Genomic DNA, 57,671 nt, shown 5'->3' on the forward strand with positions numbered 1-57,671 from the left:
TGCGAGGTGGGCGGCATACCTGCTCGGGTGGGTCGGTGGGGATCCGCTTGGTCAGTCCTTCGACATGCCCGTCTTGATGAGGTCCATGACCGAGCTGTCGGCCAGCGTCGTCACGTCGCCGACCTCGCGGCCCTCGGCCACGTCGCGCAGCAGGCGGCGCATGATCTTGCCGGAGCGGGTCTTGGGCAGCTCGCTGACGATCATGATCGAGCGCGGCTTCGCGATCGGGCCGATCTCCTTGGCGACGTGGTTGCGCAGCTCCTGCACGAGGTCCTTGCCCTCACCCGGCTCGTCGGCCTCCTCGACCGCCTCCTGGCGCAGGATGACGAAGGCGCACACGGCCTGGCCGGTCGTCTCGTCGTTGGCGCCGACGACGGCCGCCTCGGCGACCTTCGGGTGCGACACGAGCGCCGACTCGATCTCGGCCGTCGACAGGCGGTGGCCCGAGACGTTCATGACGTCGTCGACGCGGCCGAGCAGCCAGATGTTGCCGTCGGAGTCGTACTTCGCGCCGTCGCCGGCGAAGTAGTACTTCTCGCCGAACCGCGACCAGTAGGTCTCCCTGTAGCGCTCCGGGTCACCCCAGATGCCACGCAGCATCGACGGCCACGGCTTTGTCAGCACGAGGTAGCCGACCTGCTCGGGGGTCGTGAACGGCTTGCCCTCGTCGTCGAGGATCTCGGCGCTGATGCCGGGGATCGGCTTCTGGGCCGAGCCGGGCTCGAGCGTCGTGACGCCGGGCAGCGGGCTGATCATGATCGCGCCCGTCTCGGTCTGCCACCACGTGTCGACGATCGGGGCGCGACCGCCGCCGATGTGCTTGTGGTACCAGAGCCAGGCCTCGGGGTTGATCGGCTCGCCCACCGAGCCGAGCAGGCGCAGCGAGCTCATGTCGAACTTCGCCGGGATGTCGGCGCCCCACTTCATGAAGGTGCGCACCGCGGTCGGGGCTGTGTAGAGGATCGTCACCTTGTAGTCCTGCACGATCTCCCACCAGCGGCCCTGGTGCGGGGTGTCGGGCGTGCCCTCGTACATCACCTGGGTGGCGCCGTTCGTGAGCGGCCCGTAGACGATGTACGAGTGACCGGTGACCCAGCCGATGTCGGCGGTGCACCAGTAGACGTCGGTGTCGCGGTGGACGTCGTGGACAACGGCGTTGGTGTAGGCCGCCTGCGCGAGGTAGCCACCGGTCGTGTGGAAGATGCCCTTGGGCTTACCGGTCGTGCCCGACGTGTAGAGGATGAAGAGCGGGTGCTCGGCCTCGAACGGCTGCGCCTCGTGCGTCGGGGCGGCCTTCTCCAGAGCCTCGTGCCACCAGACGTCGCGGTCATTCCAGACGGTGTCCTGGCCGGTGCGCTTGACGACGAGCACGTGCTCGACCGACGTGTCGCCGTGGTCGAGGGCCGCGTCCACGGCGGGCTTGAGCGCTGACGGCGCGCCGCGGCGGTAGCCGCCGTCGGAGGTGATGACGACCTTGGCCTGGGCGTCGTTGATGCGCGAGTGCAGGGCCTCGGCGGAGAAGCCGCCGAAGACGACCGAGTGCGGCGCGCCGAGGCGGGCGCAGGCGAGCATCGCGACGGCGGCCTCGGGGATCATCGGCAGGTAGATCGCCACCGTGTCGCCCTTGCCGACGCCGAGGTCGGCTAGCGCATTGGCCGCGCGCTGCACCTCGGCGTGGAGGTCGGCGTAGGTGATGTCGCGGGTGTCGCCCTCGGGCTCGCCGACGAAGTGGATCGCGACCTTGTCGCCGCGGCCGGCCTCGACGTGCCGGTCGACGGCGTTGACGCACGCGTTGAGCTCGCCGTCGGCGAACCACTTCGCGAAGGGCGGGTTGCTCCAGTCGAGCGACTGCGTGAAGGGCTTGCTCCACGTCAGATAGGTCCGCGCCTGCTCGGCCCAGAAGCCTTCGTGGTCGGCGGCCGCCTTGTCGTACAGGTCTGCCGTGCCGTTCGCCTGCGCGGCGAAGTCGGGCTGGGGCGGGAAGGTCAGCCCCTCGTGGACGAGGTTGTCGAGCGTCTCTTCGCTCACGGTGTCACCCTTTCGCATCGACGATGAAGCGGTCGCACCGACCCAGCGCTGATGGCCGGGGGTACCTGCGACAACTCAAACGCAGGCTAGTTCGCCCTTCAAGAGCGCAGTGAGGCAGGTCTCATCCCTACCGACCAGTAGCCCGCCGAACGGTCAGCGTCTGCGGCCGAACGGTCACGTGCAACGTTCACCCGTCACGCTCAACCCGATCGAGAGAACACTCCGTCACGCTACGGAGTGTTCTCTCGATCGGCGCGGCCTTCGGGTGGCATGTGGGGTGTCGGGCCATCCGCTGGGACTCGTGGCGTCGAAGATGAAGTGTGGCCGAACGGACCTACCGACTCGTCATCGCTGCTGCACGCGCGGGCTTCGCAGCGCTTGGGCTTCGCATCGACCTCCGCGGTGCCGAGCACCTGCCGCGCACGGGCGGTGCGGTGCTCGCGAGCAACCACGTGAGCTCTGCCGACTTCCTGTTCGTCGGGCTCATCGGCCGCGAACGTGGTCGCTACGTCCGCTTCCTCGCCAAGCACGGAGTCTTCCTGCCACCCGTCGTCGGTGACGCGATGCGGGCGATGCGACACATCGAGGTCGACCGAGGGCACGGCGAGATCGCGCTCCGTCACGCGGTCGCGGCGGTGCGTGCCGGCGAGGTCGTCGGCATCTTTCCCGAGCGGACCATCTCGCACTCGTGGGAGCTGCGCCCGTTCCGTCCGGGTGCGGCCGCGGTCGCGACGTGGTGCCAGGTGCCGCTCGTCCCGGTCGCCGTCTGGGGCAACCATCGCATCGGGCGCAGCGGTCGGGGAGGCCGGTTGGGTCTGCGCCGCGGCACTCCGGTGACCATCGTCGTCGGCGAGCCGCTCCTCCCGCCACTCGATGCCGACCCGTATGCCGTCTCGGAGCAGCTGCGGGCCCGCGTGGCCGGGTTGCTCGGCCAGGCGATGGACGCCTACCCGGACCGCCATCGCGATGACGGCGACCGTTGGTGGCTGCCGCGGTCGCGAGGCGGCACGGCGCCGAGCGTCGAGGAGGGTCTGCGGATCGACGAGGAGGGTGTGCGACGCGCCGACCTCGCCGCCGAACGGCGAGCCCAGCGCTCGCGTAGGCGAGCCCGCGCCGCGGCGCGCCAACTCCGCCGGCGCTGAGTCGGCGCGCGGATCGGAACCCCAGGATCTTGCGAGCCTCGCCCGGGCTGAGTCGGCGCGCCGATCGGAGTCCCGGCAGCCCGCGAGCCTCGCCGGGGCTGAGTTGGCGCGATCAGTAGCTCATGCCCATCACCGCCCGGACCGTGGCGAGGGTGCGCTCGGCGACCTCGTTGGCGCGCGCGTTCCCTTCGTGCAACACCGAGGTGACGTATGCCGGGTCGCGGGCCAGGTCGGCACGCCTCGCTCGGTGACCCGCCAGTGACTCGTTGACCGCCTCGGTGACGACCTGCTTCAGCACCTTGGCGCCGCCGTCACCGACGCGTTCGGCCACCGACTCCGGGGACTCGTCGAGGAACAGGCCTGCGATGGTCAGCAGGTTGGCGACAGCCGGACGGGCCTGGGTGTCGAAGGTGATCCGCCGTTCGGAGTCGGTGCGTGCCGACCGGATGCGGGCAGCCGTCTGGTCGGCGGTGTCACGCAGGTTGATGACGTTGCCCTTGCTCTTGCTCATCTTGGTGCCGTCGGTGCCGAGCAGCAGCGGCACGTCACTGAGCAGGGCCTCGGGCTCTGGGAACACACTGTGCCCGGCGGCATACCTGGTGTTGAAGCGACGTGCGATGGCTCGTGTCTGCTCGAGGTGTGGCAGCTGGTCGCGGCCGACGGGAACGATGCGGCTGTGGCAGAACAGGATGTCGGCCGCCTGGTGCACCGGGTAGGTGAGCAGCAGGCCCGAGAGCGGCCTCCCGTCGGAGAGGGCGAGCTCGTCCTTGACCGTCGGGTTGCGGCGCAGCTCGGCGTCGGTGACAAGGGACAGGAACGGCAGCATCAGCTGGTTGAGGGCCGGCACGGCGCTGTGGGTGAAGATCGTCGTCCGCGCCGGGTCGAGCCCTGCCGCGAGGTAGTCGAGGACGAGCCCCTGCACGTTCGCGCCGATCTCTCCAACCGAGTCGCGATCGGTGATCACCTGGTAGTCGGCGATGACCACGAAGGTGTCGACGCCTTTGTCCTGCAGTCGAACCCGGTTTCGGAGGCTCGCCAGATAGTGCCCGATGTGCAGCGCCCCGGTGGGCCGGTCGCCGGTGAGCATGCGGAAGCGCGTCGGGTCGGTGGCGGCGTGCTCGTCGATGAGCGCGTCGAGCACGGCACTGCGGTCGCGCGCCACGGCATACGTCGCGCTCTCGTCGTCGCCGCTGACGGGGGAGGTGTCGGCTCGCTGGGCCGTTGAAATGGTGGTCATGGTGGGTCTCCTTCGTGGGGGTGCCCACGGGTGGACCGTTGCCGCATGTCGACAGCGTCGAGACATGCGAAGAGCCGCCCGCGGGCGGCTCTGTGTGGTTTGACGCGTCGCGTCGGAGGGCCGCCTCAGCTGGGCAGCCACCACTGACGGGTCATCGGACGCATGTCAGTGAGGGTACTCACGCCCGCAGAGGCTGTCGAACGGTCCGAAGGGCGATGAGCCGCTCCTAGGCTGGACCGGTGCCAGACGCGACGCCCGCCCAGACCGCCCTGCTCGACCAGCTCGCCGCGTTGACCGAGCTGCCCGACGTGCGCGGCCGGGCAGAGGCCGCCCGGGAGGCGTGCACGAAGCTGCGGTTCCACGAGGCCCTCCGACGACGCATCCCCGAGGCGGCCGCCGAGTCGCGCGTGCGGGGGGCGCAGGCCAGCGCCGCACTCGACGGAGCCGAGCTGCCCGTCGATGTCGTGCGTGAGCTCATGAGCGGCGCGCGGGACTGGCCCGCCGACCTCGACCCCGGCCTCCGCACGGTCAAGGGAGCCGTCGCCGCGACGGCCGAGAGCGAGCGCGTCGTCGCGCTCGTGCGCACCGCGCCGCTGCAAGCGTTGGCCCGTCTCCACGTCGCCGCCGCCTCACCCGTCGTCACCGACGACCGGCTCGGCCGACCCCGAATCGGCGGCGAGGACTGCACCGAGCTCGTCGACCTCGGGCCGGCTCCGGCCCCGCCGGTCGTCGCTGCGCGGCTGGCGTCACTCTCGGACCTCGTGGTCGCGGCGGCGGGAAGCAACCGGGTCCCGGCCGCGGTCGTCGCGGCGCTCGTGCACGCCGAGATCGCCTCGATGCGTCCCTTCGTCCACGGCAACGGGCTGGTGGCACGCGCCATGGAACGTGCGGTCGTCCAGGCCCTCGGGCTCGACCCGACCGGCGTCGCGGTCCCCGAGGCCGGCCACGTCGGTGGGGGCGGCCCGGCCTACCTGGGGTCACTGGCGGCGTACGCCCGGGGTGACGCGGCGGGAGTCGGGCTCTGGCTCGCGCAGGCGGGGGAGGCGTACGTCCGCGGTGCTGCGGAGGGGGCGCGGATCAGCGACGCGGTGCGGGCGGGTCGGCTGACCTGAGCGACTGTCTATCTTGCGCCGGCCCCCGCCCCGTCGGCGGGCGGGTGCAGGCGTTTCGTGCGGGATGTCCACGATGCTGGACAGTTTCTGTCCCCGATCCGGACGTTGCATGAGGTGAGGGGTGTCGCCACGCCGAGGCCGTGGAGTACAACGGTTTCAGGAACCACATCGCCGAGAGGCGTAGATCCGGATCCACGCAAGACAGATGTCACGAGAAGACACCGAGTACCCACGCGAGAGCAGTTCCCTTGGAACAGTCCACCTCCGGGCGCACAACCGGAGCGACACTTCGACGATTGCACGCTTGGTAGCCCGGACTTCTCTGGAGGCCCCTCGACCGCGGTCAACCGCGGTCGAAGGGCCTCCGCCTGTGTGGGACCATTTCACGGTTGAGCCCTTGGGATGGAAGCGCTTTCCGGACAATTCGGACGCGTCTTGTCGTGTCGTGACAAATCCCGAGAAACGGCCGCGTGTCGCGACATCTCGGTTTGCATTCCGGGGGTCGAACCTCCACGATTGACGAGGCGCTCCCCTCACGGGTCGAGCGCCACGCGATCTGGCTCCTCCCCCCCGGTGCCAGTCTCGTGAGGGTGGCCTCCGTCTTCCCCCGGACGGAGGCCACCACATTTTCCGGCCCGTTGACGGCAGGGTGACGCCTTCCCCTCCTCGCGTCTGTCCACACCCCCTTGGGCGCGTGGCCCGTTGTCCACCGGCCTGCGTATGCCGCTGGGCCGGCTCGAGCGCCCGCGTGAGGGTTGGCACATGGGAACCGTCATCGCCTTCGTCCCCGCCTCCGGCGGTCTGGGCTCGTCGACGCTCGCCGCGGCAGTGGCCGTGCGGGCCGCGGCCGCCACTCGCTCGTCCGTGCTCGTCGACCTGGACCCGTGGGGCGGTCCGAAGGACGTGCTCCTCGGGCTCGAGCAGGAGCCGGGTTGGCGCTGGCCGGAGCTGACCGAGGTGGCCGGGGTCGTGGACGGTCAGGGGTTGGCCGACGAGCTACCGATGGCGTGCGGGGTGCCCGTGCTCACGAGCCCCGGCGCCGCCGTCGCAGCAGCCGGGAGCGCCTGGCACGCAGACGGATTCGATGCGTGGGTCGACACGGTGCCCGACGTCGTCGCAGGCTTCGCCGACGCGCACGAGATCACCGTCCTCGACCTGCCGCGCGACGACCGGGTGCTGACGTCGGTGGCCGTGCTCGTCGACGCCCTCGTCGTTCTGGTCGGCTCCCAGGTCCCCCAGCTCGCCTCGGCTGCGGCCGTGGTCCCTGAGGTGCGACGACTGCTCGGCAGCCTGCGCGAGCCGGTCGTGCGCTCCTGGGACGAGGCCCCGCTGCTGCCGATCGAGCCCTGGGTGGTGCTGCGCGGCAACCGGGTCGAGCACGAGCTCGAGAGCCTCGTGATGGACCAGCTCGACGTGCCCCTGGTCGCCACGATCGGTGACGACCGCAGGGTCGTGGCCGAGGTGTCCGAGGGCCTGCCACCGGGCGCCCGCGGCCGCGGTGCCGTCGTCCGGGCGGCCGACGAGCTGCTGCTCCGGCTGGTGACGCAGGCGGTTGCGGCATGAGGGGCCGGTGGCTCCGATGAGCCTCAGCCCCGCCGTCTGGCAGCGAGTGCGCGAGGGCGTCTCTCCTGACGGCAGCGCCGTCGCGGCGGTGGCCGCCCAGGAGCAGGGCGCCCTCGGGACCGTGCGGGTTGCGGCGACTCGTTCCGCGCTCGCGGCTCGCGTCCTCGGGGCCGGGCCACTCGACCCCTGGCTCTGCGAACCCGGCGTGACAGACGTTGCCGTCAACGGCGACGGCTCCGTCTGGGTCGATCGCGGCCAGGGCATGGAGTGGGTCGGCGAGCGCCTCGAGCCTGAGGAGGCACGGGGTCTCGCGGTGCGCCTTGCAGGCCTTGCCGGCCGACGGCTCGACGACGCCAGCCCGTGGGTCGACGGCCAGCTGCCGTCCGGCGCACGACTCCACGCGATGCTGCCTCCCCTCGTCGCAGGCGGTCCGCACATCACGATCCGCGTGCCGCCGAGCGAGACCGTGTCGCTCGAGGGGCTGTGCGCCCGCGGCATGATGCCGATCGAGTGGGAGCCGGTGCTGCGCGCGGCCGTGGAGTCACGCCTGGCGTTCGTCGTCTCCGGCGGCACCGGCGCCGGCAAGACCACTCTGCTCGCCGCTCTGCTCGGCTGCATCGACCCCGTCGAGCGGCTCCTCGTCGTCGAGGATGTCCGCGAGCTGTCCGTCGACCACCCGCACCTGGTGCGGCTCGAGGCGCGGCCGGCCAACGTCGAGGGGGCCGGCGAGGTCACCTTGACCACGCTCGTCCGCCAGGCCCTGCGCATGCGCCCCGACCGGATCGTCGTCGGTGAGGTCCGGGGCGCCGAGGTGCGAGAGCTGCTGGCCGCGCTCAACACCGGCCACGAGGGCGGCTGCGGAACGGTGCATGCCAACGCGCCCGTCGACGTCGTCGCGCGGTTCGAGGCGCTGGGCGCGCTGGCGGGTCTTGCACCCGAGGCCGTTCGCGCCCAGCTCGCCGCTGCCATCGACCTCGTCGTGCACGTGACGCGCGACCGCGGGCACCGCCGCATCTCGTCGATCGCAGCCCTGTTCCGTCGCGACGCGTCGCCGACCGTCGTCCCGGCCCTGGAGTGGGATGGGCCGGGTCACGCGCCGCGCACCGGTCCGGGCTGGCCGGCGCTCGCCGCCCGACTCTCCCTGCCCGTCGAACCGCCGTCGTCAGAGCCCGACGTCGAAGTGGCCGAGACGGCCTCGCCGCCGCTCGGGCACTCCTTGCCGGAGGCATCGTGAGGGTCGGTGGGGCAGCGGCCGTCGCGGCCACGCTGCTCGTCATCGCGGTCCTCGTGTGGCCGCCGGTGCGCCGGAGTGGGGGAGCCGCGGCTCGGGACTCGGTGTGGTCCGTTCCGCCAGCACCCGTTGGACGAGCCGATGCCGACTCGCTGAGCCTGTGGCACCAGGACCCTGTGGAGCTGTTCCGTCGATGGGCGCTTCGGCGCCGATCGAACGAGCTGACCGACGACGTCCTCGACCTACTGCGCGGCGTGGGGCCGGCGCTCGACGCCGGGCTCACACCGACACGGTCCATCGAGCTCGCCGCCTCCGCGGCGTTGGGCGCAGAACGGGTGGCTCTGGCTCGCGAGGCCGCCGAACGAGCCCGGCGAGGGCCGGGTCGACGTCGCGGCTCCCAGCGACGGCAAGGGCTCGGGCGAGCACTTGGGCGAGGTTCTGGGCGCGGTGGTGGGAGGGCTGGTGGGCGCGTGGGCGGGAGGCGGCCGTGGACCTCGACCGCTTCCCGTGGCCCGGTCAGTCACGACATCGACCTGCTCGTCGGCAGCCTCCTCGCCGCGGCGGAGGTGGCCCGGGCCCTGTCGCCGATCTGGTCGCAGTGGGCCGTTCGGAGTGGATCCGCCGACCTCGCGCTGGTCGCGGCTGCCTGGCAGCTCTCCGAGACCACGGGTGCGCCGCTCTCCTTCGCCGTCGACCGTGCCGTGCGCGGGTTGCTCGATGCCCGGGCGCGGCGCCGCAAGGTCGCCGTCGCGGTGGCTGGCCCTCGCGCCACCGTCACGGTCCTGACGGTCCTTCCCCTCACCGGGCCGCTGTTCGCCCTTGCGGTGGGCATCGACCCTCGCGACCTCTACCTGGGTTCGTCCCTGGCGACCGTATGCGTCGCCGCGGGCCTCGGTCTCGTGTGGACCGGACGGTTCTGGTGCACCCGCATGGTCCGTCGAGCGGTGCGGCCATGAGCCCGTGGTCCTTCGTCGCGGCCGTCCTGCTCGCGGTGGCCGTCTTCGTGCTGCTGGGTTCCGACGACCGCCCGCGCGAATCCGGGGGCCGGGGCACCTCGGGCGGTTCTGTCGAGCGCGAGGGCCGCGCTGACTCCGAGGGCCCGCCTGAGGGTGGTTCCGGGTCACGTCGCACCACCTCCCCGGAGGTCGGCGACCGCGACGTGTCATCGGCTCTTGCCCTGCTCGTACTTGCGTATCGGTCGGGCCTGCCCACGTGGGACGTCCTCGAGGCAGTGGCCGCCGGACTCGACGGGGCGGCTGCACGAGACCTCCGCCAGGTCGCCGCGGCCCTGCGGTGGGGAGCGCACGAGACCGAGGCCTGGGCGTCCGTCGGACCCGCCTGGGCGCCGGCTGCTCGCGCCGTCGCCATCGCACACAGCGCCGGCGTCCCGCCCGGCGCGATGTTGCTCGCCGCCTCCGACGACCTGCGCGACGCCGAGCTGGAACGCCTCGAGCTGTCGGCCGCCAAGGTCGGCGTTCGGCTCGTCGCTCCTCTGGGCCTCGTCCTGCTGCCGGCCTTCTGCCTCACCACCGTGGCGCCGCTCGTCATCGCCCTCGCCGGGGACGTGCTCCGTGGATGAGCAGAGCCAGTCTTGCGGACTGATGCCACACCGACGGGAGACAACGCGAGGCGCGGCAACGACGCGCGCCGCAGGCCCAGAACGTCTCGAGCACCCGGCTCGGGAGGTGGGAAGGAGATCGATGAAACGGCAAGAACAACGACAGGAGAACCCATGTCCCGCAGACTGATTCGTCGTCTCACGTCGATGAGGCGGGAGGTCGGGATGACGACGGCGGAGTACGCCGTCGGCATCATGGCCGCCTGCACGTTCGCGCTGGTGCTGCTCGGTGTCGTGAAGTCCGACGCGGTCCGCAGCGCACTGACCGGCATCGTTCAGAGCGCGCTGGGGCTCGCCGGGTGACCCGACGCCCTCGCCTCGCTCGGGGGGAGCGCGGGATGGTGACGGCCGAGCTGGCCGTCGCCATCCCGTCCGCGGTCATCGTCCTGGCTCTCTGCCTCGTGGCCGTCAACGCGGCAGTCGACCAGATCCGATGCATCGATGCCGCCCGCATCGCGAGCCGCGCGGCGGCTCGCGGCGACGACGCAGATCGCGTCCGGTCCCTTGCCGCCCTGGCCGCACCCTCGGGTGCACGCGTGGCGGTCACCGGATCGGGCGGCTCTGTGCGTGTCACGGTCACGGCGCGGACCGGCGGTTGGGGTGCTCTGCCCGGCTGGGACCTCGAGGCATCGGCAGAGACTCCTGTCGAGGCCGAGCCGTGAGGGCTGCCGGCGCTCGCGCACGTCGCTGGACGAGGGCGGGCGCTCGCCACACGGGCGGTCGCGACGCCGGTGCTCGCGACACGGGCGCCCGCGACGCCGGTGCTCGCGACACGGGCGCCCGCGACGCCGGTGCTCGCGACACGGGCGCTGCCACTCTGCTGGCGCTGTCGATCGTTGCCGTCGTCCTGACGCTCGCGACGGGCGCACTCATGGTCGGCTCGGTGGTCGTCGCGAGCCACCGTGCACGGCTGGCCGCCGACCTCGGTGCCTTGGCCGGGGCGACGGTGGCCCAGGACCGTCCGGGCACGTCGTCCGCCTGTGTGGCTGCGAGTCGGGTTGCCCGGGCGAACGGCGCTGTGACACAGACGTGCTCGGTCGACGGGGGCGACGTGGAGCTCACCGTCGCGGTCAGTTCCGCTCTGTGGCCGGCGCCGGCGACGGCGCGCTCTCGGGCGGGACCTGAACGATGACGCTGGTCAGTGGCTCGGCCAGGGGCCCGCGCGCTCCCGGTGTCCCGGGTGACACGGGAACGATGAAGCGCCGGTCAGCGGTTCTGCCAGGCGTCCGGCGCACTGAGCAGCTGCCGCACTCGATCGGGCAGATCGCCGGTGCGCAGGTCCTCGAGCGAGGTCTCGTCGAGCACCTCTCGCAGACTGGCGCGAACGGCGACCCACAGGCTCGGCAGGTGCGAGGCGACCCCCTGGTAGGCGGTCTCGTGCGGGCGGAGGCCGCGCACCTCGGCGAGCGGGCCGTCGACGGCGCGGAAGATGTCGCCCACGCTGATGGCGCCGCGTTCGCGCGCGAGCACGTAGCCGCCGCGGGCCCCGCGCCGGCTGAGCACGAGGTCAGCGCGTCGGAGGTCCGCAAAGATGGCCTCGAGGAACTTCCGCGGCAGCTCCTGCCGGGTCGAGAGACTGTCGATGCTGATCGGTGCAGAGCCCTCCGCATCGGCCTCGGCGAGGATCAGCATGGCGCGGACCGCGTAGTCGACCCTCGCCGAGATGTCCATCCGAGCAGTCTGCCGCACCGCGACTGACCCGCGCACCGACCCAGCGCTGCGAGCGTCGGCGCCGTGAGCGGCAACGGTCGGGCGACCGGCGCCCGAACGGGGCGTCGACTGTGGGGTCAGCGTCGGGACGTGGGCACTCGACTGACAGGAAGGTCGAGTGCCCACTGTCGGACGTCGGGAACTGAGCACTCGACTGACGTGAACGTCGAGTGCCACTTTCCGACGCGAGGAAGTGGGCACTCGACTGTGGGGTCGGCTTCGGGACGTGTGCACTCGAGCTTGTGGTGGGCACCGGCTCCGAGGTGGGGGCGTGGCTGAGGCGGCGAGGTGTCGTCCCCTCGCCGCCTCAGTCATTCGGTCGCTCGGTCACCCGAGCCACCTGCGCCCGTCGCGCGGCGACGGGCGGGCTTCCCGGCATACGGTATGCCGTCGTCCCAGAGTCTGCCGGGCGGTCTCAGCGGGTGCGCTACCTGACACATACCCGCTGGGGACCGACCTGCTGACGAGACCTGCTCAGATCGCCAGAGCCGGGTCGATGTCCACGACGCTCGACCGCGCGATCGCGCGAGCATGCACCGACTCACCCTCGCGCAGCTGCAGCTCGGCCGCGTCTCGCCGCGTGATCTGGGCCGCGAAGCGCTCACCGGAGTCGGCCCGCAGGTCGACACGCACCTCGAAGCCGAGGGGCACGACCCGCTCGACAACTGCGTCGATGACACCGGGGGAGCCGGCGACCTTCGCGTCGAGGGCGAGCGCCGTGGCCCGGTCGCGTTCGAGGACGATGTCGTGCGGGCGCACCAGCTGGTCTCCGAAGTGAGCGACGGAGCCGAGGAAGCCCATCACGAAGTCGTTGGCGGGGCGCTCGTAGAGCGTGACCGGGTCACCGACCTGCTCGATGCGGCCCTTGTTGAGCACCGCGATGCGGTCGGCGACGTCGAGCGCCTCCTCCTGGTCGTGGGTCACGAGCACCGTCGTGACGTGCACCTCGTCGTGGAGGCGCCGCAGCCACTGGCGCAGGTCGGTGCGCACCTTGGCGTCGAGCGCCCCGAAGGGCTCGTCGAGCAGCAGCACCTGGGGGTCGACGGCGAGCGCGCGCGCCAGGGCCATGCGCTGGCGCTGGCCGCCGGACAGCTGCGCCGGGTAGCGGTGACGGAAGCCCTCGAGCCCGACGATCTCGAGCAGCTCGTCGACCTTCTTGTCGGTCTCGGCCTTGGGGCGCTTGCGGATCGTCAGACCGAACGCGACGTTGTCGCGCACCGTCATGTGCTTGAAGGCGGCGTAGTGCTGGAAGACGAAGCCGATGCCGCGGCGCTGCGGCGGCTCGTTGGTCACGTCGCGGCCCTGGATCGTCACGGCGCCCGAGTCGAGCCCCTCAAGGCCGGCGATGGAGCGCAGCAGCGTCGACTTGCCCGAGCCGCTCGGCCCGAGCAGCGCGGTCAGCGACCCGCTGGGGATGTCGAGGCTGACGTCGTCGAGGGCGGCGAACGACCCGTAGTTCTTGCGGGCGTTGGTCACGGTGATCATCGGTCGCTCCTCTTGCGGTCGAGCACGGTCATGGCCAGCAGCACGACCAGTGCGATGCCCATGAGCAGGGTGGCGGCGGCATACGCGCCGTAGGTGTTGTGGTCGTCGATGTAGCGCGAGTGCACGAGCAGCGTCAGCGTCTGCGAGACCCCGGGGAACCCGGACGACACCATGATCACGGCGCCGAACTCGCCGAGGGCGCGGGCGACCGTGAGGACGATGCCGTAGGTCAGGCCCCACCGGATGGCCGGCAGCGTGATCCGCCAGAAGGTCTGCCACCGGTTGGCACCGAGCGTCGAGGCGGCCTGCTCCTGCTCCTGGCCGATCTCGTGGAGCACCGGTTCTACTTCGCGGACGACGAACGGCAGCGTCACGAAGAGCGTTGCGATGACCATGCCGGGCAGCCCGAAGATCACCTTGAAGCCGGCGTTGTCGAGGCCACCGAACCAGCCTCCGGCGCCCCACAGCATGATCAGCGCGACGCCGACGACGATCGGCGAGACGGCGAACGGCAGGTCGACGACCGCCTGCAGGAGTCCCCGGCCACGGAACCGTCCCCGCACGAGCGCCAGCGCCGTGGCCACCCCGAAGACCACGTTGAGCGGCACGACGATCGCCACGATGAGCAGTGACAGGTTGATCGCCGACTGGGCCGCAGGCGTCGAGACCGACGCGATGAACTCGCCGAGGCCCGGTGAGAACGTGCGCCACAGGATGACCCCGATCGGCACGGCCAGCAGCGCGAAGAGGTAGCCGAGCGCGACGACGCGCAGCGAGATCCGGGTGCCTCGGGAGATCCTCATGCGTCACGCTCCTCGCGTCGCTGGGTGCGGCTCGAGAGCACCCGCAGCACGAGCAGCGTCACGAACGCGATGGCGAGCAGCGCCACCGACACGGCGGCGGCGTTGAGCGGCCGGTCGATCTCGATCTGCTGCTGGATGTACTGCGAGGCCACCTGCGTCTCGCGGGGGATGTTGCCGCCGATGAGCACGACCGAGCCGTACTCGCCGATGGCGCGGGCGAAGGCGAGCCCGGTGCCGCCGAGGACGGCGGGGGCGAGGGTGGGCAGCACGATGCGGCGGAACGTCGTCCAGTTGGAGGCGCCGAGCGAGGCTGCTGCCTCCTCGACCTCGCGGTCGGCCTCGATGAGCACCGGCTGCACCGAGCGCACGACGAAGGGCAGCGTGACGAACAGCAGCGCCACGACGAGGCCCCAGCGGGTCGCGTTGAGCTCGATCCCGATGGGGCTGTTCGGGCCGTAGAGCGAGAGCAGCACGATGCTCGCCACGATCGTCGGCAGCGCGAATGGCAGGTCGATGAGGGCGTTGACGACGCGCTTGCCCGGGAACTCGTCGCGCACGAGGACCCACGCCACGAGCGTGCCGAGCACGGCGTTGACGACGGCCACCACGGCCGACACGAGGACCGTGACCCACAGTGCGGCGAGCGCGGTCGGCGCGGTGACGGCGTCCCAGAAGTCGGAGAAACCCTCGTCGAACGAGGCGGCCGTGAGGGCCGCGAGTGGCAGCAGCACGATGACGCTGAGCCACAGGGTCACGACCCTGACGCCGAGGGGCCGGGCGAGGCCGATCCTGCGGCCCGGTCGGCTCGGCCGGCTCGGTGCCCCCGGACCACCGCCCTTCGTGTCGTCAGAACCAGACAGGGGGCGTATGCCGTCCTGCCCATTGGTCTCGAGCGCCTGCTCGTGCGCGTCCTCGGCAGTGCGCTGCTCGTCGGGGCGCTGCTCGGCCGCTCCGTCACGCGCGCCCGGGCGCGCCGGCAGGGGCGCCGCGGCAGCGGCACCCCTGCGCTGGTGGATCCTGGCGGTCACTGGGTCGCCTGGTCGTAGATCTTGGCGATGTCACCCACGTCCTTCTTGAACAGCGTGGAGTCCACCGACTTCCAGCCGCCGAGGTCCGCGATCGTCCAGAGCTTCGTCGGCTCCGGGAACTTCGAGGCGAACTCCTTGGCCACCGTGGCGTCGACCGGGCGGAAGCCCGCCTCGGCGAGCAGCTTCTGGGCCTCCGGCGTGTAGAGGTAGTCGTTGAAGGCCGTCGCCTTCGCGAGGTTCTTGCTGCCCTTGAGCACAGCGGCCGGGTTCTCGATCTTGAACGTCGTGGGCGGCGTGACGTGCTGCACCGGATCGCCGTTCTTCTCGACGAAGAGGGCCTCGTTCTCGTAGCTGAGCAGCACGTCCCCGCTGCCTTGGAGGAAGGCCTCGGTGGCCTCTCGACCCGACTTCGGCTGGATCTTGACGTGGTTCTTGACCAGCGAGGACACGTAGGCGAGACCGGCAGCCTTGTCGGCGCCGCCCCCGCTCTTCGCGGCATACGGCGCGAGCAGGTTCCACTTGGCCGAGCCCGATGAGAACGGGTTGGGAGTCACGACCTCGACGCCGGGCTTCAGCAGGTCGTCCCAATCCTTGATGCCCTTGGGGTTACCCTTGCGGACGACGATCGTGACGACGGATCCGAAAGGAATCCCCTTGTGCTCGTTGGCATTCCAGTTGGGGTCGACGAGGCCGGCGTCGACCAGCCGGGTCACGTCGGGCTCTACCGAGAAGTTGACGAAGTCGGCCTGGGCACCGGCGGCGACCTTGCGGCTCTGGTCGCCCGAGGCGCCGTAGCTCTGCTGGAACTGCACGCCCTTGCCGGCGTCGGTCTTCTGGAAGGCCGGGATGACGACGTCGAAGCCGACCTTCGGGACGGCATACGCGAAGAGGTTGATGGTGCTGGTCGCGGCTCCGGCTGCGGTGGAGCCGGGCTGGTCCACGGTGTCACTGGCCCCGCCGCCGGCACACGCCGACAGGCCCAGGATCGCGGTGGCGGCGATGGCGGCGAGGGCGATGGGTGGACGTCGCATGGACGGGCTCCTGAGGGGTGGGACGGTGGAGGTCGCGTGGGTGGTGCGGGTCACGCGGCGTGGACGTGTCGTGCCCAGGGGAGAGCGGGATGCTTTCCTATCTGTTGCATGGGAGTTTCGAATAGGCGAGCGTTACTGGTCAAATAACTCGAGATTATGTCTCAGAGTGTGGTCGTGCTAGTGCTCCGACGTGTCGGTGTCAGCTCTCGGCCGACAGCGAGCGGACCCGCAGGACGGGCCCGACCATCGAGGTCGTCGCCACGTCGGTGGCAGGGTCGCCGCTCACGGTCACCCGGACGCCGGGCTCGCCCTCGAGCGCCCACCCTGCCGGGAGCAGCAGCTCCCACGTCGTGCCGTCGTCGGCGTCGAGGACGATGGGGTGCATCTCCACCTCGGCCCGCCGCAGCGTGCCACGAACGACGATTGTCGAGGCAGGCCCGGGGGTCGAGCCCCTCATCAGTCGCCGCAGCTCCTCCGGCACATCCAGAGGCGGAAGGCCCTCAGCCTCAACCGCTTCCGTCGCGGCGTCGAGCGCGCTGTCCTCAGCTCGAGGTTCCTCGTCGGGCAGCTTAGCGTCGCCGCGCCGAGGCGGCCGGCCCCCGCCCGGACGCCGAGCGGGGAGGCCCCGGCGGCTGCCGGGACCTCCCCGTCGTTCGGGACCTGCAGGCCCCCGTGGGTTGCTCACCCCTACGGCACGTCCACTCGAACGAGGGTCGGGTTGGGCAGGCCGTCGCTTCCGGCGTAGGCGACCGAGCCGAGCCACTTGCCCGACGTGAGTCCGGCGAAGCCCAGCGAGATCGTGCCCGTGGCGCCCGTCGTGGCGGCAGGAGGCGCGGTCACGGTCATGTTGCCAGCGCTCGTCGAGCCGAGCAGCCACGTGTGCAGCTTGTACGGCGAGGACACGTCCACGCCCCAGCCCTGAACCACGACGGTGTACGTGGCGGGGGCCGGGTCGACGAGGTTGACCTCCTCCGCCGAGGTGCCGGAACCGCTCGACCCGACCGGCGTCGCCCCGTTGAAGACGCACATGTCGATGTCGCTACCGGGCTTCACGTCGGCGTCGAACAGCGCGAACCGGGCGTACGTCGTGCCGGCCGGCACGGTGACGTCGTGCTTCTGGGCGTTCGGCGAGCTGAGCGAGCACGTCGAGTCGGTCGGGTCGTCGAGCACCGTGCCCGCCGTCAACGTGGCCGGAACCAGGCCGCGAGGGGTGGCGCTGAACGACCCGGTGTAGCCGAAGGTCACGTCGTAGGAGGTGCCCGCCGCAGGGGAGGTGACCGAACGAGGAGCCGCGAGCGCTACCGGCCGCACGACGATCGGCGAGCGCACGAGGTGCTTGCCGTCCTTCCACGTCAGGTTGCCCGCCGTGTACGCGTTGACTGCCGCGGTGGTTCGCTCCAGTCGCACCGTGAACGTGCCCGTGGCGCCAGGCTCGAGCTTGAGCCGGGACGGTGAGACGGTCACCTTGAGGCCGGGCACGTTGGCGTCAGCCTTGTAGCTGCCCTTCTTGGTGCTGACGTTGGTGACCTTGCGGGTGACCGTCTGGACGCCGGCGAGGTCACCGACGGCGATCGATGCCCCGTTGAAGTCGCTCGCGTCGGTTTTGTAACCGGCAGCCGTGAGGGCCGAGCAGGTCGGGGGTCCGACGGCGCCCGAGCTGCCGCACAGGAAGGCGAGCCAGTCGTTCCAACCGCTGTCGTAGACGAGGCCGGGGTCGGCTGCTGCATTCGGCTTGACGTGACCGGCGCCCTGCGAGAACGCCTTCGCGGCCGGCGACGAGCTGTCCAGCACGTCGTACCCCGTCGTCATGAGCGCGCTCTTGACGGCCATCGGCGACCACGTCGGGTGCAGGTCCATCAGGAGCGCCGCAAGGCCGGCGACGTGCGGCGCCGACATCGATGTGCCTGAGAGCAGGTTGAAGCCGTAGCCACGGTTCGTCGACGGTGACACCGCGGCGAGGATGTCCTGACCCGGCGCGATGACGTCGGGCTTGAGCAGGTCGCCGCCGCCCGCGAGGAGCGGTCCACGTGAGGAGAAGGAGGCTGTGAACGGGGCGGGCGCGTTCGTGACCAGCGTCGCCTTGTTGATCGTGGCGCTGGCTCCTGCCGTGGCAGCGTACGCCTTGACCGCCGCGCGGTCGGTGTCGGCGAGATGCACCGTCGGCACGACGTGCAGGTCGGCGTTGAGGGAGTTCGGCGACGTGTTGAGCAGGATCATGCCGACGCCGCCGGACTCCTGGACGGCAAGGCTCTTGTTGGTGCGGCCGGTGACGCCGCGGTCGCAGACCACGATCTTCCCGGCCACCTTCGCTGGGTCGAGCACGTTGCCGCCGTCGGCGCTGGAGAAGCACAGGGCCACCTGGGCAGGGTCTGCCCCAGCCTTGCCCACGGCAGTCGAGTCGACGAGCGGAGCCGTGACTGCATTGGCAGCGATGCTCGCCCCGTTCAGGGTCGAGCCGTTGCCGAGGGTGACCGACCCGCGGGAGTCGCGGTTGTGCGTGCCCGCTGCGACGGTCGTGATCCACGGCGAGGGGTGCGCGACCGTCGATGCAGTCGGGCCGCTGTTTCCCGCGGAAGCCGACACGAAGATGCCGGCCCGGGCTGCAAAGAGGAACGCGATCTCAACGGGGTCGGCGAAATTGGTCGACGTGCCGCTGACCGAGTAGTTGATGACGTCGACGCCGTCGCTGACAGACTGGTCGATGGCTGCGACCAGGTCTGAGGTCGTGCCCCCGGCAGTATCGCCGCTCTCGGTCGACCACAGCGCCTTGTAGGCCGCGATGCGGGCCCGCGGCGCGATGCCGCTGATCCCGTTGGGCGCGAGGCCGGCCGCAGCGCCGGTGACCGGCACGGCGTGGTTGCCGCCGGAGGTGCTCGCGGTGTGCGTGCCGTGACCGTTGTAGTCACGGGGCGAGTTGAACTCCCACGGCTTGTCACGGTCGATCGCAGCGTTGCCGCCCTGCCCCTCGTTGAAGTAGCGGGCGATGACGAGCTTGTTGTTGCAGTTGTTCGCGGACCAGTCCTCGCCTCCGACGCACGGCCCGGCGGGGGTGGCTGCCGGCGCGCGGTAGCTGACCCTTCCGGCGGGGGCCGCGACCGGGACGGCCTTCGCGTCGACACGGTCGGTGAACGACAGGGACTCGGGCCAGATGCCCGAGTCGATGACGCCGATCGTGATGTTCTCGCCGGCGTGCTTCGTCCCGCCCAGCTGGTTCCACAGGCCGCGCTTGTCGGTGAGGCCGAGGAAGCCGGGCGTCGTCGACGTGTCGACCGTGTAGGTCTGCTGCTTCGTGACGGCGAGCACGCCGGCCGCGGAGCGCATCGCCTTGGCCTGGGCGCCGGTGAGCCGGGCCGCGAAGCCGTTGTAGGTGTACGCGTAGTCGTAGATGCGCTTCGTCGCTCCCACGGAGCGAAGGGCGTTCCCGTGCTTGCTCTTGAGGTTGTCGGCCCAACGGGTCGCGGCCGCCGACCTGCCGTCGACCTTCTTGCCCTTGGTCGGCCGCGTGGCCGCATAGCCCGCGGTCGAACCGTCATAGGCGATGACCGGCAGGTCGGCCATCTGGACGACGTAGACGCCATCCGAGTCAAGGCCGTCGGCTGCTGCCGACACGGCAGCGGCGGTGGTGGAGGCGGCGTCGGCCGCGCCCGTCCCGGCGACGCTGAGGGCGAGCGGCACTGCGGCGAGCGCAGCAAACCATCGACGATTCATGGTTCTCCTGAGGTGTGTTCCCCGAGCCGGCGCATGGGCGGACTGCTGCACCCGTGTGAGATGGACCATAGCCGCGGAGCGCCTCTTTTGGGGAGGCCTCTGCACCGCCGACTTTTCCGGCGCGCGGGCCGGGAGCCGCACGTCAGGGCCGGTCAAGGGCCGGCGAACCGACGTTCTTGCGTCTGCGCGACCGAAGTGTCCGGTTCGCCGGAGTCGCTGGAGTCGCTGGAGTCGCTTGGGTCGCCGGCGTGAGCCAGGGTCAGGTCGAGCAGGGCGATGGCACCGGCCTTGTCGAGGGGCTCGTTGCCGTTGCCGCACTTCGGGGATTGCACGCACGACGGGCAGCCCGACGCGCACTCGCACGCCGCGATGGCCTCGCGGGTGGCCGACAGCCACGCCCGGACCCGCCGGTAGCCGCGTTCGGCGAAGCCGGCCCCGCCCGGGTGCCCGTCGTAGATGAGGATCGTCGGCAGCCCCGTGTCGGGGTGCAGGGCGGTCGACACGCCGCCGATGTCCCACCGGTCGGCGGTCGCGAAGAGGGGGAGCATGCCGATCGCCGCGTGCTCCGCCGCGTGTGCCGCACCGGGTATGCCGGCCTCCTCCACCCCGGCCGACGCGAGCTCCTCCACGGGCATCGTCCACCACATCGCCTTGGTGGCGAGCGACCGTGGGGGCAGGTCGAGGGGGTGCTCGCCGAGCACCTCGCCGCCGGGCAGCCGGCGCAGGAACGAGGTGACCTGGTTGCGCACCGTCACGTGCCCGAAGGAGCAGCGGAGCGGTCCCCACTGCTCGTGCTCCACCTCGTGCACGATCTGGAAGTCGCTCACCGACTGCGCCTGCGTCGTCCAGCCGGGGTCACCGCGTACGGCGAAGGCGGCGTGGTCGTCGAGCTGCAGCTCGGTGACGACCCACGTCTGGCCCTGGTGCAGGTGCACCGCGCCCGTGTGCACCTGCGCGTGGGCGGAGGCCTCGTCGACCGTGCCGACGACTCGACCCGTGCGCGTCTCGATGATGCGCACCGGCTCACCCGCGCCACGCAGCGACAGGTGGTCGGCCGGCCGGTCCTCGCGCCCCCAGAACCAGCCCCGGGGTCGCTTGCGCAGGATGCCACGGTCGACGAGGGCGTCGAGCAGCGACCGCGTCTGGTCCCCGAAGACCGCGAAGTCGGCCTCGGTGAGCGGCAGCTCGGCCGCCGCGGCCGCAAGGTGCGGCGCCAGCACGTGCGGGTTGTCGGGGTCGACGACCGTCGCCTCGATGCCGCGCCCGAAGATCGCCTCGGGGTGGTGCACCACGAACGTGTCGAGCGGGTCGTCGGCCGCGACGAGCACGGCGAGAGAGCGCTCGCCCGACCGCCCGGCGCGCCCGGCCTGCTGCCACAGGGACGACAGCGTGCCCGGCCAGCCGGCGAGCAGCACGGCGTCGAGCCCGCTGACGTCGACGCCGAGCTCGAGCGCGTTGGTCGCCGCCAGGCCGAGCAGCTCCTTCGAGCGCAGCGCCTTCTCGAGCTCGCGGCGCTCCTCGGGCAGGTAGCCGCCGCGGTAGGCAGCGACCCGGCTCTCGTCGGTGACGGACACGCGCTCGCGGGCGATGCGGGCGACGACCTCGACCCCGGCGCGCGACCGCGCGAAGGCGACGGTCTGCACCTGCTGGCGTACGCAGCCGGCGAGCAGCTCCCCGGTCTCGGCCACGGTGCTGACCCGCTTGGGCTGGCCGCTCTCGTCGACGAGCAGCGGGGGCTCCCACAGGGCGAAGGTCATCGACGCCCGAGGGGACGTGTCACGCGTGACCGGTAGGACCGGCATACCGAGTAGTCGCGAGGCGTGGTCCTCGGGGTCGGCCACGGTGGCGGACGCGAAGACGAAGGTCGGCTCGGACCGGTAGCGGGCCGCGACGCGCCGCAGCCGCCTCAGCACAGCGGCCAGGTGGGCGCCGAAGACGCCCTTGTAGACGTGGCACTCGTCGACGACGACGTAGCGCAGGGCGCGGAGGAACGAGCTCCACCGCTCGTGGCCCGGAAGGAGGGAGTGGTGCAGCAGGTCGGGGTTGGTGAGCACGAGGTTGGCGTGGTCGCGGATCCAGCGGCGCTCGTCGGTCGGGGTGTCGCCGTCGTAGGTCGCGGGTCGCACCTGGGGCAGCGCGAGCGCGCTGATGCGGCTCAGCTGGTCGGCGGCCAACGCCTTGGTCGGGGAGAGGTAGAGCGCCGTCGCGCCGCGGCCGTTCGGCGCGGCGGCACCGGACACGAGGTCGCTGAGGATCGGCAGGTGGTAGCCGAGGCTCTTGCCAGAGGCGGTGCCCGTGCTGACGACGACGTGGCGTCCCGCGTGGGCGGCCTCGGCCACCTCGACCTGGTGCACCCACGGCGACTCGATGCCGGACGCGAGCAGGGCCCCGAGCAGCGTGGGGTCGACCCACTCGGGCCACGGTGCGTGCACCGCCTCACGGGCCGGGACCTCGTGCACGTGGACGAGGCGTTCGGGTTGGTCGCCGACGAGCGTGCGCAGGAGGTCCTCGGGGGACGGTCTCGGCACGGTCGCAGCTCGGACGGGTGCAAGGGAGGCACGGCGCGCGGCGGGCGACGAGCCGTGGCCGGACGATTCCGGCACGGATCCGCGGGGCGCTGGCTCGCCGTTCATGTGGAGCAACCGTATGTCGTCGGGGTACGGTAACCGACGTGCGGGGCATGTTACTGCGCGGTCAGTCACGTCGGGGAATCGTGACCGTCGCGGTCCGGTCAGCACGACCACCAGCACGAAGGTCAGCACGAGCAGCACGACGACAGGAGCGGCTCGCCCCACCCCGGGGCGGTCGGACGCATCACGAGTGTGGGGACAGGAAGGGGCACAGGTGGATCTCTCGATCACCCGAGCCGACCACGGCGACCAGACCGTGGTGCACCTCGGCGGCGAGATCGACGTCTACACGGCGCCGCTCGTTCGCGAGAAGCTCGACGAGCAGATCCAGGGCGGTCGCACCCGGCTGGTGGTCGACCTCACCGACGTGACGTTCCTCGACTCCACGGGCCTCGGGGTCCTGGTCGGGCGGCTCAAGCTGGCCCGCTCGCGCGGTGGCTCGATGCGGCTCGTCGGCAAGGACGACCGTGTCCTCAAGGTCTTCTCGATCACCGGTCTCGACAAGGTCTTCGAGATCCACCCCGACCTCGACTCGGCCCTCGCGGCCGACTCGGCGTCCGCTGCCTCCGGCCTCTCCCAGGGCGAGACGTCCTGAGCGACACTCCTGTCGTCGACGAGCGCCTCGTCGCGCTGCTTCGCGACGACCTGTCGGCGGCCGGCTTCACGGTCGACGGTGTCGCCGCGCGGCTCGGGCCCGTCGCGTCGGCGGCCCTGCACCGTGAGCAGCCCCTGCCCGCGCTCCTCGCCACCGAACCGGCCACCGCGTCCCAGCCGGGCGGGGCAGTGCAGGCGTCCCAACCTGACCCCTGCGGCACTCTCGTCCGCCTCTTCACGCTGGGCCGTGCCGTCCCCGCCTCTGCGCTCGCGGAGGCGCTGCCGACGCTGGACGTCGAGGGCGCCGTGGCCCTCGGTCTCGTGCGCCTCGAGAACGGCCGCGTCGGCTTCGGCGCCGACCGTGCCGTCTCGGGCCGTCAGGCGGTGGCCACCTGCGACCTGCGTCCCTACGGCGACGACGCCCACGACTGGTGGGTCGCCTCCGACCTCTCCGAGCTGGCCCTGGGCGGTCCGCTGCGGGCCGACCACGTGCTCGGCATCGGGGGCGCCTCGACCACCCTGGCGTCGTGGACCGTGCGCCGCCCCGCCGACCGGGCCCTCGACCTCGGCACGGGGTGCGGCGTGCAGGCGCTGCACCTGACCGCCCACGCCGGGTCGATCGTCGCCACCGACATCTCGCGACGAGCCCTCGCGTATGCCGCCTTCAACCTCGCGCTCGCCGCGCCCGATCCCTCTGGTGCCGTGCCCCCTGTCGAGCTGCTAGCGGGTGACCTGCTGGATCCCGTTGCCGGGCAACGGTTCTCGCTCGTCGTGAGCAACCCGCCCTTCGTCATCACACCGCGCGACCAGGGGCTGCCGCTCTACGAGTACCGCGACGGTGGTCGGTCGGGCGACAGCATCGTGCGCTCGCTCGTGCGTCAGGTCGGCGACGTGCTCGAGCCCGGGGGGATCGCGCAGTTCCTCGGCAACTGGGAGGTGCCAGCCGGCCGCTCCTGGCGCGATGTCTGGGACGACTGGCTCGCCGAGCAGGCCGCCCACGGCGCCGCCCTCGACGCGTGGGTCATCCAGCGCGAGTCGCAGGACCCCGCCGAGTACGCCGAGCTGTGGGCCCGCGACGGCGGCGCCAGCCCGGGCAGCGAGGCCCACTCCCAGATGTATGCCGCCTGGTTGCGCGACTTCGCCTCCCGCGACGTCGAGTCGATCGGTTTCGGGGTCGTGACCCTGCAGCGTCCGGCCACCCAGCGGCCGCCGTGGCGCTCGCTCGACGAGGCCCACGGACCGGTGGCGGCTCCGATGGGCCCGGCGGTCGATGCCGGTCTGCGCGCGCGGACCTGGCTGGCGGAGCACTCCGACGACGACGTGCTCGAGATCGCCTGGTCCTGTGCCCCCGACGTCACCGAGGAGCGACACGGCGTCCCCGGCGCCGACGACCCGACCGTGATCCTCGTCCGTCAGGGCGGCGGGCTGGGACGCGTCGTTCGCGCCAGCACGCTGCTGGCGGCATACCTCGGCGTGGCCGACGGTGAGCTCACCGCGCGGGCTGCGCTCGACGCGATCGCGACCGTGCTCGAGCTCGACCCGGCGCAGGTGCGAGCCGAGCTCGTGCCCCAGGTCCGCGACCTCGTCGCCGACGGCCTCCTCGTCTGACCCTTGCATCGAGAAAGCGATCCGTCCGCACCCCATCGAGAAAGCGATCCGTCCGCTTCTCAGGCGGACGGATCGCTTTCTCGATGATGCTGGTGGCGTAAAGGGGTTGTGAGTGAGCACTCACTCATTCAGAATGGTCCGGTGCGACAGCGAACAGGGCGCGCCGCCCCCATGCACCCGGACGACCGACGTGAGGCTCTCATCGGTGTCTTCCTCGACCTCGCGCACCGCCAGGGACATCCTCCGACGACGAGCGAGATCGCCCGTGAGGCCGGCGTCGCCGAGGGCACGATCTTCCGCGTGTTCGCCACGAAGGACGCCCTGCAGGACGAGGCCGTGCAGACCGCCTTCTGCCCGGCCCCGGTCCGGCAGTCGATCGCGGCCATCGGCACCGACCTGCCGGTGCGCGACCGGCTCGTGGCGTTCACGACGATCATGCAGCGGCGCTTCACTGACGTCTTCGGGCTGATGGGCGCGCTGGGACTGACCGAACCTCCGAACCGTGGGCCGCACCTCGCCTGCTACGCGGCGGGCCGGCACCTGCGGGGCGCGTCCGACCAGGGCGCCGAGGACTGCGAGCCCCACCAGCCGCTCCTCGACACCATCCACCAGCTGCTCCTCGGCGAGCACGACGCGTTCGTCGTGCCGTCCCGCGACGTCGTGCACCGCATCCGGCTGCTCTGCTTCTCGGGCAGCCACCCCGGGATCGCCGACGGCATGACCCTCACGCCCGAGGAGATCGTCGACACCGTCCTCTACGGGGTCGTCGCCCGCCCCGCCCCGCCGAGCGGCGGCAGCGGACTCGGCATCGCCCAGCTCTACACCCAGCTGGGCGGCGACCCGACCGGCCTTCTCGGAGAGGAGCACCGGCATGGAAAAGCCGTTGACCCTCACCCGGCGTGAGGCCCTAGCGTCCTCCACCGGGCCGAACATCACCGACCACACCCACCGAAAGGCATCCGCATGCTGATGCGACTGCTCCGCAGCCACCTGCGGCCCTACGGGGGCGAGATCTCGCTCATCGTGCTGCTGCAGCTCGTGAGCACCCTCGCCTCCCTCTACCTGCCCAGCCTCAACGGCGAGATCATCGACGACGGCGTGGCCAAGGGAGACACCGGTTTCATCCTGCGCCACGGCGGACTCATGCTCGGGGTCAGCGTGGTGCAGATTGCCGCCGCCGTGGGCGCGACCTACCTTGCCGCGAAGGTCGCCATGAGCATGGGCCGCGAGCTGCGGGCCCACATCTTCGGCACCGTCGTCGACTACTCCGCCCAGGAGGTCGCGAAGTTCGGCGCGCCGACCCTCATCTCGCGCAACACCAACGACGTCACCCAGGTGCAGATGGTGACGTTCATGGCGTTCGCCCTGCTCGTCACGACCCCGATCATGATGGTCGGCGGCGTCATCATGGCGCTGCGCGAGGACGTCGGCCTGTCCTGGCTCGTCGCCGTCGCCGTGCCGCTCCTCGGACTCTGCGTCGGCCTCATCATCTGGCGGATGGTGCCGTGGTTCGGCCGCATGCAGACCTCGCTCGACGGGGTCAACCGCGTGCTGCGCGAGCAGATCACCGGCATTCGCGTCGTCCGGGCCTTCGTCCGCGAGGGCCACGAGGAGGAGCGGTTCTCCGAGGCCAACGCCACCCTGACGGAGGCCGGCCTGCGCGTCGGCCGGCTGATGGCGTTCGTCTTCCCGATCGTGATGTTCATCTTCAACCTGTCGTCGGTCGCCGTGCTGTGGTTCGGTGCGCACCGCATCGCCACGGGTGACATGCAGATCGGGGCGCTGACGGCGTTCCTCAGCTACCTCATCCAGATCCTCATGGGCGTCATGATGGCGACGTTCATGGCCACGATGATCCCGCGCGCCGCGGTCTCGGCCGGGCGCATCCAGGAGGTGCTCGACACGACCTCGTCGGTCGGCGAGTCCGTGCAGCCACTCCACATCAAGGTGGCCAGGGCCGGTGTCGAGCTCGTCGACGTCGACTTCCACTACCCGGGCGCCGAGAACGCCGTGCTCCACGACGTCTCGTTCACGGCCGAGCCCGGCCGCACGACCGCGATCATCGGGTCGACCGGCGCTGGCAAGACGACGCTCGTCGGTCTCGTGCCGCGCCTCTTCGACGTCTCGTCAGGCCGGGTCAAGGTCGGCGGAGTCGACGTGCGCGACCTCGCGCTCGACGACCTGTGGTCGCGCATCGGCCTCGTGCCGCAGAAGCCCTATCTCTTCAGCGGCACCGTGGCAACCAACCTCCGCTACGGCAACCCCGAGGCCACCGACGAGGAGCTCTGGGACGCGCTGCGCATCGCGCAGGCCCAGGACTTCGTCGAGAAGATGGACGGCGGCCTCGACGCGACGATCGCCCAGGGCGGCACCAACGTCTCTGGCGGCCAGCGTCAGCGCCTCGCCATCGCGCGTGCGGTGGTCAAGCGACCCGACGTCTACCTCTTCGACGACTCGTTCTCGGCGCTCGACCTCGCGACCGACGCGCGGCTGAGGCAGGCCCTGCGGCCGGTCACGCGAGAGAGCGCCGTCGTCATCGTGGCCCAGCGCGTCTCGACGATCGTCGACGCCGACCACATCGTCGTGCTCGAGGACGGCCGCGTCGTCGGCCAGGGCACCCATGACCAGCTCCTCGACTCCTGTGAGACCTACCAGGAGATCGTCGAGTCCCAGCGCAGCGCGGAGGAGGCGGCCTGATGGGCGAGGGAGTCAAGAGCGCCGAGGAGAAGGCCGCCGAAGCACGTCGCGGCCCGACCCGCCGCGGCGGACCACCACACATGCAGATGGGCCAGCCCGGCGAGAAGTCGCTCGACTTCGGCCCGTCGGCCAAGCGCCTGCTCGGCCTGCTGCGCCCCGAGCGCACCAAGCTGGTCGTCGTCATCACGCTCGCCGTCGTCAGCGTCGTGCTCAGCTCGATCGGCCCGAAGATCCTCGGCCGCGCGACCGACATCATCTTCGCCGGCGTCATCGGCAGCACCGTCAAGGTGCCCCCGGGCACGACGAAGCAGCAACTCGTCGAGGGGCTGCGCGCGAACGGCCAGACCACGTATGCCGACCTGCTCGCCCACGTTGACTTCACCCCTGGGGTCGGCATCGACTTCGAGGCCCTCAAGGGCGTCCTGCTCCTCGTCATCGTGCTCTTCGCGGTCGCTTCGCTGCTGATGTGGGTGCAGGGCTGGATCCTCCAGGGCCTGCTCCAGCGCACGATGTTCCGGCTGCGCCAGGACGTCGAGGCCAAGCTCAACCGCCTCCCGCTGCCCTACTTCGACCGGCAGCCGCGCGGCGAGGTGCTGTCGCGCGTCACCAACGACATCGACAACGTCTCGATGGCGCTGCAGCAGACCCTGTCGCAGCTGCTCACGTCGCTGCTCACCGTCGTCGCGGTCCTCGGCATGATGTTCTGGATCTCGTGGATGCTCGCGCTCATCGCGCTCGTCACGATCCCGATCTCGGTGATGGTCACGGCAGCCATCGGCAAGCGCTCGCAGAAGCTGTTCATCCAGCAGTGGCGCAACACCGGCGAGCTCAACGGCATCATCGAGGAGACCTTCACCGGCCACGGCGTCGTCAAGGTCTTCGGTCGTCAGAAGGAGGCCGAGGCTGCCTTCGAGACGAAGAACGACGAGCTCTTCGGCGCCGCGTTCGGCGCTCAGTTCATCAGCGGCATCATCATGCCGACGATGATGTTCGTCGGGAACCTCAACTACGTGCTGGTCGCCGTTGTCGGCGGCCTGCGCGTGGCGAGCGGCACGATGAGCCTCGGTGACGTCCAGGCCTTCATCCAGTACTCCCGCCAGTTCACCCAGCCGCTCACCCAGGTCGCCTCGATGGCCAACGTGCTGCAGTCGGGTGTCGCCTCGGCCGAGCGGGTCTTCGAGGTGCTCGACGCCGAGGAGCAGCAGCCCGACGCAGGCAGCCCGGCCACGATCGACGACCCGCACGGCGCGGTGGCCTTCGAGGACGTCTCGTTCAGCTACGTCGCCGAGAAGCCGCTCATCGAGAACCTCGACCTGTCGGTGAGCCCCGGCCAGACCGTCGCGATCGTCGGTCCGACCGGAGCCGGCAAGACGACGCTGGTCAACCTGATCATGCGCTTCTACGAGCTCGACGGCGGGCGCATCACGCTCGACGGCGTCGACATCCGCGACCTGACGCGCCACGGCCTGCGCTCGCGCATCGGCATGGTGCTGCAGGACACGTGGCTCTTCGGGGGCACGATCCGCGACAACATCGCGTACGGCCGTCCGGGCGCCAGCGACGAGGAGGTCCTCGAGGCGGCACGCGCGACCTACGTCGACCGCTTCGTGCACTCGCTGCCCGACGGCTACGACACAGTGCTCGACGACGAGGCGAGCAACATCTCCGCCGGCGAGAAGCAGCTCGTCACGATCGCCCGGGCGTTCCTCTCCGACCCCGCCCTGCTCATCCTCGACGAGGCGACGAGCTCGGTCGACACACGCACCGAGCTGCTCGTCCAGCAGGCCATGGCAGCACTGCGGTCCGACCGCACGAGCTTCGTCATCGCGCACCGTCTCTCGACGATCCGCGACGCCGACCTCATCCTCGTCATGGAGGACGGCCGCATCGTCGAGCAGGGCTCGCACTCGGAGCTGCTGGCCCGGGACGGCGCGTACGCGAAGCTGTATGCCGCCCAGTTCGCGGGTGCTGCGGCCGACCTCGACGAGGAGGCCGGGGCGCTCCCCGGCCCCGGCGGCATACCAGAGCTGGCGGGTGTCGGGGCGGGGGCACCCGGTCCGGCCGGAGGCCCCGGTGTGCCCGCTCCCGACTCGGCCACGACCGCGGACCCGACCGCGGACTGAGTCCGCCCGGAGGTGCCGCAGGAGGCCCCGCCGTCTCTGAGGACGGCGGGGCCTCCGTGCCTTGTTAGCGGCTGGTTAGGGGCCGCCGGGACTCTGGTTCCACGCCCCTCGGGGCGCGCCGGTCCGAACCGGTCGGCCAGCCCGATCACCTGCCACACAAGGAGATTGACCATGAACACTCGAGCCCGGAAGGCCACCTTCCGCACTCTCGTCACCACCTTCGCCGTCGCCGTCGCGACCGCTGGCGTCATTCCTGTCGGCGCGGTGTCGTCGGCCGACGCCGCGAGCGCCATGGTCACGCACGCTCGCAACTACATCGGGACGTCCCAGGGGCAGTGCAAGGTCTTCGTCCAGAAGATCTACGCGGAGGTTTATCCCAACACGCTCGGCACCGGCTACTACCAGGCCTACGTCAACGCCGGCTACCACCGCGTGAACAAGGCCGACGTCGTTCCCGGCGACATCATCCAGGAGACCGACTCCGGCTCGCACACGACCGGCATCCACACGGCCATCGTCTCGGGCGACCCGGCCGGTGCAGACATTCGCGTCATCGACTCGAACTTCGTGGCTCCCAACAAGGTCGGCGAGCACTCGTACAACCCGACGACGCACGCGGAGTCCCACGGCGGCGTCGCGTACTACTGGCACAAGGGCTGACGGCACGCCGCCCGACGGAGCGGGGCCTGCGGACACAGACCGAAGGTCCACCGTGTTCGTCGGAGCGGCGGCACACGAACGAGGGCCATGACGCCCCTGCGCGTCATGGCCCTCGTGGCTCGAATGTGCCGGGCTTCACGCCCCCGCGATGTACTCACAAGGCCCGTTGGCCGAGGGGGCCCTCCGGCACCAGGCGTCGTCCGGTGCCGACCCGGCGTGGCCGGCGGAGGCCGCCGCGAAGCCGAGGATGGCGGTGACGGTGAATGCCGCGGCGATTCGGATGATGTGCTTCATGGTGACGGTCCCCTTCGAACGTCGAGGGCAGAGGAGGCCTGCCCCGCTGATGAGCGCAATCTAAGGGCGCGCCGCCAACAAATCCCTAACAACCCGCGGTCGATGCGCACGGTGCGGTGGGCGGGAGCCGCAGCGCCGCCCGGCCCAGTCCGAGACGGCGCAGGATCGTGCCCACCTCGTCAGCGTCCGCGGCGCCGTCGGACTCATGGCGGGCGTCCTCGTCGACCTGGTCGTCAGCGGCCTCAGCGGCCTCATGAGCGTCGTCTGTGGCGCCGGGCGGGTCGAGCTGCACCCTGATGCGGGCCAGTCGAGCGAGGTCGCTCGCGAGCTGCAGCTCATCCCCCTCCGCCCGGCGCGCGGCCACGAGTCGGTGCGCCTGCTCCTCGCCCTCGAGCCAGCGGCCCGCCGCGACGTCGAGGTCCACCGCGAGGCGCAGGCACTCGAGGTCCTCGCAGTCCACCGCGTGCGCGTCGAGCTGGGGTCGGGCGGCCTCAAGCTCCTCGTGCGCGCGCTCGATCGAGCCCCGGAGCAGCTGCGCCCGACCGAGGGCGAGCCGGCAGTGGGCCGCGCCCAGCTCATCGCGCAGGCCTTCGGCGATCCCCAGTGCTTCGGTGAGCAGTTCTTCGGCAGCGTCGACGCGACCGAGGTCGAGCAGGCCCTCGGAGCGGGTCACGAGCCAGATGCAGGTGCGCCGTGGCGCGCCGTCCTGGCGCGAGGCCTCGACCATGGTCGCGAGCAACGGGTCCCCTTCGGCAGGCCGGCCCATGTTGCGCAGCACCACGCCCCGCTGGCCCACGGCAGCGACCTGGCCGGCCGTGTCCCCGCGCCGCTCCGCGAAGGTTGCCACGGCGGCATACGCGTCGAGCGCCTCGTCGAAATGGTTGAGGACCATGGCAGCCCACCCTGCCTGGGCCATCGCGGCCTGCTCGAGGGCGGCGTCGCCGAGCGTGCGAGCGGTGTCGAGACGCCGCGCGGCAACCTCCGGGAGCTCGTCGAAACGCCGTTCCTGCGCGATGACGCCGAAGAGGGCCCCGAGCAGCTGGGCGAGCAGGCCCTGGTCGCAGGTGTCGGGATAGTCGTCGAGCGCGAGGCGCAGGACGCGTTCGCGCTCGTCATCGTAGGCGCGGATGGTGAGGAAGGTGCGCAAGGCCAGGGCGAGCTGGGCTGCGAGCTCGCGCTCCTCGAGGGCCACTGCGCCGAGCACGGCGGCGGTCAGGTTGATCCACTCGGCCTCGAACCAGTCGCTCGGGGCCCGACTCGGCGCCGAGGTGAGTGGCGCCCCTGCGACGTCGCCCGAGGCCTGCGGCGTTCGGGTCGTCGCAGTCGCGGCCCGTGCAGTCGTCGCCGGTGGCGCCCCCGCCTCGCCGAGATGGGACTCGGCGACGTGGGCGAGCTCGAGCCAGGCACGGTGGAGACGGAGGGCAAGGGCGTCCCTCGCGGCGGGGCCCTCCTCCGCGAGCAGGCGTTCGCGAGACAGCTCGACGACGAGGCTGTGCACCCGAAAGCGTGCCTGTCCTGCCGCGTCTCGTCCGCTCGGCTCGACGAGGTGCCGGTCGATGAGCTGGTCGAGTGCCTGCCGAGCCTCGGCACGCGATGCGCCCTCACCCATGAGCAGCCGCGGCACCCACTCGGGCCACTCGCCGGACGTCACGCCCAGCCGGGCGAAGAGGAGAGCCGCGGGCGTCGCGAGGTCACTCACCGACGCGCCGATGCTCGCTCGGACGTCGATGTCTCCGACCGAGAGCTCGTCGAGGCGAGAGTGCTCGTCCATCAGCCGGTCGCGCAAGTCGTCCAGCTCGAGGTCGGCGTTCGTCGCGAGCTTGGCGCCGGCGACGCACAGCGCCAGGGGGAGGTGGCCGCAAAGGCTGCTGATCTCCGCGACGACCGCGTCCTCGCCGGTGGGCCGTTCGGGGCCGGCGAGCTCGACGATGAGCCCCGCAGCGTCCTCGGGGGACAGCCGCGGCACGGTGTGGCGTCGCACGCCCACGAGCCCCGCCAGCTTGCTGCGAGACGTGACGATGGCGCCCGAGCCCGGACCGGTCGGCAGAAGGCGCCGGACCTGCGCCTCGCTCACGGCGTCGTCCAGCACGACAAGCAGGCGTTTGCGATCGATCGTGCTGCGGTAGAGCGAGATCCGCTCATCCGGACTGGCGGGGATGGCGGACTGGTCCACGCCGAGCGCCCGGAGGAAGCGTGCGGCGACGTCGTGCACGTCGGCGGAGCCCCGCGGCCCGTGCCCCAGTGCGGCATGGAGGGTGCCGTCGGGATAGGCCTCGCCCAGGGCGTGCCCCGCGGCGAGGGCGAGGGCGGTCTTGCCGACGCCGCCGACTCCGACGAGGACCACCACCGTCGGACGGCCGGCCACCGCCGGAGCCGCGTCAGAGGAGGCCGAGAAGGCGACGGACGCTCGGGAATCACGGGTTCCGGCAGCGTCGGGGGTGGGCGTGCCGCCGAGCTGCCGCGTCAGGGACGCCAGCAGGTCGTCTCGCCCGACGAGCGTCCAGGCGAGGGCAGGCAGCTCGCGAGGCACGGGCCGGGACTGCGGAGCCACGGGGGGCGTGGGCGTCGTGACCGCGCGCCCTTCGAGGATCTCGACGTTGAGGGCGGCGAGCTCCGCCCCGGGCTCGACCCCGAGCTCGTCGAGGAAGGTGCGCCTGAGCCGGCGATACTCGTCGCCCGCCTCACTCCGTCGGCCCGTCGCGGCCAGGGCCCGGAGTCGGTGGGCGTGGAGGCGCTCGTTCCACGGGTCGTGGTGCAGCTCGCCCGACGTCGCGGCGAGCACCCGGTCGTGCAGGCCGGCCGCGGTGAGTGACCCCACGAGCAGGTCGATCGCCCCGACCCGCTCGTCGTTCAGGGACTGGACCAGGGCGGCGATCTCGGTGTCGGAGCTGGCTCGTGCTGCGTCGCTGAGCGGAGTGCCCCGCCAGAGATCGAGGGCCAGGACGAGTGTGCGGGCGGCCGCGTCGGGCTCGTTCGCGTCGGCCAGGGCCCTCGCCTCAGCGACGAGGCGCCGGAACTCGAGGATGTCGAGCCGGTGCCTGCCCATCCGCAGCTGGTAGCCGAACGGTCGGGTCGCCACGAGGTCCTGGTCGTGGGACGCGAGGCGGCGCCGAAGCCCGGCGATGAGGTTCTGCAGCTGCTGCTTGGCGGTGGGGGGCGGCTCGGCCCAGAGGGCGTCGATGAGCCGTTCGCTCGGCACGAGCCGGTCTGCACCGAGGAGCAGCATCGCGAGGACCAGGCGCTCGCGACCGCTGCCGAGGGGCACCTGTGCCACGTCGTCGATGAGGACCTCCACGGGCCCCAGCACCCCAAACTGCACGGGTCCATTGATACCCGATGACGAGCGTCGCTTGGCAAGCCGAAAGTCCGTGTCTTCGGGCGCCGGCCGACCGCGTCTGCCACGTCACCGGCCGGTCCACGCGCGCCTCGGCGAGCCCAGCCGCGGTTAGTCGAATGTTAGCGAGGCATCGAATTCTGACTGGGCGACATGCACTTTCGGTCACGGAAGGCGTACGTCCGCGCCGTTGTCGAAAAGACCGGCCGAAATGGCTCGGCCCCCTAACACCGAGGAGACACCATGAAGACCCAGCCCACCCGCCGCGCCGTCCTGCGCTCGGCGCTCGCCACCGCGGTGCTCTCGACCGCTGTGCTCACGGCCGGCCCCGCGCTCACGGCGCAGGCCGCCCCGAACGACCCGATCAGTCGCGCCGACGTCATCGCCCGAGCGAAGAACTGGTTCGACCGCAACATCCAGTACAGCCAGTCCGGCACGGCGACGGGCCCAGACGGTGTCTACAGCTGGCGTCGCGACTGCTCCGGGTTCATCTCGATGGCGCTCAAGCTCGGCCCCACGGGCCTGAGCGCGCCGAACACGACGGCCCTCGCCGGCTCGACCTACAGCTCCGGCATCGCCAAGGCCAACCTCAAGGCCGGTGACTACCTCGTCGACGCCGGCAACCACGCCGTCCTCTTCGAGAAGTGGGCGAATGCAGACCACACGCAGTTCTGGCTCTACGAGGAGTCGAACCCCACGACCGACATGGAGCACCGCACCGCCAGGCTGAGCAGCTACTCCGGCTACCTGGCCCGACGCGCAGACAACATCCGCGACTGATCGACGTCGCACGCCGGCGGCGCCCGCCCCGACAGATTGGGGTGGGCGCCGTCAGGTCATCTGCGGCCGCGACCGTGCCAGCGACTACCAGCCCGTCCGTTCGAGCGTCTGGCGGATCGAGTCGCGAATCGAGACCATGTCCCAGTTGAACGGGTCGGTGCGGCCGGTGGTGCTCGTCTCCTTGTGCGCCCGGACGAAGTGGTGGTCGTGCCCGAGCGCCCCGACGATCCGGGCCGCGGCGACGACCGCGACGGACTTCTGCATGCTCGTGGCGTACTGGGTGGGCTCGGCCGACGTCGCGGCATACTCGATCTCCACCCCGACGTAGAGCGCGTTGGCATCGCCCTCGGGCACAGGACCGCTCGCACGGGCAGGTCCCGCGTGATGGGCCCGTCCCGCCGCCACGACCCAGCACTCCCCGTTCCGGTCGACGAGCACGTGGCAGCGCCTGCCAACGGCCGGGGCGCCGTCAGTGCCGATCATCGCTGCGAGCGACGGCGCCGGCGCCTCCGGCGTCGCGAGCACCCCGGTGTGGTGGAGGAGCACGCCGACGGGGGAGAACGGGCCCGCATCGGCACGCGATCGCCATCCGTGCGCCTCGTGGACCGTCAGCCCGGCGCCGGACAGGACGTCGGCCAGCCAGCCGAGCGCCGGCCCAGGCTCGAGGGTGTCGGACGTGGTCGTCCCGGGCGTCCTGGGCGACCCGGTCGGCCCGGGCGTCCTGGGCGACCCGGTCGACCCGGTGGCCTGGTGCACGTCCGGGGACGAGGGTGGCGCCGGCCGCTCCCCAGCATGCGGCGCAGTGGGCATCTGTACCTCCTTCGGTCACATCCGGGCGATCCGGTCGTGACCGAACACTGACAACCGCCAGTAACAACGCCCTAACCGTGGGCGCGCGAGGTCAGGGCTCGAGCTTGTGCGCCCCCGGCCCGAGCGCTGCCTGCCAGTCGGCCGTGTTGTTGAGGGCGCACGTCGTCAGGCTGAGGCAGCCACAGCCGATGCAGCCGTCGAGGTCGTCGCGCAGCTTCTCGATGCGTCGGATCTGCTCGTCGAGCCGCGTCCGCCACGCGCGCGAGAGCCGTGCCCAGTCGCGGGCCGTCGGGGTGCGTTGCTCGGGCAGGGTCGCGAGAGCAGCGCCGATCTCGTCGAGCGACAGCCCCACCCGCTGCGCAGCGCGGATGAACGAGACGCGCCGGATCGTGACCCGCTCGTAGCGTCGCTGGTTGCCCGTGGTGCGCACCGCCGTGATCAGCCCGAGGTCCTCCCAGTAGCGCAGCGCCGACGTGGCCGCACCCGTGCGGTGCGCCACCTCGCCGATGGTCAGCGCCGACATCTCAGGCGATCCTCGCCTCGCGCAGGCGGGACACGATCTCGGTGACGGTCTCGTCGGGGGTCTGCTGCGAGCTGTCGAGCCAGAGCCCGATGTGCGGCGTCTCGGCGCGCACCTTGAGGTCGAAGTCGCGGATCGACCACAGGTCGCCGTAGCCGACCTTGGTGCGCTCGGACTCGCGTCGCATGACCGTGCCGACGTCGGGGGCGAGCATCACGAGGCTGAGTGGTCTGGCCGTGACCTGCTCGAGGAAGGGCATCAGGCTCGTGCCGACGAAGAGGTCCTGGACGACGACCGTGAAGCCGGCGTCGGCGTACGTGTCGGCGGTGCGCGCCGTGATGCGGTGGCGCAGCGCCAGCTGTCGCTCCGCCTCGGGGTCGCCGTGCGGCGACATGTCGACGCGGCCGCGCACGACGACCCGGCGGAACTCGTCGCCGCGCAGGTGCACCGCGCGCGAGAACCGCTCGGCGAGGAGCTGGGAGACGGTCGACTTGCCTGCAGCCATGACGCCCGTGACGACGATGACTTGCGGGAGGTCGACGTCGGTGTGGAGGGACCGGTCGCTCACAGTCCACAACCCTAGGGGGCGGTGGGCGAAATGTCGCCAGACTTCAGGTGAAGTTCAAGTCGAGTGCCCAGTTCCCCACGTCGGGAAGTGAGCACTCGACCTGAGACCGGCGTCGAGTGCCCAGTTGCCTACGTCGGGAAATGAGCACTCGACCTGGGATCTCCGTCGGGGAAATGAGCACTCGAGCGGGCGCTCTCGTCGAGTGCTCGCTTCTCCACAGGCTGATGCGCCCCTTGCGTATGCCGCAGGGCCTCGTCAGGCGTACGCGTCGACCTCGTCGGGGGTGGCGCGCCGCACCACGACCCGCGTCCAGGCGCCCACGTAGAGGCGGTCGTCGTCGTCGAGCTCGGTCTTGGGTCCGACGGAGATCGCGCGGTCGGGCAGGGGCCCGGAGGCCGGCCCCACGAAAGTCCCGTTCGAGCTGCCGAGGTCCTCGACGAACCAGCGGGAGCCGTCGGTCGTCAGCTGCGCGTGACGGCGGCTGACGCCAGGGTCGGACGACAGGTCGATCTCGGGCTTGGTGTTGCGGCTCGTCGAGACGCGGCCGAGCAGGACGCTGCGGTGGCGCAGCGGCATGATCGTCGGCAGCCCGGGCGACGGGCACGGGTCGTCGGCCTCCTGGGTCTGGTACCAGTCGGGGTCGACCCACACCTCGGCCAGCCACTCGAATCCCGTGCCGTTGCTTCCGGCCTCGGTCGAGGCGGACCCGGCGGCGCCGTCGCCCGCGATGGCAGCGTCACCCGCGGCGGCGCGGGCCGCCTGCGCCTCGTCGGCCGTGACCGGGTCGCCGTGCGGCTGGGTGTCCTCGAGGTCGCCCGGTCCGGCAGCGGGGTCGCGGGGCATGGCGCCGGTGGTGAAGTCGTAGCCGCACGCCTCGCAGAAGAGGGCGCCGTCGGGGTTCTCGGTGTGGCAGTTCGGGCACTCGAGCGCCGTCGGCGCTGCGGGGGTCGAGCCGGCCTCGAGAAGGTCACCCGTCGCACCTGCGGCACCGGACGGCATACCCGGTGGGTCGAGGTCGAGCGACGAACCCGATGTGCCAGGGGAATTCGACGGGCCGGCCCCGGCAGCTGCGGGATCGCCGACGGCAGCCGGGGTGCCCCCGCCTGCAGGCTGCGCGCTCGCGTCGATGGGCGAGCCGCACGTGTCGCAGTAGTCGTCGGCCTCGGACGTGTGCCCGTTGGGGCAGACCGCGCTCACCGGCGCACCCGGCTCGTCTTCGTCGACGCCGTGTCGAGCGACATCTCGTCGATCTTCGAGGCGCCCTTCTTGAGTCGCACGGTGCCGGTGTCGGCGTCGTCGATCTCGACGACCTTGCGCAGGCGCGAGGTCATCTCGTCGTTGCCGGTGAGGCCGGCGAGCTGCACCGCCCGGCCGAGCTTCGACGTCGCGACGTCGTCCTGCCCGGCAGCCTTGGCGGCCAGGCCTTCCTGGATCACCGTCGCGAGCTCGGCCTGGCCCGTGTAAGCGGCGACCGCCGGGTCGATGCGCGTCGTCAGCGAGTCGTCGTTGCTCCACTTGGCCTTGACGAGCGCCTGCGCGACCGGGTCGCCACCGAGGGAGAACTGCACGCGGGCCGCGAGCTGCTCCTGTCCGAGCGTGCGGGCCGGCAGACGTACGGCGACGTGGTAGTCACGGCTCTCGTCGGACCAGGCGCCGGTCGGGTAGGCCCCGGTCAGCGGGTTGACGACCGTGCGCCGCGACGTGAGGTCCTCGAGCGTCGGCGACACCTGCTTGACGAAGAGCAGCTCGGCGCCCTGCGGCACCCACACCCGAAGCTCGGAGCTCGCGATGCCACGCGACATGGAGGCGCGCATCATCGCCTGGAACTCTGCGGCCATCTCCTCGGGTGCCGGGATGAGGTCGACCGTGCCGAGCAGTGCCGAGGCGATGCCGCGCACCTCGTCGACGCGCCACTGGTCACCCACGCCACGGCAGTCGCACTGGAACGATCCGACGCAGCCGCGGACGGCAGCCTGCAGCGACGCGGGCGTCTCACCCTCGTTGACGCCGTCGGTGAGCAGGATGGCGTGGCGCTTGGTCACGTGCGGGACGGTCTCGAAGATCTGCCGCGCGAGGGTGAGCCACGTGCCCATGGCGGTGCCGCCGTTGGCACGCAGCCCCTCGATGGCGCGGTTGGCCTCGCCTCGGGTGTGCGACGACATGGGCACGAGCGCGCCCTGGTGGCTGTACGGGTAGATGATCTGGGCGGTGCCGTTGCCCGACACGATCGAGAACAGCGTGCCGTCGACGATCTCCGCCAGGGCGGCCTTGGCGGCCTCGCCCGCCGCCGCGACGCCACGACGGCCCATCGAGCCGGACGTGTCGATGAGGATCACCTCGGCGGCCGACCCGGGGTCGGCGAGCCCTGCGCTGCCGGCTGAGGCTGCGCCCGCGGAGGCGCCCGTCGAGGTGACGCGGACGATCGCGTGCACGTCGGTGCCACCGTCGGGGAGGAACTCGTTCTGGAACACCTCTGCCGTGAAGTCAGCCATCGATCGCGTCCCCTTCCGTCGGCGCCGCGGTAGCGGTCGCCTCGCTCGTCGTCGATCCTCGCCCAGCAAGTCTGGCGAGGGCAACCGTGATGTTGTCGCGTCCACCCTGCTCGTTCGCGAAGGCCACGAGGGCCTCGGCCAGCGCCGTCGGGGTGGAGGTCGCGCTGGTGGCCGTGCTGGTGCTGGTGCTCGTGGTTGTGGTCGTTGCCGACTCGGCCGCCGCGTCCGAGCCGGTAGAGGCTTCGAGGCGGCCGGCCGCCTCGTGGAGCAGAGTGCGCAGGTCCTCGGCATCGGAGCAGTAGTTCCAGAGCCCGTCGGAGCAGACCATCAGCCATCCCGGCCCCCGCTGCCCGGCCGGCAGCGTGGTCAGGTGCGGGGTGAGGTCGTCGGGCGCGTCCTTGCCGAGCCAGCGGGTGATCGAGTGCGCGTGCGGTCCGTTCTCCGCCTCCACGCGCGGCACGCCTGCGGCCATCTGCTCCTGGGCGAAGGAGTCGTCGCGGCCGAGCTGCAGCGCCGGCTCGCCGGCGGCGTCGGGCAGCCAGTAGACGCGGCTGTCGCCGACGTTGCCGGCGACGACGACGTCGTCCTCGACGACCGCGGCCACGATCGTGCACGAGGGCGGGTTGGGCACGTCCTCCTCGACGCACGTGGCGACGGCCTCGTTGGCGCGGGCCACCGCGATCGTGAGGGCGCGTCCGGCGGTCGCGGCCCAGGCCTCCGGGGTGCCGGCACCCTTCGGGAAGGGCTGGTCGAGCACCGCCCGCGCCGCCTTGGCTGCGGCGAGCGAGGCGATGTGCGAGTCGGTGGCCATCGAGACGCCGTCGCAGACCACGAGGACCGCCCGGGAGCCGGGGGCCTCGGTGGCGCTCAGCGACATGGCGTCCTCGTTGCGGGCGTGGCGCTTGCCGATGTCGCAGACCCCGCCGACCCACGTCGCGGGTGACTCGACGAAGTGGTCGCGGGGGTTCGGCGGCGGGGTGCCGCACTGGTCGCAGTAGCCGTCGACGATGTGGCCCTGCCCGCACGCGCGGCAGAGCAGGTCGTCGACGGCGGCCGGTGGCACGGCAGCCGACGGGACGGCACCGGTCCAGCCGACGTCGAGCGGCGACTCCTCGCCGGCTGGTGCGGTCTGTGGCGTCGCCGAGGTCAGCACCGTGCCGTCGGAGGCGGCAGGGCCGGCGGCGGACGCCGCAGCCGCCGCAGATGTGGCAGACGGGGGCGTCGCGCCGGGCCCGGAGGTTGCCGTGAGCACGACCAGGTCGGCGCCGCACGCCTCGCAGAAGCTCGACTCGGCTGGGTTGACCGTGCCGCACGCGTGGCAGGTGCGGGAGGCCGCTTCAGCGACATGCGCCGTCGCCTCGGGCTGCGGGGATCCCGTCGTCGGGGTGTCGGTCACCAGAGGCTCCAGGGTCGGATGGCGTTGGCCTCGTCGACGAGGGGCACGCGCTCGGACAGGTCGGGGGTGCGCTTGGCCAGCTCGCGCAGGGCGTCCTCGAGCCCGACTCGCAGACCGTTGGGAGTGCCCTTGTGGGTGCCGAGGCGGATGTCGGCCTTGTTGCCGGTCTTCTCGACCGTCTCGAGCGCCTCACGGTAGATCAGCGTCGTGAGCTCGGCCCGGCGCCGCGCCGACAGCGAGGTGTCGTCGAGGGTGCGCAGCGCCTCCGCGAGGTCGGGGAGTCCGCGGTTGGCCTTGGTGAGCAGCTCGGCGAGTCCCGCACGGGCGGTGCGGTAGGCGCTCGACTGCGGGGGCACGAGCCGGTATGCCGCCACGGCGCCGTCGACGTCGGAGCGGGCGGCGCGGATGCGCGCGAGCCCGAAGGCAGCCATGGGCACGTAGGTCGCATCGGTGCGGGCGCAGGCCACGTAGAGGTTCTCGGCGACCGCGTCGTCGCCGGCCTGCTCGCAGGCCTGGGCGAGTGCCAGCTTGGGCGCGAGCTCACCCGGCACCTGGCCGTAGACCGCGTTGAACGCCGCCTGCGCCGCACGGGCGTCGTTGCGCTCGAGGGCGGCGAGGCCCTGGATCCAGACGGCGCGCCACTCCCACGGGTCGGCGGCGAGCAGCTCACCTGCCGTCTTCTCGGCGACGTCGCCCTTGCCCGCCTCGAGCGCGGTGCGCGCGGTGTCGAGGAGGACCTCCGTGGTGCGCGCTGCTGCTCGGCTGAGCACGCCGAGCCGCTCGGCGGGCGTGCCCGTGACGGTGCTGAGCCAGCCGGTCTGCGGGTCGTGGGGGTCGCGCCGCAAGGCCGGGAGGTTGCGCCAGTCGTCGGGCTCGACGCCGGGCGTCGGCACGTCGAAGAGGAGCGAGCTCACGGTCGTCGCGGCCGCGCCCGAGCCCCGGTCGAGGGCGACGACCTCGCGCAGCACGCCGACCATCTGCGAGCGCAGCTCGTCGGCGGAGACGAAGCGGTCGTCGCGGTTCGGCGCGCAGGCCTTGGCGACGAGCCGGTAGAAGGAGTCGTAGCGCTGGAACACCGGCACGGTGTCCTGCGCGGGCAGGGTGTTGAGGTAGGTCGTCTGGTAGCCCCGGAACTCCATCGTCAGCACGACGAGGGTGCGGCCGATCGTGTAGATGTCCGAGGCGACCGAGACCCCGAGCTCGGCGACCTCGGGTGCCTGGTAGCCGACGGTGCCGAAGATCGCGGAGTCCTCGTCGTCGGCCCGGCGCACGCCACCGAGGTCGATGAGCTTGACCTCGTCGCCGACCTGGATGATGTTGTCGGGCTTGAAGTCGCAGAAGACGAGCCCGAGGTCGTGGAGGTACTGGAACGCGGGCAGGATCTCGAGCAGGTAGGCGAGGGCCTGGTCGACGGGCAGTGGGTCGTACTTCCCGGCAGCCTGTAGCCGCTGCTTGAGGATCGACTTGAGCGACGTGCCACCGACGTACTCCATGACGATGTAGCCGGCATCGTCGTGCGTGACGAAGTTGTAGATCTCGACGATGCTCGGGTGCGACACCTGCGCGAGGAAGCGCTGCTCGGCGATGGCGGCGGCGAGCGCGTCGGGGTCGGCCGAGTTGAGAAGGCCCTTGAGCACGACCCAGCGGTCGGAGACGTTCTTGTCGCGGGCGAGGTAGATCCAGCCGAGGCCGCCGTGCGCGAGGCAGCCGGCCACCTCGTACTGCCCGGCGACGAGGTCGCCCGCCTTGAGCTTCGGGTCGAACGAGAACGGGTGGCGGCAGTTGGCGCAGAAGCCGGTCGTGCGACCCGGCTTGCCGTCGCGGCCGCGACCGACCGGCTCGCCGCACTTGGGGCAGAAGCGCTTGTTCTCGGGAACCGTGGGGTCCTTGAGCAGCGCCTTCGCCGCGTCGATCTCGGGGGCGGGCCGCACCGTCGTGATGCCGCCGCCGAGGCGGGCCGATCGCAGCCGCTGGGAGCCGCCGGTGCGACGGGTGGCGACAGACCCCGACTCGCGGGCTCGCTTGGACCCCAAGGCCGCCGACGCGAGGTTGCTCGACGCCGCCGAGCGCGTGGACATCTCGGGCCCGATGCCGGCCGTGCCGTTGCCGGCGCTGCCACTTCCGCTGGCCCCGTCGGGGTCGGGAGCCGGGGAACCGGCGTATGCGGCGACGCCCTGCTGGTCTGCCGGGGTGCCGCAGACGTTGCAGTAGCCGGCCTCGATGGTGCCCGAGCAGCCCGGCTGCAGGCACGCGCCACCCTCAGCGATGCCGGCCGCAGCGGACGGCGCGGGCGGGACCGGCAACGACGCCGCCACCGAGCCCCCCGATGCCATGGAGCCAGACCCCCCTGCGGTGGCCCTGGAGCCGCCGGCACCGGTCGAGCCTGCGGTCGGAGCGGTGACACCGCTCGCCGCACCGGCGAGCGGTGCCGGGGTCGAGCCCGCGGCCATGCCGCAGACGTCGCAGTAGCCGTCGACGATCGTGCCGGAACAGCCCGGCTGGGTGCAGGTCATGGGCGGGGCCTCTGCGTTCGGGGTGCGGACGGGCGGGCGGGGCTGGGCGAGCGGCGAGCAGGTCTGGTGACGGCTTCGACGTACGCCTGGTACGCGGCAGCGAGCGCACGCGCGCGCCCGATCGGGAGCGGCTTGGTCGCCAGGGTCTCATCGAGCCGGGCGCGCAGGTCGGCCACGTCGGACTGCGCCTCGGGCGCGAGGGTGGCCGCGGCGGCCATCGCGCCGACGGCGCCGGCGAGACCGACCACCTCGTCGCGCTCGGCGAGGCCGGCGGCATACGTCTCGTGGGCGAGGTCGAGGGCCCGCGAGACCCGCTCGAGCTTGTCCCGGTATGCCGCGAGCTCGGCCGCCGCCTGCGGCACGGGTCCCAGCGCGCGCACGTTGGGGATGGCCAGGTGCGGCGCGGGTGTGATGGCCTCGAGGCAGGCCCGCTCGAGGGCGCGGATCGCCGCGGCGCGGGCGTCGAGCTCCTCGACCTGCTGCTGGGTGCGCACCCTGCTGCGGGCTGCCGAGGCGCGCTCGGCCGCAGCGACGATGAGGTCGCGCTCGAGCATCGCGACGTCGATCTCGAGCGGCCCGATGATGCCTCCGACGTCGGCACCGCGACGGGCCCGCTCGACGAGGTCGTCCATCCGCCGGTCGAGACGGGCGAGCTTCTCGGTGGCGTCGTCGCGCTGGGCGCCGGCCGGAACGAGCGGGATCTGGTCGCGTGTGCGCTCGACTCCCGCGCGTACCAAGGTGATCCGCTGGGTGGCCTCGGCGGCCCCGGGTGCCAGCGACGCGCGCGCCTGGAGCGTGCGCGTGAGCGAGTCGAGCAGCCGACACGCCTCGGGCAGGCTCACCGCGAGCGACCCGCTCGAGGGCAGCGACAGGTGCTCGGTCGTGTTGGAGTCGAGCCGGCCGTGGATCAGGGTGGAGAGGCGCTCGGCCTCGACCGGGCCGACACGGCCACCGTCGAAGGTCGTCTCGAGCAGCGTGAGCCGATCGCTGACGGCCTTCCAGAAGGTCAACGCCACGGTGAGGTCGTTGGTGATCGCGACCTGCTCGGCCTGCGAGAGCTTGAGCACGGCGCGGTCGACCTCGCCGAGGTCGGCGCGGCGCTGGGCCACCCACTCGCGCAGGGCGTTCAGGTAGGTCTGGGCCTCGGGCGCCTGGACCGGCACACCGAGCCGTCCGGGGGCCGCGGGTGCGACCGCTCCGGGGTCGGGGTGGCTCTGCGGCACTGCTGTCATCGCCCGTAGACCGGGGTCGGGGGCGCCGGCGCCGGGCCGAGTGGGGCAGCGAGCCAGCGGTTGTAGATCGCCTTCCACTCGCCGTCGGCCTCGAGGTCGGCGATGACACGGTTGACGTAGCGCGCCAGGTAGGTGTCGGCCTTGTTGAAGCCGAGTCCGTAGGGCTCGACCGTGATCGCCTTGGCCTTGGTGATGACGGTGTTGGGGTCCTGCGCGGCGAGGCCTGCCAGGACGGTGTCGTCGCCGGTGATCGCGTCGGCCTTGCCCTGCTGGAACAGCACGAGGCAGCCCGTGTGGTTCGGGGCGGTGACGACCTCCGGGCCGCCACTCGTCTGCTTGGCGACCTGCTCGAGCTTGGTCAGGGAGGTCGTGCCCGTGGGGGCGCAGACCTTCCTGCCTTTGAGGTCCGCGAGTCCGAGGTTGGCGGCGTCGGGGATGTTCTTGCCGACGAGGACCTTCTGGCCGGAGCGGTAGTACTCGGCCGAGAAGGCGATGTCGTTCCACCGGTCGCAGGTCATCGACATGTTGCGCGCCACCATGTCGACCTGCTTGGCCTCCAGGAGCGGCAGTCGGTCGGCGGCGGTGATGACGCGGAACTGCACCTTGCTCGGGTCGCCGAAGATCGCCTTCGCGACCGCGTGGGACATGTCGATGTCGAAGCCCTCGAGCGTTCCCGTGAACGGGTCGCGGGCGCCGAAGAGGTAGGTGTCGGCTGACACGCCGACCGTGATGAAGCCCTTCGTGTAGAGGTCTCGCATCTTCTGGTCGGTGATCTCGCCGCGGCTCGGGAGGCTCGGCAGCGGGTCGTAGGACTGGGTCGCGTTCTGGCACGTGGGCGCAGGAGCGGCGGGCGCGGCCGTGGCGGGCTTGGGCGCGACGGTGGTGGGCAGGGGCGTGTCGGCGTACGTCACGCCCGAGCAGCCGGCGAGCGCCGCGAGTCCCGCGACGGTGGCGAGGGCGCCGACCCGACGACGCCACTGGTGCAGGCCCGGACGGCTGGTGGTCTGCGTGCTCATCGGTACTCCTCGATCCGCTGGCCGACTCCCCGGACGATGAGCCACGACGCGGCCAGCGCGGCGAGGGCCACGAGGACGGCGAAGAGGGGTGCGCTGCCACCGAGCCCCTGCAGCTTCGTGACTGTGGCCTTGGCGGCCGCGTCGCGTGCTTGGGCGACCTTCTGGTCGAACTCGTCGAACGTGCCCGCAGCCCCGGCGGCGGTGGTGTTGGTCGAGGCCTTGACGGCGTCGTCCCACCGGCCGCCGTCGTCGAGCTTGCGCACCTGGACGTGAGCGCCTGTGTAGGCGTTCCACAGGCCCGTCAGCTCGGCCCCGTTGCTGATGCCGCGGAGCCCGTTCTCGACGGTGGTGCGGTCGGTCTTCCATGACGCCTCGTTGGAGGCTCCGGAGCCGCGGCGGATCAGGGTCAGGCTCTCGTTGGCGCGGGCGTCGTTGGCGGCTGTCGTGATGTTCGCCAGAGAGACGGCCTGCTGGTAGTTGCCGCGGGCGACGTCGCCGGTCGCCGTGCCGATGCCACTGATCTGCGTGGCCGCGACGAAGAGCGCCACGAGCAGCAGGGCGATCGCGCCGCTGAGCGAGCGGTTGAGGTAGCGGTGCGTGCGGCGGGCCAGCCACACGGCGAGGGCCACGAGCCCGATGAGCGAGACGACGCCGACGAGCAGCTGCAGGCTCGAGTTGCTGCGGTCGAACTCCGTGCGGGAGCGGTCCTCGTTGGCCGCGACGATCTGCGTCACGATCGGGATCGCGTCCGCGCGCAGCCCGGCGCTCGCCTGGGTGAGGTACTGGGCGCCGACGGGGAGCCCGAGGCGGTTGTTGGAGCGCGCCTGCTCGACGAGGGCGGCATACGCCTGGACCTTGACGGACAGGGCGCCGAGGGCGTTGCCGTCGGCGGGCTGGGCCGCGGCTGCCTTCGCGAGGCTGGTGGCGACGCGCGAGAGGGCCTGTTCGTACTTCAGCCGCGAGTCGGCGGACTCGAGACCGCCCACGAGGAAGGCGTTGGTGGCGACGGCGTCGGCGCGCAGCAGGTCGACGTGGATCGACTGGACGCGCACGACCTGGTCGGTGTTGTTGGCCGCCCGCTGGACGGCGGCCTGCGAGGCGAGCAGCGCGTTGGCGCTGATCGCCCCCAGGATCACGGCCGCGAGCACGCCGAGGAGGCCGAAGAGCCGCATGCGCCCGGGTGTGCCGTGCAGCAGCCGGCCGGCGAGGGTGCGGGCGCTGGGGAGGCTGCCGGCGATGGTGCGCGGCTGGCCCTGTTGGCCGCCGGACGTGCTGGACGTGGCCCCAGCCGGGACGGCGACGGGGATGTTCGTCGTCGGTGCGCTCATGCAGTGTCCTCGTCGCTATGGTCGGGCTCGTCGTCCGAGAGTGCCTCATCGATTCCGGCCGGACCATCAGGGTCTGCCCTGACCGCCACCGGGTCGGTCCCCGAGGTCTCGGGTTCGTCGTCGTGCTGGTGGTCGGGCTGCTCGTCTGGCTGGTCGGTGAAGTCGCTCGCAGTGAGTAGACGCAGGTCGTCGCGCGTCGGCTCCGTCGCGTCCTTGAGCCGCCAGGCGTGCCGACCGACCGCGTGCTCGAAGAGGTTGCGGGAGAAGCGGCCGTTACCGAACGCCGGCGTGCGCGGCGCCGCCTCGAAGACGTGACGTACGCGCTCGTGGGCGTCGTCGGTCAGCTCGTAGTCGCTGCCCTCGGCGATGGAGTCGAGGATCGCGAGCAGCTCGTCGTCGGAGTAGTCGTCGAACTCGATGGTCGTCGTGAAGCGGCTCGCGAGGCCGGGGTTCTGGGCGATGAAGCCCACCATCGGGTCGGGATAGCCGGCCACGATGACGACGAGGTCCTCGCGGTGGTCCTCCATCTCCTTGACGAGGGTGTTGACCGCCTCCTGGGCGTACTGGTCGCCGGTGAGGGCGTACGCCTCGTCGATGAACAGGACGCCCCCGCCGGCCTTGGCGCAGACCTCGGCGGTCTTCATCGCGGTCTGGCCGACGTAGCCGGCGACGAGCTCGCTGCGGTCGACCTCGACGAGCTGGCCCTTCGGCAGGAGCCCCAGGGCGCGGTAGATGCCCCCCACGAGGCGCGCCACGGTCGTCTTTCCGGTGCCGGGGTTGCCGACGAAGATCAGGTGTCGGCTCATCTTGGGCGCCTTGAGCCCGGCCTCGGTGCGCATCTTCTCGACGGTCAGCAGTGCGACCTGTCGGTGGATCTCCTTCTTGACCCGGTCGAGCCCGATCATGGCGTCGAGCTCGGCGAGCAGCTCCTCGACCGACCTCTCGGGCACGGCAGGCTGTTGCGGCTCGGTCTCGGCAGGAGCGGGCTGGGCCTGGGCGACGGCGCCGTCGGACGGGCCACCCTGCGCCACAACGGGGTCCATCGGTCCGGGCACGGTGGGTCGCATCGTGTCGGGGGATCCGAGCCCGAAGCCGGGCGCGCCCGGCACGTCGGACAGCCCAGGCCTCCCAGGTATGCCGGGCATCCCGGGCAGGCCGGTGCGCTCTGCCCCGGGGAACGCGGGGATGGAGGGGACACCGTGGGCCGACACCCGCGCGGCTGCGAGGTAGGCGCCCGAGGCGGCCGAGGCGTTCGCGATGACCCAGATCGGCGCGGTGCCGAGCATGACCGCGGACGAGGCGACCTCGGTGAGCGCCTCGGCGTACTCGTCGGCGAGGTCGTGGCGCGCGGCGACGAGCGACTCGAGCAGGTCGGTCGGGGCGGCGCGCCAGCGGCGCCCACGCGAGGCCGCGTCGAAGAAGGCCTCGTTGATGCGGCCGAGGTCGGTGACGCCCGGGTGGGCGACCTCCGCCCAGGCTGCGGCGGCGCCCGGCACGGCCTCGGCGAGGGCGGCCGCGACCCGCAGCCCCTCGTCACGAGCAGCGGCAGGGTCGAGGCCGGCCTCGGCTGCGACGTCGGTCAGCAACTGCAGGCTCTCGGCGAGGCGGGACTCGTCAGTGCTCGTGGGGCTCATGGGCGTTCGGGGATCCTCACTCCGGTGGGGCCAGCCGGCCGGGGGACGCCGCGTTCGTCGCCGCGTTGGTCGCACCCGCCGGGCCAGTTGTGCCAGTCGGTGGTGCTGACGGTGGTGGTGGCGGGGCGACCTGGACCGGGTCGGGCCCGAGGCCCAGCACGCCTCCGGCAGAGGCGTGCCCGAACTTCTCCTCGAGGAAGGCCCCGTGGATGATGATCGCCTCGGCGTCGGCGCGGTTGACGGCGTCGTAGACCTTGTCCATCGTCGTGCCGAGCAGGTCGAGCTGGTCGACGAGCAGCATCACCGAGCTCTTGCCGGCGGCGATGGGCCTGGTGTCGGCCCAGTCGCGGGGGAGGCGCAGGTAGTTGCCGATCGCGACGGGCAGGTAGTCGGTGACGGTCGCCATGACGCTGAAGCCCTGGCTGCTGCCGAGGCCCAGGTTGGAGAGCCGGGGGAGCGCCTGGCGCACGATGCGCGTGACGCGCAGCAGGCGGGAGAGCACGACGCCCGGCACCTTGCCGTCACGGGCCTGCTGCTCGATGGCGTCGAGCGCCTCGAGCAGCTGCTCCGTGGTCGGTGGCCCCTGGCGTACGGGCTCGGGTGCCTCGGGCTCGCCCAACCCGAACCACGACCGGATTCCCACTGCGTTGTCCCCTCTGGTGTCGGCGGGGCCGACCGCCGGCCGGCCCCGCTCATCCTGCTGCACGGGTCGCGCATCGGCGACCCCGCCTCACCTCACCGGCGCGTCACGCGCCGGCCACCTCGCACTCTTCTGCCGTCGGACCCCTCTCAGCGCCTCTCAGGGCTCTCAGCGGCCCGAGCCGAGGTCGAGCAGTCCGGGGGCGGAGTTCTCGGCGCGACGTGCGTCCTGCTTCGAGACGCGGTCGAGGTAGCTGCGCGACTTGGAGACCTCGGTCTCGAGCGTGCCGATGGTCGCCGCCATGTTGTCGAGGGCCCGCACCTTGAACTGGTCGATGGTGTCCATCGTCTCGTAGATGTTGGCGAAGGCCTTCTGCAGCGACTCGATCGACAGGGTCGAGCTGGCCGACTGCTCCTGGATGCGCGCCGAGTTCTGCTTGAGCGCCTCGGACGTGCGCTCGACGATGCCCGACGTCGTCGTGTTCAGCGCCGTGATCTGGTCGAGCACGAGCTGCTGGTTGTTGAGGGCCTGGGCCACGATGACGGCGGTGCGCAGGGCCGACACGGTGGTCGTCGTGGCGCGGTCGACACCCTTGATGAGCTCGATGTTGTTCTTGATGATGATGTCGATGGCCAGATAGTTCTGGATCGAGACCGCGAGCTGGGTCAGCAGGTCCTGGTGCTTCTGGCGCACGTAGAACAGGACGTCCTCGCGCAGCGCCTTGGCCCGGTCGGGGTCGCTCGCCTCGAGCGTCGCGACCTGGGCCGCGAGCTTGGCGTCGAGCTTCTCGGCGACGTAGACGTACTGGTTGAGCCGGCCCATCGACTCCCAGAGGTTCTTCTTCTCGAGGTTGAGGGCGACGTTGTCCTTGACGAGCTCGTCCTGGCCGCTCTGGAGCGAGTGCAGGATGCCGTTGAGGTGGCTCTGCGCCGACTGGTACTTGCGGAAGTAGTCGGTGACCTTGTCGCCGAACGGGATCATGCCGAGGAACTTCTTGGCGCCGGTGGCCTGGCCCGGGTCGAGGTCCTCGACGGTGCGGCGCAGGTCGAGCAGGGTCTTGCCGACCTTCGAGTTGCCGGAGAGCCCACCCTCGTTGAGCGCCTTGACGGGCATCTGCAGCATGCGGTTGCTCGACTCGGCGGCGAACTTCACCTCGTCGTTGCCCATCGACCGAACGTCGGCGGCCTTGTGCTCCCACTCGGGGGAGCGGGCGGCGGCCTTCATGAGGGAGTCGAGGTAGGTGTCGACCTTCGCGTCGAGGCCGGGGAGGGCTGCCTCGGGCACGGCCGGGGCCATCTTCGGGGCCGCGGTCTCGGCGACGGCCGCGGTGGGGGCCGGCGCGGTGAGGATGAACGCCTCGCCGGGTGGCGGCTCGAGCGGGGCCACCTGGGCGGGTGCGGCTGCCTGGGCGGCGGGCTGGTCTGTCATCTCCAACGGGTCCTTCCCTCGCGTGCGGTCACGTCGGCGACGCGACCGAAGTCCCCACCCGTCGAGACGCACCCGGGGGCTCGTCCCGAGTTGCTCCGTGCGTGCTCAGGGCGGTGGGGCGGTGCACTGCTGGGGTGAACCGCACACGCCTGCGGCGCGCTCGTCGGGCGTACGGCCACTCTACGTGCCGTGCGCCTGCGACGGGATGGCGATCGCACCGGTTCCGACGCCGACGAACGAGCCCTCGAACGTGCTCTCGAACGGGTCGGCGACGTGCCGACAACCCGCCGACAAACCACCGACGGACGGGAGACGAGAGTGCGACCGTGGCGCGGAGTCAGGGGAGGTTCCGTGCCACGGCCGCTTCGTGGGTACCCACACCTTGGGAACGGGTGGGGTTACCGGCGGGTTCCCGGAGCGACGCCGCGTCCGACCCCGCGTCTGACCCGGCGCTCGACCCAGGCGCTCGACCCCGCGTGCGACCCGCGCTCGCCCCCGCGTTCGACGCGCACTGAGGTCGTCCTCAGCTGAACTGCCAGGACCGCTTGGACAGGCCGAACCAGAAGCCGTCGATGACGCTCTTGTTGTCGAGGCCGCCGGACTCGTAGGCCGCGCCGAGGGTGACGAAGAGCGGCGCGAAGTGCTCGGTGCGCGGGTGCGCCTCGTGCGCGGCCGGAGCCTTGTCGAGGAAGTCGAGCAGGCTGTCGACGTCCTGGGCCTTCATGGCCTCCTGGGCCCAGTGGTCGAACTCGGCGCTGGCCTTGGGCGGCAGCGCGTCGGCGCCGGCGCGCGGGTTGAACCAGCGCAGGTTGTGGGTCGTGAAGCCGGAGCCGACGATCATGGTGCCCTGCTCGCGCAGCGGCGCCAGGCGGCGGCCGATCTCGAAGAGGCCGCGAGGGTCGAGCGTCGGCATCGACATCTGCAGGACCGGGACGTCGGCCTCGGGGAACATCTCCTTGAGCGGCACGTAGGCGCCGTGGTCGAGGCCGCGGGCCTCGTCACGGTGCACCTGGTGGCCGGGCCACGTGAGCAGCCTCGTGACGTCGTCGGCGAGGCCGGGTGCAGCCGGGGCGTCGTAGGTGACCTCGTAGTACTTCTGCGGGAAGCCCCAGAAGTCGTAGGTGAGCGGGGCGCCGGTCGTCGAGCCGAGCGTCGTCGGGGCGTCCTCCCAGTGGGCCGAGACCATGAGCACGCTCTCGGGCTTGGGTAGGTCGGTGGACCACTCGGCGAGCTCGGCCGTCCAGCGCTCGTCGTCGGCGAGCGGCGGGGCGCCGTGGCTCAGGTAGAGGACGGGGGCGGTGGTCATGGCGGTCCTTCCGAGTTTTGTTGAACAATAAACTAACACGTCCAACGCGGCCTTGCTCGCCATCATTCCCCACCACGTATGCCGTCCGGCAGCCTTTGCATCGCCCCCGGCGCACTCGACCGACGGCGGGGCGACGGACTCCGGGAGGGCGGCATACGCCCTCGGGGTGGGCCCGCCCGGCGGGTCGGGGCGCGGATGTCTGGGCGCCCTTCCCGGCGCGGGCTGTTACCGTCGGTCCGCGTCCACGCAGACGCAGCGACGAATCCGCTGCTCGTGAGATGCGGGAAGTTGAAGGTGCACCATGGCCGCAGGAAAGGGCCGCAAGCTCGTCATCGTCGAGTCGCCCGCCAAGGCGAAGACCATCGCCGGCTACCTCGGCGGCGACTTCGAGGTCGAGGCGTCCGTAGGTCACATCCGTGACCTGCCGAACCCGTCCGAGCTGCCGGCCGACATGAAGAAGGGCCCGTTCGGCAAGTTCGCCGTCGACGTCGACAACGGCTTCGAGCCGTACTACGTCGTCGACCCCGACAAGAAGAAGAAGGTCGCCGAGCTCAAGCGCCTCCTCAAGGACAGCAGCGAGCTCTACCTCGCCACCGATGAGGACCGCGAGGGCGAGGCCATCGCGTGGCACCTCCTCGAGGCGCTCAAGCCGCGAGTTCCCGTGAAGCGCATGGTCTTCCACGAGATCACCCGTGAGGCGATCCAGCGCGCGGTCAACGACACCCGCGAGATCGACACTGCGATGGTCGACGCCCAGGAGACCCGGCGCATCCTCGACCGCCTCTACGGCTACGAGGTCAGCCCGGTGCTGTGGCGCAAGGTCCGCCAGGGCCTCTCGGCCGGTCGCGTGCAGTCCGTCGCCACCCGCATGGTCGTCGAGCGTGAGCGCGAGCGCATGGCGTTCGTCCGCTCCTCCTACTGGGACGTCGAGGGCGACTTCACCCCCGACAGTGCGAGCCAGCAGTTCACCGCGCGGCTGTCGTCCGTCGACGGCACCCGCGTGGCCACCGGTCGCGACTTCGCCGACGACGGCCGCCTGACCGGCAAGGGCGTGGTGCACCTCGACGAGGCGCTCGCGACCCGTATCGCCGAGGCCTGCCTCCCGCAGCGGGCGCGCGTCACAGACGTCCAGGAGAAGCCGTACACCCGCCGCCCGTCGGCCCCGTTCACGACCTCGACCCTCCAGCAGGAGGCGTCGCGCAAGCTGCGGCTCTCGTCGAAGAACGCGATGCGCGTGGCGCAGCGGCTCTACGAGAACGGCTACATCACCTACATGCGTACCGACAGCACGACGCTGTCGGACGCCGCGACGACCGCCGCCCGCAGCCAGGCCCGCGACCTGTACGGCGCCGAGTACGTGCCCGACAGCCCGCGCCGCTACGAGAAGAAGGTCAAGAACGCCCAGGAGGCGCACGAGGCCATCCGCCCCGCGGGTGACCGGTTCCGCAGCCCGGCCCAGGTCGCCGGGTCCCTGCGCGGCGACGAGTTCGCCCTCTACGAGCTGATCTGGAAGCGCACGGTCGCCTCGCAGATGGCCGACGCCCGCGGCTCGACGGCCACCGTCCGGCTGGCGGTCGACACCGCCGTCGAGGGCGCGCAGACGGTCGAGTTCAGCGCCAGCGGCACCGTCATCACCTTCAAGGGCTTCCTCGCCGCCTACGAGGAGGGTCGTGACGACGAGGCCGCCGCGCGCGCCGACGCCGCAGCCGAGGAGCGCCGCCTTCCGAAGCTGAGCGCCGGGGTCGCGCTGGAGGTCGTGCGCGCCGAGGCCGACGGCCACGAGACGAGCCCGCCCGCCCGCTACACCGAGGCCACCCTCGTCAAGGCGATGGAGGAGCGCGGCATCGGCCGACCCTCCACGTATGCCGCGACGATCGGCACGATCCAGGACCGCGGCTACGTCTTCACCAAGGGCCAGGCCCTCGTGCCGACGTGGCTCGCCTTCGCCGTGACGCGCCTGCTCGAGGAGCACTTCACGAGCCTCGTCGACTACGAGTTCACCGCCTCGATGGAGGAGGACCTCGACCGCATCGCCAACGGCGACGAGGGCCGCGTCAACTGGCTGAGGCGCTTCTACTTCGGCGAGGAGGCCTCGAGCGGCGCCGGGCTGAAGAGCCTCGTCGACGACCTCGGCGAGATCGACGCCAAGGAGATCAGCACGATCCCGATCGGCGAGGGCATGGTCGTGCGCGTCGGCCGCTACGGCCCCTACGTCGAGGAGGTCGCGCCCGCCGGGGTCGACCTCGCGACCGGTGAAGTCGCCGACGGCGCCGACGTCTCGAGCACTCCCCGCCGCGCGACGATCACCGACGACATCGCGCCTGACGAGATGACGCCCGAGAAGGCGCGCGAACTGCTCGAGGTCGCGGCCGACGACGGCAAGGTGCTCGGCCAGGACCCCGAGACGGGCCGCGACATCGTCGCGCGGGCCGGCCGCTACGGCCCCTACGTCACCGAGGTCATCGACGACGACGAGGCGCCTGCCGCCGACAAGCCGAAGAGCCGCAAGGCTGCCAAGGTGAAGCCGCGCACGGCCTCGCTCTTCAAGGACATGGAGCTCGCGACGCTCACCATCGACGACGCACTCAAGCTGCTGTCTCTGCCACGCGTCGTCGGCGCCGATGCCGAGGGCGTCGAGATCACCGCGCAGAACGGCCGCTACGGCCCGTACCTCAAGAAGGGCACGGACTCGCGCTCGCTGACCACCGAGCAGCAGCTCTTCGACATCACGCTCGAGGAGGCACTCGCGATCTACGCGCAGCCCAAGCAGCGTGGTCGGGCCGCCGCGACACCGCCGCTCAAAGAGCTCGGCGCCGACCCGGTCAGCGGCAAGCCCGTCGTCGTCAAGGATGGCCGCTTCGGCCCGTACGTCACCGACGGCGAGACGAACGCGACCCTGCGCAAGGACGACGACCCCGAGGCGATCACGCCGGAGCGCGGCTACGAGCTGCTCGCCGAGAAGCGCGCCAAGGGCCCAACCACGCGCAAGCGCGCCGTGAAGAAGACCGCGAAGAAGACGGCGAAGAAGACAACGACGCGCAAGACCGCCACCAAGAAGGCGACCACCCGCAAGGCCTGACTCTCGATCGCAGCGCGGCGACGGAGTGTTCTCTCGATCGCCGGGTCCTGTTGGCCCATTGCGTATGCCGTCGAGTGGCCCTCCCGCTCGCCCGGTGCGTCGCGCTAGCGTCTGGTCGTGATCACGACCAGACCCCTCGAGGCCGACGACCGGGAGCGGTGGGAGCAGCTGTTCCGCGCGTACATGACGTTCTACGAGCGCGAGCTCGACCAGACGGCATACGACCGGGCGTGGCGTGAGTTCACCTCTGGCGCAAGGATGCACGCCTTTGTGGCGGTGCTCGACGGCGACGTCGTCGGCCTGACCCACTTCCTCGTGCACCCCAGCACCTCGGGTCCTGACGTCTGCTACCTCCAGGACCTCTTCACCGCGACCGAAGCGCGTGGCAGGGGCGTCGGCAAGGCGCTCATCGAGGCGGTCGCGGAGTGGGCCCGAGACCGGGGGTGCAGTCGGGTCTACTGGCAGACGCACGAGACCAACGCGACCGCTCGACGGCTCTACGACGACGTGGCGGTTCGTGACGGGTTCCTCGTCTACCGCTTGCCGCTGTGAGCGTCGGCGGACAGTGAGAGGCTGACGACATGGCAACCGTGGTGTTCGTTCATGCCCATCCCGACGACGAGGCCTCGCAGACGTCTGGGTCGATGGCCCGCGCCGTCAGCGAGGGGCACCGCGTCGTCCTCGTCGTCGCGACCAACGGCGACCACGGTGACGCGCCCGACGACCTCGCCGACGGCGAGACGGTGGTCCACCGGCGCCGGGCCGAGGCGGCAGCGTCCAACGCGGTCATCGGTACTCACCGCGTCGAGTGGCTCGACTACGCAGACTCGGGCATGACCGGGTGGGCCCAGAACGACCACGAGCTGAGCTTCACCCGCGCCGACACGGAGGAAGCGGCCCAGAAGCTCGCTGCGATCCTGCGCGACGAGGCCGCCGACGTCGTCGTCGGCTACGACTGGCACGGCGGCTACGGCCACCCCGACCACGTCAAGGTGCACGCGGTGACGAAGCGCGCGGCCGAGATCGCGGGCACGCGCCGCTACCTCGAGAGCTCGATGAACCGCACCGCGATGATCCGCTCGCACCAGGCGGCGCTCGCTGCTGGGCTCGACGTCGGCGACTGGGACCCGGGTGCGCCCATGGACGACGGCAACCCTCTCGGCAGCACCGAGGAGGAGCTGCACTGGGCCTGCGACGTCGGCGAGTTCCTCGAGGTCAAGCGTTCGGCGCTCAAGGCGCACGCGAGCCAGTCGGACGCCCAGGGCATGCTCCAGATGCCCGAGGCGTGGTTCGCCGAGGGCTTCTCCTGGGAGCACTTCGTCGAGCCCGGACGCCCCGACGGGATGGTCACCGGGTGGTTCCTCGACGAAGAGACCGTCCGGTAACCTACTCGCGGTAACAATGCCGTTCTCCACCGGAGGGACCACCATGTCCGACATCGACTTCACCACCGCCAGCGCTGACGAGCTCGCCGCCGTCGAGCCGGGTGAGTTCATCCGCATCGTCAAGGAGATGTCCGACAAGGACGTCAAGCAGGTGATGGAGAGCGCCAACCGCGAGCCGATCATCGCGGCGATCTTCTCCCGCATGCCCGACCTCTTCCGCGCCGACCGCGCCGGCTCCACGACGGCGACGACCCACTGGAGCATCAGCGGTCGCCCCGACGGCGGCGCCGACAAGTGGACCGTGCGCTTCGCCGACGGCTCGTGCACGACGCTTCCCGGCCACAACGGCGACGCGACCCTGTCGCTCGCGATGTCGCCCGTCGACTTCACCAAGGTCATCACCAAGAGCGGCAACCCGGTGATGATGTTCATGACCGGCAAGATCAAGGCCAAGGGCGACCTCGGACTCGCCGCCAACATCGCCAACTTCTTCGACATCCCCAAGGCCTGAGGCGCCGGTCGTGGCCGAGTTCTCGCTTGCCCTGAACGACGACCAGACCGAGATCCGCGACTGGGTGCACGGCTTCGCCGCCGACGTCGTGCGCCCGGCCGCCTCTGAGTGGGATGCGAGGGAGGAGACGCCGTGGCCGGTCATCCAGGAGGCCGCGAAGAACGGCCTCTACGGCTTCGAGTTCCTCGCCCAGTGCTGGTCCGACCCCACCGGAATCTCGATCAACCTCGCCAACGAGGAGCTCTTCTGGGGTGACGCCGGCATCGGCATGTCGATCTTCGGCACCACCCTGGCCGTCGCGGCGATCTACGGCTCGGGCACGCCCGACCAGATGGTCGAGTGGCTGCCCCAGTGCTACGGCGACGCCGACGACCCCAAGCTCGCCGCCTTCGCGACCACGGAGCCGCAGGCCGGCTCCGACGTCGGTGCGATGCGCACGCGGGCGCGCTACGACGAGGCGGCTGACGAGTGGGTGATCAACGGGCAGAAGGCGTACATCACCAACGGTGGCATTGCGAACGTCCACGTCGTGACGGCCGTCGTCGACCCCGAGCTCGGGTCGCGTGGGCAGGCGGCGTTCGTCGTGCCCCCCGGCACGCCGGGTCTCGAAGGGGCCAAGAAGCTGCGCAAGCTGGGCCTGCGCGCGTCGCACACCGCCGACGTCTTCCTCGACGACGTGCGCGTGCCCGGCTCGTGCCTGCTCGGCGGCAAGGACAGGCTCGACGAGCGCCTCGCCCGGGCCCGCGAGGGCGGCGCCTCGAGCGGACAGGCGGCGATGCGCACGTTCGAGATCTCGCGGCCCACGGTCGGGGCGCAGGCGATCGGGATCGCCCGGGCGGCATACGAGTACGCCCTCGACTACGCCAAGGACCGCGTCGCGTTCGGCCGCCCCATCATCGAGAACCAGGCGATCGCCTTCGCCCTCGCCGACATGCGCACCGAGATCGACGCCGCGCGGCTGCTCGTCTGGCGGGCGTCGTGGATGGGCCGCACCAACCAGCCGTTCACGGCGGCCGAGGGATCGATGAGCAAGCTCAAGGCCGGCGAGGTCGCGGTGGCGGTCACCGACAAGGCCGTGCAGATCCTCGGCGGCGCCGGCTACGTCACCGACCACCCGGTCGAGCGGTGGTCGCGCGACGCCAAGATCTACACGATCTTCGAGGGCACGAGCGAGATCCAGCGCATCGTCATCGCCCGCGCCATCAGCGGCGTCCGCATCCACTGACCCCACCCCGCCCCGCCCGCCCCGCCCCCCACCTCCTCAACCGTCGAAAGGCCAAAGTTCGCGGCCTGCGACACCTCGAAAGGCCAAAGTTCGCGGCCTCTGCGAAGTCGAAGGGCCAATCCTCGCGACGAGGATTGGCCCTTCGACATCAGGGACCCAGCGAACTTTGGCC

The 57,671-nt window shown here is 71.4% G+C and carries 47 protein-coding genes; 21 read left to right on the forward strand and 26 right to left on the reverse strand.

Translation table 11 applies throughout. From position 1 onward, the window contains the following. Window positions 1-51 precede the first annotated feature (51 nt). On the reverse strand, window positions 52-2,046 hold the full coding sequence (gene acs / locus AC1DE0_RS13265) for an acetate--CoA ligase (protein WP_478101208.1): 1,995 nt from the start codon (window positions 2,044-2,046) through the stop codon (window positions 52-54). 302 nt (window positions 2,047-2,348) lie between these two features. Here acs and AC1DE0_RS13270 point away from each other — a divergent pair, with 302 nt between their 5' ends. Continuing rightward, complete coding sequence (locus AC1DE0_RS13270) at window positions 2,349-3,170, forward strand: lysophospholipid acyltransferase family protein (RefSeq protein WP_478101211.1); 822 nt, start codon at window positions 2,349-2,351, stop codon at window positions 3,168-3,170. Window positions 3,171-3,282: 112 nt separating this feature from the next. On the opposite strand, the gene trpS is transcribed toward AC1DE0_RS13270, so the two are convergent. Continuing rightward, window positions 3,283-4,407: a tryptophan--tRNA ligase gene (gene trpS / locus AC1DE0_RS13275; RefSeq protein WP_478101213.1), complete on the reverse strand. Its 1,125-nt coding sequence runs from the start codon at window positions 4,405-4,407 to the stop codon at window positions 3,283-3,285. Between the two features lie 239 nt (window positions 4,408-4,646). Between trpS and AC1DE0_RS13280 the strand changes: the two genes are divergently transcribed. The 8 genes from AC1DE0_RS13280 to AC1DE0_RS13315 all read left to right on the forward strand — a co-directional run bounded on the left by AC1DE0_RS13280 (window position 4,647) and on the right by AC1DE0_RS13315 (window position 11,063). Then, complete coding sequence (locus AC1DE0_RS13280) at window positions 4,647-5,519, forward strand: hypothetical protein (protein ID WP_478101215.1); 873 nt, start codon at window positions 4,647-4,649, stop codon at window positions 5,517-5,519. 762 nt (window positions 5,520-6,281) lie between these two features. Next, window positions 6,282-7,082, forward strand: a complete 801-nt coding sequence (locus AC1DE0_RS13285; protein WP_478101217.1) for a CpaE-like family protein — start codon at window positions 6,282-6,284, stop codon at window positions 7,080-7,082. Between the two features lie 16 nt (window positions 7,083-7,098). Then, the gene (locus AC1DE0_RS13290) at window positions 7,099-8,316 is read left to right on the forward strand and encodes a TadA family conjugal transfer-associated ATPase (RefSeq protein WP_478101219.1); all 1,218 of its coding nucleotides are present in this window, start codon (window positions 7,099-7,101) and stop codon (window positions 8,314-8,316) included. Window positions 8,317-8,783: 467 nt separating this feature from the next. After that, entirely contained in the window at window positions 8,784-9,269 is a 486-nt protein-coding gene (locus AC1DE0_RS13295; RefSeq protein WP_478101221.1) for a type II secretion system F family protein, read from the forward strand. Then, a complete protein-coding gene (locus AC1DE0_RS13300) occupies window positions 9,266-9,892 on the forward strand; it encodes a type II secretion system F family protein (RefSeq protein WP_478101223.1) in 627 nt (208 codons plus the stop codon). Before AC1DE0_RS13295 ends, AC1DE0_RS13300 begins: the two co-directional genes overlap by 4 nt. A gap of 153 nt (window positions 9,893-10,045) precedes the next feature. Then, on the forward strand, window positions 10,046-10,234 hold the full coding sequence (locus AC1DE0_RS13305; RefSeq protein WP_478101225.1) for a DUF4244 domain-containing protein: 189 nt from the start codon (window positions 10,046-10,048) through the stop codon (window positions 10,232-10,234). A 35-nt stretch (window positions 10,235-10,269) separates the two neighbouring features. Further along, window positions 10,270-10,593 carry a TadE family type IV pilus minor pilin gene (locus tag AC1DE0_RS13310; protein ID WP_478101227.1) on the forward strand — a complete coding sequence of 108 codons (324 nt, stop codon included), beginning with the start codon at window positions 10,270-10,272 and terminating at the stop codon, window positions 10,591-10,593. Further along, entirely contained in the window at window positions 10,590-11,063 is a 474-nt protein-coding gene (locus AC1DE0_RS13315; RefSeq protein WP_478101229.1) for an Rv3654c family TadE-like protein, read from the forward strand. The genes AC1DE0_RS13310 and AC1DE0_RS13315 overlap by 4 nt, the downstream gene beginning before the upstream one ends. 74 nt (window positions 11,064-11,137) lie before the next feature. Here the strand turns inward: AC1DE0_RS13315 and AC1DE0_RS13320 are convergent, their stop codons facing one another. The 8 genes from AC1DE0_RS13320 to AC1DE0_RS13355 form a co-directional block, all read right to left on the reverse strand. Then, complete coding sequence (locus tag AC1DE0_RS13320; protein ID WP_478101231.1) at window positions 11,138-11,602, reverse strand: RrF2 family transcriptional regulator; 465 nt, start codon at window positions 11,600-11,602, stop codon at window positions 11,138-11,140. Between the two features lie 513 nt (window positions 11,603-12,115). Further along, a complete protein-coding gene (locus tag AC1DE0_RS13325; RefSeq protein WP_478101233.1) occupies window positions 12,116-13,126 on the reverse strand; it encodes a sulfate/molybdate ABC transporter ATP-binding protein in 1,011 nt (336 codons plus the stop codon). Beyond that, window positions 13,123-13,929 (reverse strand): sulfate ABC transporter permease subunit CysW, encoded by an 807-nt coding sequence (gene cysW / locus AC1DE0_RS13330; RefSeq protein WP_478101235.1) that lies wholly within the window; start codon window positions 13,927-13,929, stop codon window positions 13,123-13,125. The genes AC1DE0_RS13325 and cysW overlap by 4 nt, the downstream gene beginning before the upstream one ends. After that, a complete protein-coding gene (gene cysT / locus AC1DE0_RS13335; protein ID WP_478101237.1) occupies window positions 13,926-14,957 on the reverse strand; it encodes a sulfate ABC transporter permease subunit CysT in 1,032 nt (343 codons plus the stop codon). The genes cysW and cysT overlap by 4 nt, the downstream gene beginning before the upstream one ends. Further along, the gene (locus tag AC1DE0_RS13340; RefSeq protein ID WP_478101239.1) at window positions 14,954-15,988 is read right to left on the reverse strand and encodes a sulfate ABC transporter substrate-binding protein; all 1,035 of its coding nucleotides are present in this window, start codon (window positions 15,986-15,988) and stop codon (window positions 14,954-14,956) included. The genes cysT and AC1DE0_RS13340 overlap by 4 nt, the downstream gene beginning before the upstream one ends. Window positions 15,989-16,187: 199 nt before the next feature. Continuing rightward, on the reverse strand, window positions 16,188-16,445 hold the full coding sequence (locus tag AC1DE0_RS13345) for a hypothetical protein (protein ID WP_478101241.1): 258 nt from the start codon (window positions 16,443-16,445) through the stop codon (window positions 16,188-16,190). Window positions 16,446-16,675: 230 nt separating this feature from the next. Further along, entirely contained in the window at window positions 16,676-19,696 is a 3,021-nt protein-coding gene (locus tag AC1DE0_RS13350; protein WP_478101243.1) for a S8 family peptidase, read from the reverse strand. A gap of 152 nt (window positions 19,697-19,848) precedes the next feature. Continuing rightward, a complete protein-coding gene (locus tag AC1DE0_RS13355) occupies window positions 19,849-22,224 on the reverse strand; it encodes a DEAD/DEAH box helicase (protein ID WP_478101245.1) in 2,376 nt (791 codons plus the stop codon). Between the two features lie 316 nt (window positions 22,225-22,540). Here AC1DE0_RS13355 and AC1DE0_RS13360 point away from each other — a divergent pair, with 316 nt between their 5' ends. From AC1DE0_RS13360 to AC1DE0_RS13385, 6 genes are all read left to right on the forward strand, one after another. After that, window positions 22,541-22,921, forward strand: a complete 381-nt coding sequence (locus AC1DE0_RS13360) for an STAS domain-containing protein (RefSeq protein WP_478101317.1) — start codon at window positions 22,541-22,543, stop codon at window positions 22,919-22,921. Continuing rightward, entirely contained in the window at window positions 22,918-24,528 is a 1,611-nt protein-coding gene (locus tag AC1DE0_RS13365; RefSeq protein ID WP_478101319.1) for a DUF7059 domain-containing protein, read from the forward strand. Before AC1DE0_RS13360 ends, AC1DE0_RS13365 begins: the two co-directional genes overlap by 4 nt. A 141-nt stretch (window positions 24,529-24,669) precedes the next feature. Then, complete coding sequence (locus tag AC1DE0_RS13370; protein WP_478101247.1) at window positions 24,670-25,431, forward strand: TetR/AcrR family transcriptional regulator; 762 nt, start codon at window positions 24,670-24,672, stop codon at window positions 25,429-25,431. Window positions 25,432-25,491: 60 nt separating this feature from the next. Next, window positions 25,492-27,225: an ABC transporter ATP-binding protein gene (locus AC1DE0_RS13375; protein ID WP_478101249.1), complete on the forward strand. Its 1,734-nt coding sequence runs from the start codon at window positions 25,492-25,494 to the stop codon at window positions 27,223-27,225. Next, on the forward strand, window positions 27,225-29,348 hold the full coding sequence (locus tag AC1DE0_RS13380) for an ABC transporter ATP-binding protein (RefSeq protein WP_478101252.1): 2,124 nt from the start codon (window positions 27,225-27,227) through the stop codon (window positions 29,346-29,348). Before AC1DE0_RS13375 ends, AC1DE0_RS13380 begins: the two co-directional genes overlap by 1 nt. A 171-nt stretch (window positions 29,349-29,519) precedes the next feature. Continuing rightward, entirely contained in the window at window positions 29,520-30,008 is a 489-nt protein-coding gene (locus AC1DE0_RS13385) for a hypothetical protein (RefSeq protein WP_478101254.1), read from the forward strand. Between the two features lie 135 nt (window positions 30,009-30,143). On the opposite strand, the gene AC1DE0_RS13390 is transcribed toward AC1DE0_RS13385, so the two are convergent. Then, on the reverse strand, window positions 30,144-30,302 hold the full coding sequence (locus tag AC1DE0_RS13390; protein ID WP_478101256.1) for a hypothetical protein: 159 nt from the start codon (window positions 30,300-30,302) through the stop codon (window positions 30,144-30,146). 85 nt (window positions 30,303-30,387) lie between these two features. Further along, the gene (locus tag AC1DE0_RS13395) at window positions 30,388-33,621 is read right to left on the reverse strand and encodes an AfsR/SARP family transcriptional regulator (protein WP_478101258.1); all 3,234 of its coding nucleotides are present in this window, start codon (window positions 33,619-33,621) and stop codon (window positions 30,388-30,390) included. 258 nt (window positions 33,622-33,879) lie between these two features. Here AC1DE0_RS13395 and AC1DE0_RS13400 point away from each other — a divergent pair, with 258 nt between their 5' ends. After that, complete coding sequence (locus tag AC1DE0_RS13400) at window positions 33,880-34,416, forward strand: NlpC/P60 family protein (protein WP_478101260.1); 537 nt, start codon at window positions 33,880-33,882, stop codon at window positions 34,414-34,416. A gap of 84 nt (window positions 34,417-34,500) precedes the next feature. On the opposite strand, the gene AC1DE0_RS13405 is transcribed toward AC1DE0_RS13400, so the two are convergent. The 14 genes from AC1DE0_RS13405 to AC1DE0_RS13470 all read right to left on the reverse strand — a co-directional run bounded on the left by AC1DE0_RS13405 (window position 34,501) and on the right by AC1DE0_RS13470 (window position 51,299). After that, window positions 34,501-35,226, reverse strand: a complete 726-nt coding sequence (locus AC1DE0_RS13405; RefSeq protein ID WP_478101263.1) for a peptidoglycan recognition protein family protein — start codon at window positions 35,224-35,226, stop codon at window positions 34,501-34,503. Between the two features lie 91 nt (window positions 35,227-35,317). Beyond that, window positions 35,318-35,749, reverse strand: a complete 432-nt coding sequence (soxR, locus tag AC1DE0_RS13410; RefSeq protein ID WP_478101265.1) for a redox-sensitive transcriptional activator SoxR — start codon at window positions 35,747-35,749, stop codon at window positions 35,318-35,320. 1 nt (window position 35,750) lies between these two features. Further along, window positions 35,751-36,314, reverse strand: a complete 564-nt coding sequence (locus AC1DE0_RS13415) for an AAA family ATPase (protein WP_478101267.1) — start codon at window positions 36,312-36,314, stop codon at window positions 35,751-35,753. 255 nt (window positions 36,315-36,569) lie between these two features. Continuing rightward, window positions 36,570-37,511: an FHA domain-containing protein gene (locus tag AC1DE0_RS13420; RefSeq protein ID WP_478101269.1), complete on the reverse strand. Its 942-nt coding sequence runs from the start codon at window positions 37,509-37,511 to the stop codon at window positions 36,570-36,572. Next, complete coding sequence (locus AC1DE0_RS13425; RefSeq protein ID WP_478101271.1) at window positions 37,508-38,806, reverse strand: VWA domain-containing protein; 1,299 nt, start codon at window positions 38,804-38,806, stop codon at window positions 37,508-37,510. The genes AC1DE0_RS13420 and AC1DE0_RS13425 overlap by 4 nt, the downstream gene beginning before the upstream one ends. Next, the gene (locus tag AC1DE0_RS13430; protein ID WP_478101273.1) at window positions 38,799-40,202 is read right to left on the reverse strand and encodes a protein phosphatase 2C domain-containing protein; all 1,404 of its coding nucleotides are present in this window, start codon (window positions 40,200-40,202) and stop codon (window positions 38,799-38,801) included. The genes AC1DE0_RS13425 and AC1DE0_RS13430 overlap by 8 nt, the downstream gene beginning before the upstream one ends. Next, entirely contained in the window at window positions 40,199-42,715 is a 2,517-nt protein-coding gene (locus AC1DE0_RS13435; protein ID WP_478101275.1) for a serine/threonine-protein kinase, read from the reverse strand. The genes AC1DE0_RS13430 and AC1DE0_RS13435 overlap by 4 nt, the downstream gene beginning before the upstream one ends. Then, window positions 42,712-43,947, reverse strand: coding sequence for a hypothetical protein (locus tag AC1DE0_RS13440; protein WP_478101277.1), 1,236 nt, complete (start codon window positions 43,945-43,947; stop codon window positions 42,712-42,714). The genes AC1DE0_RS13435 and AC1DE0_RS13440 overlap by 4 nt, the downstream gene beginning before the upstream one ends. Further along, entirely contained in the window at window positions 43,944-44,963 is a 1,020-nt protein-coding gene (locus AC1DE0_RS13445; RefSeq protein WP_478101279.1) for a glutamate ABC transporter substrate-binding protein, read from the reverse strand. The genes AC1DE0_RS13440 and AC1DE0_RS13445 overlap by 4 nt, the downstream gene beginning before the upstream one ends. Next, complete coding sequence (locus tag AC1DE0_RS13450; protein WP_478101281.1) at window positions 44,960-46,291, reverse strand: hypothetical protein; 1,332 nt, start codon at window positions 46,289-46,291, stop codon at window positions 44,960-44,962. The genes AC1DE0_RS13445 and AC1DE0_RS13450 overlap by 4 nt, the downstream gene beginning before the upstream one ends. Further along, window positions 46,288-47,925 (reverse strand): AAA family ATPase, encoded by a 1,638-nt coding sequence (locus AC1DE0_RS13455; protein WP_478101283.1) that lies wholly within the window; start codon window positions 47,923-47,925, stop codon window positions 46,288-46,290. Before AC1DE0_RS13455 ends, AC1DE0_RS13450 begins: the two co-directional genes overlap by 4 nt. Before the next feature lie 16 nt (window positions 47,926-47,941). Further along, the gene (locus AC1DE0_RS13460; RefSeq protein ID WP_478101285.1) at window positions 47,942-48,568 is read right to left on the reverse strand and encodes a hypothetical protein; all 627 of its coding nucleotides are present in this window, start codon (window positions 48,566-48,568) and stop codon (window positions 47,942-47,944) included. 165 nt (window positions 48,569-48,733) lie between these two features. Beyond that, window positions 48,734-49,993: a toxic anion resistance protein gene (locus AC1DE0_RS13465; protein WP_478101287.1), complete on the reverse strand. Its 1,260-nt coding sequence runs from the start codon at window positions 49,991-49,993 to the stop codon at window positions 48,734-48,736. 523 nt (window positions 49,994-50,516) lie between these two features. Beyond that, a complete protein-coding gene (locus AC1DE0_RS13470; protein ID WP_478101289.1) occupies window positions 50,517-51,299 on the reverse strand; it encodes a dioxygenase family protein in 783 nt (260 codons plus the stop codon). Between the two features lie 301 nt (window positions 51,300-51,600). Between AC1DE0_RS13470 and topA the strand changes: the two genes are divergently transcribed. The 5 genes from topA to AC1DE0_RS13495 all read left to right on the forward strand — a co-directional run bounded on the left by topA (window position 51,601) and on the right by AC1DE0_RS13495 (window position 57,499). After that, a complete protein-coding gene (topA, locus tag AC1DE0_RS13475; protein WP_478101291.1) occupies window positions 51,601-54,378 on the forward strand; it encodes a type I DNA topoisomerase in 2,778 nt (925 codons plus the stop codon). A 117-nt stretch (window positions 54,379-54,495) separates the two neighbouring features. Then, complete coding sequence (locus AC1DE0_RS13480) at window positions 54,496-54,930, forward strand: N-acetyltransferase family protein (protein WP_478101293.1); 435 nt, start codon at window positions 54,496-54,498, stop codon at window positions 54,928-54,930. Between the two features lie 29 nt (window positions 54,931-54,959). Further along, a complete protein-coding gene (locus AC1DE0_RS13485; RefSeq protein WP_478101295.1) occupies window positions 54,960-55,763 on the forward strand; it encodes a PIG-L deacetylase family protein in 804 nt (267 codons plus the stop codon). Window positions 55,764-55,806: 43 nt separating this feature from the next. Next, a complete protein-coding gene (locus tag AC1DE0_RS13490) occupies window positions 55,807-56,274 on the forward strand; it encodes an SCP2 sterol-binding domain-containing protein (protein ID WP_478101297.1) in 468 nt (155 codons plus the stop codon). A 10-nt stretch (window positions 56,275-56,284) separates the two neighbouring features. Continuing rightward, window positions 56,285-57,499, forward strand: a complete 1,215-nt coding sequence (locus AC1DE0_RS13495) for an acyl-CoA dehydrogenase family protein (protein WP_478101299.1) — start codon at window positions 56,285-56,287, stop codon at window positions 57,497-57,499. The last annotated feature ends 172 nt before the right edge of the window (window positions 57,500-57,671 follow it).

Source organism: Terrabacter sp. 05T424 (genome assembly GCF_056396225.1).

Excerpts from the sequence above, each read along its gene's own strand:
- AC1DE0_RS13490 (WP_478101297.1), top strand. The coding sequence starts at position 55,807 with ATGTCCGACATCGACTTCACCACCGCCAGCGCTGACGAGCTCGCCGCC.
- AC1DE0_RS13350 (WP_478101243.1), bottom strand. The coding sequence starts at position 19,696 with ATGAATCGTCGATGGTTTGCTGCGCTCGCCGCAGTGCCGCTCGCCCTC.
- AC1DE0_RS13375 (WP_478101249.1), top strand. The coding sequence starts at position 25,492 with ATGCTGATGCGACTGCTCCGCAGCCACCTGCGGCCCTACGGGGGCGAG.
- AC1DE0_RS13470 (WP_478101289.1), bottom strand. The coding sequence starts at position 51,299 with ATGACCACCGCCCCCGTCCTCTACCTGAGCCACGGCGCCCCGCCGCTC.
- soxR (WP_478101265.1), bottom strand. The coding sequence starts at position 35,749 with ATGTCGGCGCTGACCATCGGCGAGGTGGCGCACCGCACGGGTGCGGCC.
- AC1DE0_RS13400 (WP_478101260.1), top strand. The coding sequence starts at position 33,880 with ATGAAGACCCAGCCCACCCGCCGCGCCGTCCTGCGCTCGGCGCTCGCC.
- AC1DE0_RS13445 (WP_478101279.1), bottom strand. The coding sequence starts at position 44,963 with ATGAGCACGCAGACCACCAGCCGTCCGGGCCTGCACCAGTGGCGTCGT.
- AC1DE0_RS13305 (WP_478101225.1), top strand. The coding sequence starts at position 10,046 with ATGTCCCGCAGACTGATTCGTCGTCTCACGTCGATGAGGCGGGAGGTC.
- AC1DE0_RS13465 (WP_478101287.1), bottom strand. The coding sequence starts at position 49,993 with ATGACAGACCAGCCCGCCGCCCAGGCAGCCGCACCCGCCCAGGTGGCC.
- AC1DE0_RS13450 (WP_478101281.1), bottom strand. The coding sequence starts at position 46,291 with ATGAGCGCACCGACGACGAACATCCCCGTCGCCGTCCCGGCTGGGGCC.
- AC1DE0_RS13435 (WP_478101275.1), bottom strand. The coding sequence starts at position 42,715 with ATGACCTGCACCCAGCCGGGCTGTTCCGGCACGATCGTCGACGGCTAC.
- AC1DE0_RS13345 (WP_478101241.1), bottom strand. The coding sequence starts at position 16,445 with ATGAGGGGCTCGACCCCCGGGCCTGCCTCGACAATCGTCGTTCGTGGC.
- topA (WP_478101291.1), top strand. The coding sequence starts at position 51,601 with ATGGCCGCAGGAAAGGGCCGCAAGCTCGTCATCGTCGAGTCGCCCGCC.
- trpS (WP_478101213.1), bottom strand. The coding sequence starts at position 4,407 with ATGACCACCATTTCAACGGCCCAGCGAGCCGACACCTCCCCCGTCAGC.
- AC1DE0_RS13310 (WP_478101227.1), top strand. The coding sequence starts at position 10,270 with ATGGTGACGGCCGAGCTGGCCGTCGCCATCCCGTCCGCGGTCATCGTC.
- AC1DE0_RS13405 (WP_478101263.1), bottom strand. The coding sequence starts at position 35,226 with ATGCCCACTGCGCCGCATGCTGGGGAGCGGCCGGCGCCACCCTCGTCC.
- AC1DE0_RS13320 (WP_478101231.1), bottom strand. The coding sequence starts at position 11,602 with ATGGACATCTCGGCGAGGGTCGACTACGCGGTCCGCGCCATGCTGATC.
- AC1DE0_RS13380 (WP_478101252.1), top strand. The coding sequence starts at position 27,225 with ATGGGCGAGGGAGTCAAGAGCGCCGAGGAGAAGGCCGCCGAAGCACGT.
- AC1DE0_RS13340 (WP_478101239.1), bottom strand. The coding sequence starts at position 15,988 with ATGCGACGTCCACCCATCGCCCTCGCCGCCATCGCCGCCACCGCGATC.
- AC1DE0_RS13290 (WP_478101219.1), top strand. The coding sequence starts at position 7,099 with ATGAGCCTCAGCCCCGCCGTCTGGCAGCGAGTGCGCGAGGGCGTCTCT.
- cysW (WP_478101235.1), bottom strand. The coding sequence starts at position 13,929 with ATGAGGATCTCCCGAGGCACCCGGATCTCGCTGCGCGTCGTCGCGCTC.
- acs (WP_478101208.1), bottom strand. The coding sequence starts at position 2,046 with ATGCGAAAGGGTGACACCGTGAGCGAAGAGACGCTCGACAACCTCGTC.
- AC1DE0_RS13390 (WP_478101256.1), bottom strand. The coding sequence starts at position 30,302 with ATGAAGCACATCATCCGAATCGCCGCGGCATTCACCGTCACCGCCATC.
- AC1DE0_RS13300 (WP_478101223.1), top strand. The coding sequence starts at position 9,266 with ATGAGCCCGTGGTCCTTCGTCGCGGCCGTCCTGCTCGCGGTGGCCGTC.
- AC1DE0_RS13485 (WP_478101295.1), top strand. The coding sequence starts at position 54,960 with ATGGCAACCGTGGTGTTCGTTCATGCCCATCCCGACGACGAGGCCTCG.
- AC1DE0_RS13285 (WP_478101217.1), top strand. The coding sequence starts at position 6,282 with ATGGGAACCGTCATCGCCTTCGTCCCCGCCTCCGGCGGTCTGGGCTCG.
- AC1DE0_RS13425 (WP_478101271.1), bottom strand. The coding sequence starts at position 38,806 with ATGGCTGACTTCACGGCAGAGGTGTTCCAGAACGAGTTCCTCCCCGAC.
- AC1DE0_RS13385 (WP_478101254.1), top strand. The coding sequence starts at position 29,520 with ATGAACACTCGAGCCCGGAAGGCCACCTTCCGCACTCTCGTCACCACC.
- AC1DE0_RS13440 (WP_478101277.1), bottom strand. The coding sequence starts at position 43,947 with ATGACAGCAGTGCCGCAGAGCCACCCCGACCCCGGAGCGGTCGCACCC.
- AC1DE0_RS13455 (WP_478101283.1), bottom strand. The coding sequence starts at position 47,925 with ATGAGCCCCACGAGCACTGACGAGTCCCGCCTCGCCGAGAGCCTGCAG.
- AC1DE0_RS13325 (WP_478101233.1), bottom strand. The coding sequence starts at position 13,126 with ATGATCACCGTGACCAACGCCCGCAAGAACTACGGGTCGTTCGCCGCC.